This window comes from Lentzea sp. NPDC055074 (assembly GCF_053608005.1).
This window is the reverse complement of record NZ_JBSGUQ010000001.1, coordinates 760533-814896: the sequence shown is the minus strand read 5'-3', so window position 1 is coordinate 814896 and position 54364 is coordinate 760533. Positions and strand designations below refer to the sequence as shown.

Genomic DNA, 54364 nt, shown 5'->3' with positions numbered 1-54364 from the left:
CGGCCAGAACGTGATGCCGCTCGGGCGGCGGTCGTCGCGGAGATGGTGCGGCGCGGGCCCGTGCGGACGACACTGGCACCGGACGGGTCGTTGGTCCCGCGAACGAACTAGGGTCGGGGCCGTTCAGCCGAAGGAGGCCGTTTTGATCTTCATCACCGCCAAGTTCCGCGTCCTGCCCGAGCACGCCGATGCGTGGCCCGAGATCAGCAGGAGCTTCACCGAGGCCACCCGCGCCGAGCCCGGCTGCCTGTGGTTCGACTGGTCGCGCAGCCTCGACGACGCCACCGAGTACGTGCTGGTCGAGGCCTTCCGCGACGGTGACGCGGGCGGGGCGCACGTGCGGTCCGAGCACTTCCGCAAGGCCCAGGAGGAACTGCCGCCCTACCTCGCCGAGACGCCGCGGATCGTCAGCCAGTCCGTGGACCAGGACGACTGGTCGTCGCTCGGGGAGATGGAGGTTGCGCCACGCGGGTGAGCCTTGCCCGGGGTGTTTGGCGCAGCACGGTTCCTCCGTTGAGGATGGCCGGATGGACGCCTTCGTGGAGTTGTCCGCCGAGCTGACCGGGTTCTCGGCGGAGGAGCTGAGGTCGACCGGACTGGTCGAGCAGTACCGCGCGCTGGCCGACGGCGCGCCGGAGCACGAGATCATCCAGCTCTGGTACACCGGGGTCTGGCGCGGGGTGATCCCGGGCGAGCGCGCCTACGCCGAGGGCCTGGCGTGGAAGGCGGTCGGCGTCGCCGCGCCGGGCACCCGCGGTCCCGGATTCGGCAGCTGGGAGCAGAGACCCCGAAGCGGCGCCCGGTGAGGGCCGTGGTCGTCGGCGCGGGGTTCGCCGGCTCGCTCGTCGCGAAAGTGCTGGGGGACAACGGGTTCCACGTGCTCGTCCTGGAGGCGGGTGCGGAGGTGAACCCCGACGCGGTCGGCCGGTACCGCACGGCGCCGGTCAAGTCGCCGCTCAAGCCCTACCGCAGGACCGCCGCGGCGCCGTCGAGCGACTACCTGCTCAACACCGGGCCGTTCGCCTACTCCAGCCCGTACCTGCGGATGAACGGCGGCACCGGCACCGCCTGGACCGGCATCACGCCCCGGATGCACCCGGACGACTTCCACGCCACCGACTTCGGCCGCGGCCGTGACTGGCCCTGGGGCTACGCCGAGCTGGAACCCCACTACCGCGCGGCGGAGTGGGAGATCGGGATCGCGGCCGACGCCGACGAGCAACGCCAGCACCTGCCCATCGCGGACGGCTACCGCTATCCCATGCACGCCCTGCCCCGCACGTACCTCGACCACGCCGTCGCGTCCGTTGTGGACGGTGCCAGGATCGACGGCCGGGAGCTGCTCGTCGTCGGGACACCGCAGGCGCGCAACGGGGTTCCCGTGGACGGGTACCGGCTCGACGGGCACCGGTGCGCCGGGTTCGCGAGCTGCGTGCCGATCTGCCCGGAGAACGCGAAGTACACCCCGCACCGGACGCAGAAGCGGTGGGCCGCCACCGTCGAGCTGCGCACGCGCTGCGTCGTGAACCGGCTGCACGCCGACGAGTCCGGGCGGGTCACCGAGGTCGGCTACCAGCGCTACGAGGACGACACGTCCGGCAGGCACACGCGGCACTCGGTGGAGGCGGACGTGGTCGTCCTCGCCGCGCACGCCGTCGAGAACGCCAAGCTGCTGCTCATGTCCGGGCTCGCGAACAGCAGCGGCCAGGTCGGCCGCAACCTGATGGACCACCCCGTGCTGCTGACGTGGGCGCTGATGCCGCAGCCGATCGGGCCGTTCCGCGGACCTGGCTCGACGACGGGCATCGAGGCCTTCCGCAGCGGTCCGCAACGCCGGGAGCGGGCGCCGTTCCGCATCGAGATCGGCAACTGGGGCTGGGGCTGGTCGGCCGGCAGCCCCGACTCCGACACCGCCGAGCTAGTGGCGGCGGGACTGCGCGGCACGGCGTTGCGGGAGGCGGTGGCGGACCGGGTCAGCCGCCAGTTCACACTCCAGTTCGAGATCGAGCAGGAGGCCGACCCGGAGAACCGCGTGACGCTCGGCGCGGACCTGGACCCGCTCGGCAACCCGCGTCCGTCCATCCACTACGGACTCTCGGACTACGTGAAGGACGGCCTGCTGGCCGCGAAACGGGTCTCGGACCGCATCTTCGAGCTCCTCGGCGCCGAGGACCACACGTCGTACAAGCCCGACGAGGAAAGGTACTTCGAGCACGACGGCGAACCGCTGCGGTACTGGGGTGCCGGGCACGGCGGCGGCACGCACGTCATGGGCACCTCGCCGCACGACTCCGTGGTGGACCAGTGGCAGCGCTGCTGGGACCACCCGAACCTGTACGCGGTCGGGTGCGGCAGCATGCCGTCGCTCGGCACGTCGAACCCGTCGCTGACGATGGCCGCCCTGGCCCTGCGCACCGCGAAACACCTCGTGGCCAGGAGTCGAGCCGAGTCCGCCGCACCGCGGGCGAGCGGGTGAAGGCCGACGACACGGGCCCGCGTCATGACGGTGGGCACCACGCCCGCCAGCGAACCCGGACGGGGGTCCGCCGGCAGCTGCGGGTTCCACACGACCAGCCGCGAGAATCTCACCGCGCCATCATGGCGAAAATGTCGAAAGCTCCGTGACGTCGATCGACGCAGGGGTGGCGGCGATCAACGCCGCCAGCCGACACCGAGGAGAGAACATGCGGTTCATGCTCATGCACCGGGTCCTGGACGACGACCCGGCCTCGTGGGAGCCCAACCCCGAGCTCATCGAGCGGATGAACGCGTTCGTCGAGAAGCTCGTGGCGGACGGCGTGATGCTCGGCGCCGAGGGGGTGCAGCCGCAGGGCGCGGTGGTGCGCAGGCGCGGGACGGCGATCCGGTCGACCGACGGGCCGTTCGCCGAGGCCAAGGAGGTCGTCGGCGGGTTCCTGCTGATCAACGCGAAGGACCTCGCGGACGCCACGGCGGTCGCGCAGGAGTACATCACCTGCTTCGCGGGCGTCGAGGAGATGTCGATCGAGGTGCGTCAGGTCGTCGAGGCCGAGGACATCGAGCCCTACCTGGCCAAGTAGGCCAGTTCGACGACGAACCACTCGCCGTCGAGCCGACACGCGCCCCCGGGGTGGAGCCGCACGTCCTCGCCGTCCAGCGCGACGAGCACGTGCGGCCCCTCCAGGTCGAGGGCCGCGTCGGCGACCGTGCGCACGGTGACGTCGCCGGGGTGGACGTCGAGGGGTTCCGGCACGTTCTCGCCGAGGTCCTTCAGCTCCACCAGGCGGTTGCGGTAGAACGTCGTGCCGATGTTCGTGAGGCGGTGCACGGGCGACACGGGCCGATAGACGTGCCCGCCGCGGTGCTCGGAGATGAACCGCGGCTCGCTGCCGTCCAGCCAGTCCATGCGACCGTCGGAGCCGTCGATGCTCAGCACGACGTACGGGTTGTGGTGCAGGTGCCACGGGTGGGTCTCGCCCGGGTCGAGCGTCACCTCCCACACGCGGACCACCGGGTCGTCGTGCAGCACCCGCTGACCGACGTCGACGAGCACGATCTCCTCACCGGACGGCGAGAACACGACGTCACCCCGCAAGGTGCACCTCCTGCAGATAGCGGTCTTGGACGGACTTCCAGGCCGTGGCGGTCCACGGTTCGATGTGGGCGATGTGCGCGTCCGGCCGTACGAGCACCACGGTGTCGCCGAGGCGTTCGCGCACCGTGCCGCCGGGGTCGAAGTGGACGTGCGGGTCCAGCGCGTCCCACCGGCTCACGACCACGTGCCGCAGCCCGGCCGGTCCGCCGGCGGGGACGAACGGACGGCGGCGCGCGTCGGTGAGGTGGAGCGCCACGAACGAGTCGCGGCACAGCTCGTGCAGGTGGACGGGGCCGCGCCGGCCGAACACCCGCAGGTCCGGGATCCGGTCGCCGACGGACAACGGACCGGTGCGCGTCATCGACCAGTCCGCGCCCAGCCGCACGCCGAGCAACGTCCGCGTCATCGCGTCCCGCCATCCCGCGACGGAGTCCGAGCGCCGGTCCATCACGGCGCGGGCCGCCTCCGCCATCGCGCCGGACCCGTGCACGGCCACCGGTCTCTGCTCGGCCTCGTACCCGTCCAGGAGCTTCTCGCCGGCCCAGCCGCGGCGCACCCACGCGAGACGCCACGGCAGGTTGGACGCGTCGAGCACACCGGTGTTCAGGCCCAGCGCCCACATCGGCGTGATCAGGTGCGCGGCGTCGCCCATCAGGAACACCCGGCGGTCGCGCCACTCCGTCGCGACGCGGTGGTGCACGGTGTAGACGTTGCTGCCCAGGACTTCCAGGGAGTCGACCTCGCCGACGAAGTGCCGCGCCTTGTCGCGCAGCTCGTCCGGGGCGGGCGCGTCGCGGCCCGGTGCCAGCGGGAACACGAACCGCCAGCAGTGCGGTTGCCGCACGAGGACCATCCACTCCTCGCGGTCGCCGAAGTAGGCCAGGTACGGGTAGTCGCGCGGGTGGCGGACGTCGAGGTCGCACACCAGGTCGACCAGCATGTACCGCTGCTCCAGCGTGTGCCCGGTTACCTCGACGCCGAGCCGTTCCCGCACGGTCGACCTGCCGCCGTCGCACGCCAGCACGTGCGACGCCTCGACCTCGACGATTCCATCCGGAGTGGACAGTCGCAGCGTGACGCCGTCCTCGTGCTGCGTGAAGTCCTCCAGCCGGTGCCGCATCCGGATCGTTGCGGGGGCGCGGTCCTCCAGCACGCGGGCGAGCACCGGCTCCAGTTCGTGCTGCGGAACGTTGACGACGAACGGGAACCGCGTCTCGCCGGTCAGCGCGGAGGTCAGCACGCTCCCGGTCGACCTCCCGGTCGCCCGGTCCACCTCGCCGATCTCGTCGAGCCGCAGCGACACCTCCAGCACCGGTGCCAGCGCGTCGTACCGGTCGAGAACCTCCAGCGTGCGCGTCAGGACCGTGCCCGCCTTGGTGTCGCTCGACAGGTCGCCGCCGGCCTCGAAGACGACGACCGGGACACCGTGCGCCACCAGGCCCAGAGCGGTGATCAGCCCGATCGGACCCGCACCGATCACGGCCACCGGACCATCGGACGTGTTCATGCACCCTCCCCGCCCCCTATGTTCGAGCATGAGGGTGCCTTCGGGGGAGGGAACATGAGGAAAGCGTTTTCAGTCGTGCTCGCCGTCGTGCTGACCGTGCCGGCCTGCGCCTCGTCACCGCAGTCGGCGGAGCTGACCAAAGTCGACTACCTGACGTCGTTCGGCACGTTCGGCCGCGACGCCTACGCGTACGTGGCCCAGGAGAAGGGGTTCTTCGAACAGGCGGGCCTCGACGTGACGATCACGCCGGGCACCGGCAGCGTCGACGTCCTGAAGATGGTCGCCGCCGGTCGTGCGGACTTCGGCGTCGCCGACTTCACCGCCACCGCGATCACCATGGCCAAGGAGAAGCTGCCGGTCACCGTCGTGGCGGCGATCCAGCAGCGGTCGCTGGCCGCGATCGTCGCGCTGGAGGGCGGCGGGATCGGCAAGCCCGCGGACCTGGCCGGCAAGAGGATCGGCGACCAGCCCGGCTCGACGAACCAGGTGATGTTCCCGGTCTACGCCAAGGCCGCGGGCATCGATCCGGCGCAGGTCCGGTTCGTGCCGTCCGCGCCACCCGCGTTGCCGCAGCTCCTCGCGGCCGGGCAGGTCGACGGGATCGGCCAGTTCGTCGTCGGCAAGCCGCTGATCGAGGCCGCAGCGAAGGGCAGGAAGGCCGTCGTGCTGCCGTACGGCGACCTGGTGCCGGACCTCTACGGCAACGCTCTCGTGGCGTCCGCCGAGATCGTCGAGAACAAGTCGGTGACACAGGCCTTCCAGGGTGCGTTGCTCAAGGGCTTGGAGTACTCGATCGAGCACCCCGACGAGGTGGGGCCGATCCTGAAGAAGTTCCAGCCGGCGCAGGACGCGGGGGTGGCGAGCGCCGAGGTCGGACTGATGGCGCCGTACGTGAGGCCTTCCGGGTACGGCGGCCGCGTCGGCGGGATCACCGAGGAGCGGGTCGCGAAGATCGTCGGCACGCTCGTCGAGGCGGGTGCGGTTCCGGCGGGATCGCTGGCCCCCGACGACTTCGTGTCCTTCGGGATCTCGCCCAGGTGATCAGCATCAGCGGGGTCTCGCACTCGTTCGACGGCGTGCGCGCGCTCGACGGCATCGACCTGGAGGCAGGCGAGCACGAGTTCGTCGCGGTGATCGGGCGGTCGGGCTGCGGCAAGTCGACGTTGCTGCGGCTCGTCGCCGGGCTGCTCAGGCCGTCGCACGGCCGGGTCCTGGTGGACGGGTCACCCGTCACCAGGCCGCGCCGGGACGTCTCGGTCATGTTCCAGCGGCCCGCGTTGCTGCCGTGGCGGACGGTGCTCGCGAACGTCCTGCTGCCGGCCGAGATCCTCGGTCTGGGCGACCACCGGGAGCGCGCGCACGAACTGCTGGAGCTGGCCGGGCTCGGCGGGTTCGAGCGACGGCTGCCGCACGAGCTGTCCGGCGGCATGCAGCAGCGGGTGTCGCTGTGCCGGTCGTTGATCCAGAGCCCGCGTGTGATGCTGATGGACGAGCCGTTCTCCGCGCTGGACGCGATCACCCGCACCGAGCTCTCCGAGGAGCTGCAACGGATCCAGCTCGCCCGGCCGCGCGCCGTGGTGTTCGTGACGCACTCGATCGACGAGGCCGTGCTGCTCGCGGACCGGATCGTCGTGCTCAGCCCGCGGCCCGGCCGGGTCCACCGGGTCGTCGACGTCGGCCTGGCCCGTCCGCGCGCCTGGGGGCAGGCCGAGCTGGACGAGGTGAGCCGCGAGCTGCGCGGGCTCCTGGTGACGGCGTGAGGGCCGCGCTGCCGGTGCTCGGGCTGCTGGCGATCATCGGGCTCTGGTGGCTCGCGACGATCGTGTTCTCGATCGAGCCGCTGCTGGTCCCGTCGCCGGCCGACGTCGTCGCGTCGTTCCTGGAGCTGCCCGGCTACCTGCTCGAGCAGGCGCTGATCACGTTGTGGGAGGCCGTGTCCGGGTTCGGGCTGTCCGTCGTGATCGGTGTGCCGCTGGCGTTGCTGATCGTCGGGTCGAGCGTGCTGGAGCGGATGTTCTACCCGCTGCTGGTCGCGCTCAACGCCGTGCCGAAGGTCGCGATCGCGCCGATCGTGGTGGTGTGGTTCGGGTTCGGCATCTCGTCGAAGGTGCTCATGGTCGTGCTGGTGTGCATCTTCCCGATCGTCATCTCGACCGCGTCCGGGATGAGGTCGACGCCGAGCGAGCTCGTCGAGCTGTTCCGGTCGCTCGACGCCACGCGCACCCACGAGTTCTTCAAGCTGCGCCTGTGGCACGCGCTGCCGCAGATCTTCGTCGGACTGAAGGTGTCGATCACGCTGGCCGTCATCGGGGCGGTGATCGGGGAGTTCGTCGGCGCCGACGCCGGACTGGGGTACGTGATCACCGCGTCCGGCGGCAGCGCCGACACCTCGCTCGCGTTCGCGGCGATGGCGCTGCTCGCGATCATCAGCGTGGCGCTCTTCTACCTGCTGACCTGGGCCGAGCGGAAGCTCGTGCCCTGGTCGGAGGAGCACCGGGTCCTCTAGCGGGCCAGTCGGTCGAGCAGCTCGCCGAGCAGCGCCCGTTCGCCGGGCGTGAGGTCGCCGGGGTCGTCGGAGTCGTTGCGCCACGAGGTCGAGCCGTTCGGCGTGAAGGTGCTCGTGGTGGAGCCGGGAGCGTTCCGCACCAAGGCCTACGCCGGCTTCCGGGACGAGCCCGTCACCGAGACCGTCGACGCCTACGTGCCTCTGGTCGAGAGCGTCAAGGCGGCGTTCGTGGACCACGACGGCAAGCAGGAGGGCGACCCCGAGCGCGGAGTGCGGGCCGTGATCAGCGCGATGAACGCACCCGTCCCGCCGCACCGGATCGTGCTCGGCAACTCCGGCTACGACGTCGTCGTCGCGATGCACGAGAACGCGCTCACGGAACTGCGCGAGAACGAGAAGCTCTCGCGCAGTGCGGACTTCTAGTTCGCCGCGCCGCCCGCGGCGAGGCGCATCAGGTCGGAGTCGAGGTCGATCGTCAGCTCCGTGCCGCCCGCGCTGCCGTACTCGTGCTGGTAGCTGCCCCACGACTCGTCGCGCACGGTCTTCTCGAAGCCCGACGTCATGAGCGCCACCAGTTCGAGGGCCGCGCGGTCGATGCGCTTGGTGAGGCCGTTGTCCTGCCAGTCCTCGGTCGAGGCGAACAGCGACGTCGGCACCACGACGGTCCGCAGGTAGGCGAACAGTCCGCGCATCTGGTCGTCGACCACGAGCGCGTGCCGGGCGGTGCCGGCGGTCGCGGCGAGCACGACGGGCTTCGCGATCAGCAGGTCGTTGTCGAGGATCTGGAAGAACGACGTGAGCAGGCCGCTCGCGCCCGCCTTGTAGACGGGCGTGCTCGCGACGATGCCGTCGGCGTGCTGCAGGGCAGCGATCGCGGTCTGCAGCTTCGGCCCGATGTGGTTCGACACCAGGGCGTTCGCGATCTCGGTGGCGAGCTCGCGCAGTTCGATCACCGTCGTGCCGACGGTCTGCGCCCGCTTGCCGGCGAGGGTGGTGACCCGTCCGGCGACGCGGTCGGCGAGCAGGCGGGTGGACGACGGGTCGCTCGTGCCGGCGGACACCACCACCAGCTGGAAGTTCTGGCCCATTACTCCTCGCTCTGGCTGAGCTTGCCGGTGATCGCGGCGAGCTGTTCTAGTTCTCCGGGCGTCAGCACGCTCAGGGCGCGCGTGACGCTGCGTGCGTGCGGGCTGCCGATCTCCCGCTGGGTCGCCCGGCCCGCGGGGGTGAGCGACAGGCGCACACCCCTGCGGTCGCCGGGGTCGGGGCAGCGGTCGACGTAACCGCGTTCCACCAGGCGGTCGACCATGCGGGACAGGGCGGGCTGGCTCAGCAGCACGTGGCGGTTCAGCTCACTCATCCTGAGTGGACTGTCGCACTTGGACAGCTGGTAGAGCACGTCGTACTCCCGCATGGTCAGGTCGCCCCAGATGTCCTCCGCGTTGAACTGCTTCATCAACACGGAGTACGCCTTCATGAGGGACTCCCAGGCCTCGTTGGCTCGGGTCACTTCGCGTCCTGGTACGGCGAGCCACCCGTGACGTTGTCACCCCGGTTGGCGTTCGGCCTGGGCTGGCGGGCCGGTCCGTCGCCGTACTTGTCCTTCACTCGTCCCGCGTGCGTCGGCGGCTTGGCGGTCTCGGGGTCCTGGCGCGCCTCGATCTCCTTGCGCAGCACCGGGACCACCTCCTCGCCGAGCAGGTCGAGCTGGTTCAGCACGGTCTTGAGCGGCAGGCCGGCGTGGTCCATCAGGAACATCTGGCGCTGGTAGTCGCCGAAGTGCTCGCGGAAGGTCAGCGTCTTGTCGATGATCTCCTGCGGGCTGCCGACCGACAGCGGCGTCTGCTCCATGAAGTCCTCCATCCGCGGCCCGTGGCCGTAGACGGGGGCCTCGTTGAAGTACGGGCGGAACTCCTTGATCGCGTCCTGCGACCGCTTCGCGATGTACGCCTGGCCGCCGAGGCCGACGATGGCCTGCTTCTCCGTGCCGTGGCCGTGGGCCGCGTACCGCTGGCGGTAGAACTTGATCAGCCGGATGTAGTGCTCCTTCGGCCAGAAGATGTTGTTGGCGAAGAATCCGTCACCGTAGAACGCGGCCTGCTCGGCGATCTCCGGCGTGCGGATCGAGCCGTGCCACACGAACGGCGGCAGGTCGTCCAGCGGCCGCGGCGTGGAGGTGAAGCCCTGCAACGGGGTGCGGAACTTGCCCTCCCAGTCGACGACGTCCTCGCGCCACAACCGGTGCAGCAGGTTGTAGTTCTCGAGCGCCAGCGGCAGGCTCTGCCGGATGTCGGCGCCGAACCACGGGTAGACCGGCGCGGTGTTGCCGCGGCCCAGCATCAGGTCCATGCGGCCCTTCGCCAGGTGCTGCAGCATCGCGTACTCCTCGGCGATGCGCACCGGGTCGTTCGTGGTGATCAGCGTCGTGGCGGTGCTGACGATGAGCTTGCGCGTCTTCGCGGCGATGTGGCTGAGCAGCGTGGTCGGCGCGGAGGAGAAGAACGGCGGGTTGTGGTGCTCGCCGATCGCGAACACGTCGAGCCCGACCTCCTCGGCCTTCTCGGCGATCTGGACGATCGCGTCGATGCGCTCGGCCTCGCTCGGGGTCTCGCCGCTCACCGGGTCCCTGGTGATGTCGCTGACCGAGAAGATTCCGAACTGCACGGCACCCGCCTCCTTCAAACTTAGTGACTTATGCGTTTGCATCTACTCTAACGTCTGGGCGCCGGATCCATTCCCATTACCCTGATCACATGTCGCTGGGCGTGGGGGACGCCGGCTTCGGCTACGGCGGAGTCCCCGTTTTCGCAGGTCTGTCCTTTGCCGCCGGTCCCGGCGAGGCCGTCGCCGTCGTGGGCGCGAACGGCTCGGGCAAGTCGACGCTGCTCCGCTGCCTCGTGGGCGCCGAGGCGCTCGACACCGGTCACGTGCTCTTCGAGGGCGCTCCGCTGGACGAGTCGTCGCCCGCCTTCCGCGCCGCCGTCGCGTCGCTGCTGGACGACGCCGACTACTTCCCGGACGTGTCCGTCGTGGAGCACCTGCGCCTGCTGGCCTGGCTGCACTCCTCCGATGCCGACGTGTCCTCGGTGCTGGCGGAGGTGGGACTGGGTCCGGTCGCCGACCAGCTGCCCCCGACGTTGTCCTCGGGCCAGCGGCACCGCCTGGGCCTGGCGTCGTGCTTCGTGCGCCCGCGGTCGGTCCTCGTGCTCGACGAACCGGAGCAACGCCTCGACACGGCCGGCCGCGCCTGGCTGCGCTCGCGCCTGCTGGCGGAGAAGGAGGCGGGGGTGGCCGTCGTGTTCGCGTCGCACGACCAGGATCTGGTGGAGGCGGTGGCGTGCCGGACCGTCGCACTGTGACCGCGTTCGCCCTCAGCCGCCGGTTGCGCCCTCCGACGCCGTGGCGCTTCGTCGTCGCGCGGCTGTACTCGCAGGCGGTGGTCTTCTCGATCATCGCCGCGGTCGGGTACGGGTGGGCGTACGCCGGGCTGACCCGGTCTCCGCAGGGCAACGCCTGGACCGCGCTCTGGCTGTCGGTGGTGGGCGCTGTCGTGCTGATGAAGGTGGCGCTGGCCTTCGGGCCGGTCTTCGCCGGCCGGGACCGGATGTTCTGGGTGCTGAGCGCGCCTGTGGCTCGCGGGCCGTTGCTGCGGCCGCGGCTGGGTGGGGTGCTGGCGGTCGGGGCGGTGTTGGGGGCCGCTTGGCCTGCCGTGGTGTTCGGGCTGGTGGGGGCGGTGGTGGCGCCGCTCGTCGCCGTGGTGGGTGGGGCCGCGGCCGGGGTGGCGGTGGTGGCCGGGGCTGTGGTCGTGCAGTGGCGGCGGGGGCGGGTGCAGGGGTGGTTGAGCGGGCTGGTGGGGGTGGCTGTGGTGGCGCTGCTCCTGCCGCCCGGCTGGGTTGGGCTGCCTGCGGCGTGGTCGGGGACGGCGGGGGAGTCGGGTTCCTTCGGAACGGCGGGGGAGATGAGCCCGCTCGGGTCGGCTGGGGAGCCGAGCGACCTCGGGTCGGCCGGGGAGCCGAGCGCTCTCGGGTCGGCCGGGGAGCTGAGCCCGCTCGGGACGGTGGGGGAGATGAGCGCCTTCGGGACGGCGGGGGAGGTGGGCGTGGCCCTCGCTGCCTGGGTGGTGGCCATCGGGCTCGCGGCCGTGGCGGCTGCCTCGGTGCGGCACCTGCAGCGGTCCGACCTCGCGGCCGGCGGCGCCCTGGCCGGGGTGGTGCGGGTGTCCGTGAGCTGGTTCGACCTCGCCCTCCTCGGTGCGATCCTCGCCGAACGCCGTGCTCGCCTCCTCGGCCGCGTGAAGTCGTCCCGCCTCGGCGGCGCGAAGCCGTTCCGGCCGGGGCGAGCCGAGCCCGGCGCGGAGTCCCGAAGCCTTCGCTCCGCAGCCTCGTCCCGAAGCCTTCGCCCTGCCGCCTCGTCCCCCAGCACTGTCGCCACGGCCCGACGCCCTGCGACCGCGTCCCGGCTGAACGTCCTCGGTTCCCGCGTCCTCGCCCTCGCCTGGACCGACGCCCTTCGCCTCCGCCGCACCCCCAACGCCGCCCTCGCCTGGGCCGCCCTGCTCCCGGTCCCGGCCCTCGTGGCCGTGGGCGGCGAGACGACCGCCGTCCCCGTCGTCCACCTGATCGCCGCGTTCCTGGCGACCGACCGGCTGGCCGCTGGCCTCAGGTTCGTGTGCCGCTCGCCGGCCATGCGCCGGGCACTGGGCATGCGGGACCGTCACTTGAAGCTCGCGCACCTGGCATTCCCCGCGGCAGGCGCCGTCGTGTGGTGCACGGTCACCACGGCGTTCACCCCGCACGTGTCCGTGCTCAACGCGGCGATCTCGGCGGTGGGCGCGGTGGCGGTCGTGTACCGGATCGCCACGCGCCCGCCGATCGACTACGGGGCCGTGATCATCGACTTCGGGCTCTACGGCCCGACGCCGCTCGGGCTGATGGCCCAGTTCAGCCGCGGGCCAGCGTTGCTCGCGGTGCTGGGGTTGGTGCAGCTCGCGGTGTAGGGCGGCTAGGCGAGCAACGCGGCGACGCGCGAGGCGGTCGCCACGGTCGACTGCGGGTTCTGGCCCGTCACGAGACGACCGTCCACGACCACCGTGCTCGACCACGGCTGACCAGTCGACAGCTGCGCGCCCAGGTCGGTCAGCCGGGCGGCGACCGAGTAGGGGACGTTCAGGCCTCCCTGGCGCTCCTCCTCGTCGCTGAACACCGCCATCTCCTTGCCGGCGAACACGAACGTGCCATCGGCGCGAACAGCGCTGAGCAGACCGGCCGGGCCGTGGCACAGGGCGGCGACCAGCTTGCCGTCGTCGTGGAACTTCACCAGGAGCGCACCCAGAGTCGCGTCCACAGCCAGGTCCTCCATCGGGCCGTGGCCGCCCGGCAGGTAGATCGCGTCGTAGTCGGCGGCGTCCACATCGGACAGCACGGCCGGTGCGCGCAGGTCCTCCAGTGAGGCGACGGCCTCGTCGAACGTGCCGTCGAGGCTCGCCTCGTCCACGGTCGGCACCACGCCGCCGGGCGTTGCCAGCGTGACCTCGACACCGGCCTCCCGCAGCACGCGGACGGACTCGACGACCTCCTCGGCCCAGAACCCCGTGGGGTGGCTCGTGCCGTCGGCCAACGTCAGCGAGTCGGCACCGGACACGACCATCAGCAGCTTCTTCATGTCACCAAGGACATCACAGATCCTCGGAACGCGACGATTGAGCTATAAGCTGTCTTATGGCTTCGACGGACCTGGACCTGCTGGCGACGTTCCTGGAGATCTACCGGGGCGGCTCACTGACCAGCGCGGCCGCCCGCAGAGGGCTGACCCAGCCGGCCGTCAGCGGTCAGCTCGCCAAGCTGGAGAAGGAGATCGGCACGCCGTTGTTCGTGCGGGGCAGCCGCGGGGTCACACCCACGCCCCGTGCCGACGACCTGGCCCGCCGCGTCGGGCAGCACCTCGACCAGCTCCGGACCGCGCTCGACCCCGGGGACACCCTCGACGGCACGGTCCGCGTCGGGGGAGCGGCGGAGTTCATGACGGTCCGCGGTCTGCCCGCGCTGGCCCCGCTGACCAGGAGGGGCCTGCGGTTCGAGATCACGCTCGGCCTGGCCGAAGACCTTCTCGACGCCCTCAAACGAGCGCGGCTCGACGTCGTCCTGTCCTCGGTCAGGCCCAAGGCGGGGTTCACCGCGACCCCGTTCACCGACGAGGAGTTCGTGCTGGTCGGGCCACCGATCCTGGCCAGGACGGTGGACCCGGACGTGCTCGCGACGGACCCGGCGCGCGCCCTCGAACACCTGCCGCTCGTCGCCTACGACGCCGCCCTGCCGATCCTCCGCCGCTACTGGCGCAGCGAGTTCGGCAAGCGCCCCGGGAACACCGTCGCCGTCACCGTGCCGGACCTGCGCGCGGTGCTGGCCGCCGTGATCGCCGGGGCGGGGGTGTCCGCCCTGCCGCGCTACCTCGCCGAACCCGCGCTCGCCGCGGGCTCCGTCGAACAGCTGCACCACCCGGAGGTGCCGCCGCTGAACACCCTCTACGTCGTCACCCGCGGCACACCCACCTCGACCGTGAAGGCCGTCGTGGACCACCTCGGGTCACGCGACTGGGGAGTGCTGTGAGTCAGACGCTGCGCAGCACCGACACGACGACGCCGAGGATCACGGCCCTGTCGCCGTCGATCACGGGGTAGTCGGCGTTGCGCGGCTCCAGGTACACGTGGCCGCCCTTGCGCTGGTACACCTTGACCGTCGCCTCCTCCTCGATCATCGCGGCGACGATCTGCCCGTTGTAGGCCTCGTGCGTCTGCCGCACCACGACGGTGTCGCCGTCGCAGATCGCCGCGTCGACCATCGAGTCACCGCGCACGCGCAACGCGAACACGTTGCTGCCGCGACCGACCAGGCCGCGCGGCAGGTGCAGCACCTCGTCGACGTGCTCGACGGCGGAGATGGGCGCACCGGCGGCGATGTCACCGACGACGGGCACCGAGACCGAGCCGTCCGAGCCGCCGCCCGCCGCGATCGGCGCGCCGCTCAGGAACACCCGCACGTCCATCGGCCGCGTCACCGAGCCGCCGCGCTTGAGGAAACCCTTGTCCTCCAACGCCGCCAGGTGCTTCGAGACGCTGGACGACGACTTCAGGCCGACCGCCTCGCCGATCTCGCGGGTGCTGGGGGAGTAGCCGTGCTCGACGACCCAGTCACGAATGGCGACCAGGATCATCTGCTGGCGTTCCGGCAGCACCGTCGTGTCGAGCTCGAGATCGTCGTAGGCGGTCATCCGGCGATAGTAGTAATCCACTTGCCAGACACGATCGGGTGGTCGTTCGATCATGCGATGACCTCTGCCTGGGTAGGAGAACGCGTCCGGTTGCGCGGCTTGGAACCGGAGGACTGGGAGACCTTCCAGCGCTTCGACGAGAACACCGGCGACATGCGGCGCATGGACCGCGTCCACCCGCCCCGATCCGCTGCCGCGCAACAGGAATGGGCGCGGACGACCGCGTTGAAGAGGCCGGAGGGCGAGGCGCTGTTCCTCGTGGTCGAGTCGCTGGCCGACGGCGCGGTCGCCGGGATGGTGACCACCAGCGAGACCGACCAGCGCGCCGGCCGGTTCATGTACGGGGTCGCGATCGGCACCGAGCACAAAGGACGCGGCTACGCGACGGAGGCCGTGCGGTTGCTGCTGACCTACATGTTCGGCGAGCGCCGGTTCCACAAGTGCGAGGCGAGTGTCTGGGGGTTCAACGACGCCTCGATCGCGTTGCACCGCAAGCTCGGCTTCACCGAGGAGGGCAGGCTGCGCGAGCACGAGTTCTTCGCGGGCCGCCACCACGACGTGGTGCTGTTCGGCATGACCGCCGCGGAGTTCGCCGCCCGGCACCCGTACCCGCGCGAGATCTGACCGGCTGCACCACGATGTGGCGGTGAGCACACGGCGGGAACGCTCCTGGGGGCTGCGGCCAGGTAGGTCCGTGCGAACCCAAGCGGCGCCCGTGGCGCTGACACCGGAAGTGGCGCCGGCCGTGCTGGACGAGGCCGCGTTGCTGGAGCTGTACGAGTCGACGGCCGAGCGGCTGCACCGCTACGTGGCCAGGAGGGTCGGGCCCGACACCGCGCAGGACGTGGTGTCGGAGGCGTTCCTGGTGCTGTGGGACCAGCGCGCCGGGCAGGCCTACGACGCCGACGCCGTGCGTGCCTGGCTCTACGGGGTGGCGACGAACCTGCTGCGCGGTCACGTCCGCGCCGAGGAACGCAAGCTGCGGGCGTGGAGCAAGGAGCACGCGGCCCGCACCGACGAGGCCGACATCGGCGACCGGGTCAGCGCCGCGGCGGACGCTGACGTGCTCGCCGGGCCTCTCACCGCGTGGCTCGCCGAACTGCGCGTCGAGGAACGCGAAGTGCTGCTGCTGAACGCCTGGGCGGACTTCACGCCCGCGGAGATCGCTGTAGCGCTCGACGTTCCCGTGGCCACCGTGCGGACCCGTCTGCACCGAGGCCGCGCACGGCTGCGCACCCGCCTTGCCGCCACCGACCACGACTTCACCGAGGACAGCCATGTCTGAGCCCACCACGCCCGAGACCCTCGACCGCACGCTCGACGCCGCCCTCTCCCGTGCCGGTGACGAGACCGTCCAGTTCGACGTCGCCGCCGGCAGGGCCGCGCTGGCCACCGCCCTGAAGGAGCGTGCCGGACAGCCGGTGGCCGAACAGCGGCCGCGCCGCAACGGCCGTCGCTGGCTCGCCGCCGCGGCCGCCGTGGCCGTGCTGACCGGCACTGGCCTGGCCGCGTCGACCGTCGACCTCACCGGCACCGGCACCGGCGGCAACTCCGCGACCGCCGCCGAGGAACTGGTCAAGGCGGCGGACCTCGCCGGCCGCGTGGTCGAACGCCCCGTCGGTCCCGGCCAGTTCCGCTACGTGCGGACCCGCTACAACGGCATCACCATCGAGGACCCCGTCGACACGGCGACGAACACGGACATGACCAACGAGGAGTGGATCCCGGCCGACCGCCGCGACGAGTGGATGCTCAGGACCGGGATCAACTCGGTCCGGTGGCTGCCGGGGCACGAGGGTGACGGCGAGCCGCGCGCGGGCACGAGTTTCAAGGACGGTCAGGAGTTCCGCGGCAAGTGCGGCAAGTACTCCTACTACGCCGAGGGGCAGCCCGACCGGTGCACGGCGGGTGACTTCCACAACCCGACGCCGGAGTTCGTCGCGTCGCTGCCCAAGGACCCGCGGGCACTGCTGGACAGGTTGCGGGAGGACGGCGGCGGGGGCTCGGACGGCGGCGCGATGCGGCAGGCCCGCGCGGCGCTGCAGTCGGGCCAGTACCCGGCCGAGGTGCGCGCGAACATCTTCCGCGCGCTCGCCCTGCTGCCCGGCCTGGTCGTCACCGAGAAGAAGGCGAACCTCGACGGCAAGGAGGGCGTCGCGCTCGGCATCAGGTTCGTCGACGAGTTCACCGAGATCATCATCGACCCGGACAACGGTGACTTCATCGGTGGCCGCGAGACCGTCGCCGAGGACCTGCCCGCCGACAGGGGCGGCCTCGCCAAGGGCACCGTCCGCCAGTCGTACTCGGTGACCGCGAAGGTCGTGGACTCGCTGGGCGCCCGGTAGAACCTTCTCCCGCCGGTTCGGGGCGCGGGAGAGACATGCAACCCTGGGGTTGCGCATCCTCGGGGGGATGTGCAACTCTGGGGTTGCACTTATTCGCTGACCTGGGAGTTGTCGTGAGCGTGGACCGGATCGAACGCGAGACCCTGATCGAGGCGCCGCTGGCGCGGGTCTGGCAGCTGGTGACCGAGCCGGGGTTCTGGGTGGCCTCCCAGCCGTCCGGCACCGCGGTCGAGGGGGAGACGACGCTGTGCAGGCACGAGCAGTACGGCGAGTTCCCGGTGCGCGTCGAGACCGTGACGCCGCAGACCTACGTGTCCTACCGGTGGGCCAGCGCCTTCGGCGGGCAGGACCTGACCGCGGACAACACGACGCTGGTCGAGTTCACGCTCACGCCCGAGGGTGCGGCGACCAGGCTGAAGGTCGTCGAGAGCGGGTTCTCGCGGCTCGCGGGTCCGGAGGAGCTGCGGGAGAAGGCCCTGCGGGACAACACGGGCGGCTGGCCCGAGGTGCTCGCGGCGTTCACGAAGAAGGCCGAGAGCTAGTGGTGTGACTCAGCACGCTGGCACCGCGACAGGCCCGTCTGACCACGTGCACACCGGCAACGTGCTGAGCCGCACCACTAAGTTGAGCACGTGCCCAAATCAGCCGACCGCGGTCGCCGCACCCGAGAACAACTGATCGACGCGGCCGCCGCGCTCGTGGGCGAGGTCGGCTGGGGTGCGGTGACCACGCGGCTGGTGGCCGAACGGGCGGGCGTCAACGCCGCGCTCGTGCACTACCACTTCTCGTCGGTGTCCGAACTGCTGTCGACGGCCGCGCTGCAGTTCGCCACGCGGGCGCTGGGGGAGTCCGCGGACGCGCTGCGGGCGCTCCCGCCGGCCGAGGGGGTCGAGCGGATCTTCGAGGACCTGTCCCGCTTCACGGGCACGGACCCCGAGTCGCTGCTGCTGGCCGAGGCGTTCCTGGCCGCGCATCGGTTGCCCGGCCTGCGGGCAGGACTGTCGGCGCTGGTCGGCGACTTCCGGTCACGGATCGCCCTGTGGCTGGGCGAGGCCGGGGTCGAGGACGCCGATGGGGTCGCGTTGTTGTTGAGCGCGGCCATCGACGGGTTGGTGCTGCATCGCGCGTTGGATCCGTCAGTCGACTTTCGCGCGGTCACGGAGTCGTTCCGGCGTCTCGTCGCTGGCTGACCAGCGCGGTTCGCCTCCGGCCTCGGCGAACGCGGTCAGCGCCTCGACCAGGCCGTGCCGCAGGTGCTCGGGCATGCGGGCGACGATGGTGCTGATCTCGACGCGCCTGCGGGCCATCACCTCGCCCACGACCCGGCTGCCTTCCGCACTCGCCACGACCACGACCTCGCGTTTCGTCGCGGGGTTCGGCTCGCGGTCGACCATGCCGGACGTGATCAGCCGGTCGATCATGCGCTTGGCCGTGGACGGGTTGACCTCCAGCAGGTCCGCGAGCGCGGTGAGGCTCATCGGGCCGCGGCTGTCGAGCAGGACGACCATGCGGAGCTGCGGCAGCGTGAGCGTCTCCTCGACGGCCGCGAGCGACCGCGCCGAGACGGCCACCAGCAGGCGGGACGCGGTGAGGACCGCGTCGGTCAGATCATCGACATCGCTCACTCCCTTAGTTCTACAGGGCCCGCGTCAGGTAACGAAACGATAAACATTGCACTGTGCAACTGTCGGTGCCGTGTCGTCTGTCCGTACCTCTCGGCATGCGGATACTCCTCGTCGCTTTGCTGGTGTCGTTGCTCGGCGCGCCGCCCGCGTTCGCGCAGCAGGATCTGGGGCCCGGCTACGTGCAGACGCAGTTCGGGCCGATGGGGCCGCCCGGCCGGGACCTGCTGCAGAAGGTGGCCCTCGCGGGGTTGTGGGAGGGGCCCGCCGGCCGGATGGGGCTCGAGAAGTCGTCCAACCCGAAGGTTCAGGAAGCCGGTCGGCACCTGATCGACGGGCACGCCGACCTCGACCGGCGCACCGTCGAGCTGGCGCGGACGTTCGGCGTGCAGCTGCCGACGCGGCCCAGCGAGGCGCAGCAGGGCTGGCTGGACGAGATGCAGGCCGCGCCCGCCCGCAGTCCCGAGTTCGACCGAGTCTTCGCGAACCGGCTTCGCGCGGCGCACGGCGTGGTCTACAGGTTCCTCGCCACGGTGCGCACGGGCACGCGCAACACCGCGATCCGCGACTACGCCAAGGTCTGCATGGACACCGTGCTCGACCACATGACGGTGCTCGAGGCGACCGGGATGGTCGACTTCACCGACACCGAGGCGATCCCGCTGGCGCTCGTCGCCCAGCCGTCGTCGATCGCGCCCACCACCCCGGCGGCGCTCCCGCCGCCGAACCCACAGCTCGCCCAGCAGCGGCAACCGCAGGACGAGGGCGCCTCCGACGGAGCGATCGGATTGGGGGTGTTGGCGCTGGTGGTGGCCGGTCTCTGGTTCTGGACGAGCGGCCGGAGCAGCAGGAAGATGCACCCGTAGTGCTAGATTGGGCATATGCCTAAATCAGATGCCCAACAACGAGCGTTGATCGTCGGGGCCGGGATCGCCGGACTCACGTCCGCGTGGTGGCTGGAGCGCGCCGGGTGGGACGTCCTGGTGGTGGAGAGGGCGCCGTCGTTCCGCGCCGGCGGCTACATGATCGATTTCTTCGGGCCGGGTCACGAGGTGGCGCGGCGGATGGGGCTGCTGCCGGCGCTGGAGGAGCGGCGCGCGCCGATCTCGTCGGTGACGAGCGTCGACTCGTCGGGACGGCGGCGCGGCGAGATCTCCACCGCCGCCTACGAAGCGGTCGCGGACGGCGTGATCAGTCTGCTGCGCGGTGACCTGGCGTCCGTGGTCCGCGATGACCTGCGGGCTCCCATCCGTTATGGCACAACGGTTGTCTCTGTCGATGACGGACGCGTTGTGTTCTCCGACGGGTCTTCAGGCGAGTTCGACCTGGTCGTGGGTGCCGACGGGGTGCACTCGCGCGTGCGGGAACTCGTGTTCGGGCCGTCGTCGTCATTCGTGCGGTACCTGGGGCATCACACGGCGGCGTTCTCGTTCCGGGACAGGGCGTTGAGCGAACGGATCGGCCACCGCTACCAGATGCTGACCGTGCCGCACCGGATGATCGGCTGCTACGCCGTGCGGGACGGCTCGATGGCCGCGTTGATGCTCTACCGCTCCGACTCTCCAGAACTGCCCGCCGACCCCGCCGCGGCGCTGCGCGAACGCTTCGGCGACCTCGGCTGGGTCACGCCCTCGCTGCTCTCCGTTGTGCCGGAGGACGTGTACTACGACGAAGTGTCGCAAGTGGACATGCCGGTGTGGCGCCGCGGCAAGGTGGTGCTCGTCGGGGACGCGTGCGGGGCCGTGTCGTTGTTCGCCGGTCATGGGGCGTCGCTCGCGATGACCGGCGCGTGCGTGCTGGCGGAGGAGCTGTCCGCCGGGTTCGAGGGCGCGTTCGGGCGTTACGAGGCGCGGATGAAGCCCGCCGTGGAGCGCACCCAGGAGTTCGGGCGGCGGTTCATCGGCTGGATGGCGCCCTCGTCCGCGTTCCGGATCTCGGTGCGGGACTGGGCTTTCCGGCTCTCCGGGCTGCCCGTCGTGCGCAACCTGATCCGCGGCTCCGTCGTGCCGGACGTCGACGGCGTGTTGACACCCGCGGGCACGGCCGCCTGAGCTAACGAGCGTCGTACGTCTCTCGGTTGAGGAGCACCTCGGCGATGTGCTCCTCGGCCCACCGGCACAACGCGAGCAACGGCTCGTGCAGCGTGAGGCCGAGCTCCGTCAGCTCGTACTCGACCCGCGGCGGCACCTCGGCGTACACGTGCCGGGTGATGAGCCCGTCGCGTTCGAGGTCCCGGAGGGTCTCCGTCAGCACCTTGCCGCTGATGCCGTCGAGCCGCGTCTTCAGGTCACCGAACCGCGCCCGTCCGTTGCCCAGCACGGAGACCGCCATCGCCGTCCACTTGTTGGCGATGCGCGCCAGGCTCGTGCGCGACGGGCAGGTGGCCGCGAGCACGCTCCAGTCCGGCATGGTCTGTGACATGGCGCACATCCGTCCAATGGTTACGTTGAGGTAATTGGTTACTTTTGGTGAGCATAGGTCAACCGCAACAAAAAGGAGAAACCCATGACCACCCCGCTCGCCGTCGTCACCACCTACTTCGAGGCACTGGAGTCCGGTGACCTCGCCACCGTCTCCGCCCAGTTCGCGGACGACGTCGTGTGGCACCAGCCCGGTGACAACCGCTTCTCCGGCCTGCACCGCGGCAGCGAGGCCGTCGGAGCGATGATCGGCGGGATGATGTCCGTGTCCGAGGGCAGCTTCTCGTTGAAGCGCAACGCGCCTCTGATGGTGAACGGCGACGTCGTGGCGGCCCCGGTGCGCTGGACGGCCCAGCGGTCCGGGGCCGAGATGGACGGCGTCGGCGTCGACCTGATGCGGGTCGTGGACGGGAAGGTCGTCGAGGTGCGGCTGTTCACGGCCGACCCCGCCGAGGAGGACGCGTTCTGGGGTCGCGGCTAACGAAACGGCATGTCTGCCACCCGTCCGGGGCGGGTACCGACACACTGTGGGCGTGGAACGGGATCGCAGGTGGGCGGACAAGGGTGAGGCCATCGGGCACGGCGTGAGCTGGCTCGCGCGGTGGAGTCTGCGGACGGCGCTGGCCGCGCTCGGCTTCTGGATGGTGTTCTGGCTGATCGGGACGCTGTGGGTGGTCGTGATGCCCGTGCTGCTCGGGCTGCTGATCACCACGGTGCTGTGGCCGCCGGCGCGCTGGATGATGTCGAAGGGCCTCAACTCGGCGCTGGCGGCGACGATCGTGCTGATCGTCGGGCTCGGTGTGCTGGGCGGGGTCATCGCGGCCATCTCGTCGTCGATCGCCTCCGGTGTGCCGGAGATCGCGCAGAGCGCGCAGAAGGCCGTCACGCAGCTGCAGGACTGGGCCTCCGGGCCGCCGTTCAACCTCAAGGGCAGCGACCTCGACCGGCTCATCTCGCAGGGCGTCGACCAGATCAAGTCGAGCATCGGGTCGATCGCGGGCGGGCTGCTGACCGGCGCGGGCGCGGTGACGTCCGGCGTGGTCACGGGCCTGGTGGCGTTGCTGCTGGCGTTCTTCTTCGTCAAGGACGGCATGCGCTTCACGCCGTGGGTGCGCGGGCTGATCGGCGAGCGCGCGGGCGGTCACGTCACCACCGTGCTGGAGCGGATCTGGGTCACGCTCGGCAGCTTCATCCGCAGCCAGGCCGTGGTGTCGCTGATCGACGCGATCTTCATCGGCGCCGGCCTGCTCATCCTCGGCGTGCCGCTGGCGGTGCCGCTGGCCGCGCTGACGTTCCTCGGCGGCTTCATCCCGATCATCGGCGCGTTCATCGCCGGAGCGCTGGCCGTGCTCGTCGCGCTGGTGAGCAACGGCCTGACCACGGCCATCATCATGCTGATCATCGTGATCGTGGTGCAGCAGGTCGAGGGCAACGTGCTGCAGCCCATCCTGCAGTCGCGCAGCCTGCGCCTGCACGCGGCGGTCGTCCTGCTCGTCGTCACGGCCGGCACCTCGCTCTACGGCATCGCGGGCGCGTTCTTCTCCGTCCCGGTCGCCGCCGCGGTGGCCGTCGTGATGCGCTACCTGGGCGAAGTCATCGACGCGAGGTCCGTAATGGTTACGTCACAACCTGACGGGGATGAACCAGGCGAGACCGAACGTTCTCCTGAGTGAACCCGAGAAGAGGAGTGACACTGTGACGGAGAAGGCTGTTCTCGCGGGCGGCTGTTTCTGGGGCATGCAGGACCTGTTCCGCCGCCACCCCGGCGTCGTCTCCACGCGCGTCGGGTACACCGGCGACCCGAGCACGCCGAACGCCACGTACCGCCGCCACGGCAACCACGCCGAGGCCATCGAGATCGTGTTCGACCCCGAGCAGCTCAGCTACCGGCAGGTCCTGGAGTTCTTCTTCCAGATCCACGACCCGTCGACCCGCAACCGTCAGGGCAACGACATCGGAGCGGGCTACCGCTCGGCGATCTTCTACACCGACGACACCCAGAAGAAGGTCGCGGAGGAGACGATCGCGGCCGTCGACGCCTCCGGCAAGTGGCCGGGCAAGGTCGTCACCGAGGTCACGCAGGAGTCGGACTTCTGGCTGGCCGAGCCGGAGCACCAGGACTACCTCGAGCGCTACCCGAACGGCTACACGTGCCACTACGTGCGGCCGGAGTGGCAGCTCGGCGAGCGTTGATCGAGGTCGTGGCGCTGCACGTCTCACCCGTGCACGCCTTCGAGGGCCGTCCGCCGGACGGCCCTCGTCCCGATCCGGGGCCCGTGTCGCGCGACCACGTCGTCGTCCGCGCGGGCCTGGGCGTCGTGGGGGACCGCTACTTCAACCACCCCGCGCACCGCAACGCCGCGGTCACCTTCATCGCGGCCGAGTCGCTGGCCGCGTGGCCGGTCGATCCGCTCGTGGCACGCCGCAACGTCGTCGTGCGGGGGTTCGACGTGGACTCGCTGCCGCGCGGGACCGTGTTCGGCCTGGACAGCGGGGACGGGCCGGTGCGGTTCGAGGTCCACCGCCCGGCGAACCCCTGCGCCTGGATGGATCAGGTGATCGCTCCGGGGGCCTTCAGGGCGTTGCGGGGCAAGGGCGGGATCCGCTGCGTGCCGCTGGACGACGGGGTGCTGCGGACCGGGCATAGTGGGCGCATGAAGTGGTTGCGCCGCAAGCCGACGATCGTCACGGCGGTGAGTCTCACCTTGGTGCTGATCACCGCGGCAACCCTGTGGAACATCGCCGGCGCCCGAACGTTCCAGTTCTTCGGTGACCTGGTCGACCGCGTGGAGACCAACGAGAAGGTCGTGGCCCTGACCTTCGACGACGGCCCGGATCCCGCCGGCGCCCAGATGGTCCTGGACCTGCTGAAAGCCGAGAACGTCCCGGCCACCTTCTTCCTGATGGGCCGAGACCTGGAGAAGCACCCCGAACTGGGCCGGCGGATCGCGGAAGCCGAGCACGAGATCGGCAACCACACCTACAACCACCCGAGGATGATCGGCGTCCTGCCCGGCACCGTGGCGAAGGAGGTCGAGGACACCGACGCCCAGATCCGCAGGACCGGCTACCAAGGCGACATCCACTTCCGCCCGCCCAACGGCAAGAAGCTCTTCGCCCTGCCGCACTACCTGGAGGAACACGGCCGCACGACGGTCATGTGGGACGTGGAACCTGACTCCGCGGGCACTCCCACCGCACAGGAGATCACCCAGCGGACGCTGAAAGAGACCAAGCCGGGCTCGATCATCCTGCTCCACCCCATGTACGCGGCACGGGAACAGACCCGGCAGGCGCTCGAGCCCGTCATCACCGGGCTGAAGGAGCGCGGTTACCGGTTCCTGACGGTGTCCGCGCTCCTCAACAGCCGTTAGATCAGGTCGGCCAGCTCCACCCGGCGCAGGAACTCGCCGCGCACCCGGTCCGCCACCGCGTTCACGACCTCGGCACCGTCGGCGGAGGGGTCGACGTGCACGCGGAACGGCGGTTTCGCCGCGCCCACCACGTCCACGATCGCGTCCGCCACGGCACCGACGTCCGCCCACGACGGCTCCAGCTCCGCGAGACGGCTGCCGACCTGGTCCATCAGGCCGGGGTAGAACTCCTCGTACTCGGCGGCGCGTGAGGTGTCCGCAGGCGTGCCGGAGTGCGCGAAGTGGTTGGTGCCGTGGGTGAACGCGCCCGGCACGACGATCGTGGTCTCGATGCCGAACCGCAGCAGCTCGGCGCGGTACGAGACGGCGACCGCGTCCATGGCCGCCTTGGCCGCGAAGTACGGCGCGAGGTACGGGGGAGTGCCGCCGCGCGTCGAGCTCGAGCCGACCCACACGACGTGGCCGGAACGCCGTCCGCGCAGGTGCGGGAGGGCCGCCCGGTTCACGCGCTGCGTGCCCAGGACGTTGACGTCGTAGAGCGCCGCGTACTGCTCGGGTGTGAAGGCCTCGGCCGGGCCGGTGACCATGTGGCCCGCGTTGTGCACGACCACGTCCAGGTGCCCCTGCTCGGAGATGATCGTGCCGATCGCGGCGTCCGCCGACTCCTGCGACTGCACGTCCAGCTCGACGGCGTGCACGTCGGCCTTGTTGCCGGACCCGAAGGCCCGCAGATCGGCGACCGCGGGCGCGTTGCGGCCGGAGGTCTCCCTCATGCCCGCGTAGACGGTGTGACCGGCGAGCGCGAGCCTGCGCACCGCCAGGGCGCCGAAGCCGCTGGACGCTCCCGTGACGACGATGACCTCGCCCATCAGATGATGCCTCCGTTCGCACGAATGGTCTGGCCGTTGATCCAGCGCGCGGGACCGGCCAGGAAGGAGATGACCTCGGCGATGTCGCCGGTGGAGCCGAGACGCTCCAGCGGGGGCTGCTTCGCGAGGGTGTCGATGGTGGCCTGGTCCTTGCCGTCGAGGAACAGGTCGGTGGCCGTGGGGCCGGGGGCGACGGTGTTCACGGTGATGTCGCGGCCGCGCAGCTCCCGGGCGAGGATCAGGGTCAGCGCCTCGACGCCGCCCTTCGACATGGCGTAGGCGCCGTACTGCGGGAAGCGCAGGCCCACCACGGACGACGAGACGTTGATGACGGCGCCACCGTCACGCAGCCTGCGCGCCGCCTGCTGGGACACGACGAACGTGCCGCGGGCGTTGGTGCGCATGATCTTGTCGAACGTGTCGAGGTCCATGTCCGCGACGGTGCCGAGCGGCATGATGCCCGCGGAGTTCACGACGACGTCGACGCCGCCGAACGTCTCCTGCGCGAGGTCGAACGCGGCGGTGACGCCAACCTCGTCGCCGACGTCGGCCTGCGCGGCGACGGCTTGGCCGCCGTTCGCCCTGATCTTCTCCACGGTCTCGTCGGCGGCGGCCTTGTTGCCGGCGTACACGATGACAACGGCTGTTCCGTCGGCGGCGAGGCGCTCGGCGGCTGCCCGCCCGATGCCCCTCGATCCGCCGGTGACGATCGCTACGCGAGTCATGTCGATGCTCCTAGCTGGTGTTTCCGCTGATACCTCAATCAACGTAGCATCGATATCGAATCAGCGCTACTGCTGATGTGTTATCGTCGTTACATGGACACGAGGGAGCGTCTGGTGAGGGCCGCGGCCGACCTGCTCGTCGAGGGCGGCAAGGAAGCGGTCTCGACGCGCGCGGTCGCCGCGGCCGCGGGTGTGCAGGCACCGACGCTGTACCGCCTGTTCGGGGACAAGGACGGGCTGCTCGACGCCGTGGCGGCGTTCGGCTTCTCCGGCTACCTCGAGGACAAGCACGCGATGGGCGCGGGCGACGACCCCGTGGACGACCTGCGCCGGGGCTGGGACCTGCACATCGGCTTCGGCCTGGCGCGTCCCGCGTTCTACCTGCTGATGTACGGCGAGCCGCGCAAGCGCGCGGCGCGGCTGGAGGCGGACTCGATGCTCCGCGAGATCATCGGCCGCATCGCGGCGGCGGGCCGCCTGACGGTCCCGGTGGAGCAGGCGGCGCAGTTCGTGCACGCGACGGGGCTGGGTGTGGTGCTGGCGCTCATCGCGACGCCGGAGGCGGACCGCGACCTGGGGCTCATCACGTTCACGCGCGAGAACGTGATCAGGGCGATCACGGCGGACGCCTCACCGGGCGGCCCGACGGACATCCCGAGCCGCGCGATCGCGCTCAGGGCCGCACTGCAGGAGGACCCGCCCCGGATGCTCTCGCACGCGGAACGGGTCCTCCTGGCCGAGTGGCTCGACCGAGTGGCGAAGTGACCTAAGCGTTCGGGTCGAACGCGATCCCGGCCGGCTTGGCCTGGCCGAGGTTGTGGTTGAACGCGCCGTCCTTGATCGCCAGGGACGCGCTGCCGAAGTTCGCGTTCACGAGCTTGTCGCGCACCCCGGCGGGGAAGCGGTCCCAGCTGACCAGGTCGGGGTACTGGTAGACCCCGTAGTGGTTCTCCGCCTGCTCACCCGCGCCCGCGAGCCGGAAGCAGTGCGTGCTGGCACCGTCCTTGTGGTAGATGATCTTCGGGTGGGTGCCTTCCCACTGCACGTTCGCGCGCGGGTGGGTCTTGTACTTGCCGTGCTCCGACGTCGAGACGTACTGGGCCACGTCGTTCTGCACCCAGACCACCACGTGCTCGATGTCGTGGCGGTGACCGCAGCAGTCCCAGATCGGGACGGCCTGGTCCTTCTCGAAGTACAGGTCGTACAGGTAGGCGCACCAGCCGTTGTTGCACTTGGACCGGCTGTAGGAGTTGGTGTTGTCCAGGTCGGACTGGTCGTGGCAGTTGCCGTTCAGCGCGCCCGAGTTCTTCAGGCCGGGCGCGATGTCACCGTTCGGCGAGATCGCCGGCGTGGGGTAGCAGCCGTCGCCGTCGTAGTCGAACGCCGGCTGCCACCTGCCGTCGGCCTCCTCGAAGTTCGCGGGGATGGCCCGGGGCGGGTCGGCGAGCGCGATGCCGGGGAACAGTGCCGTGATCAGCAGGGCGCCGGCGAGCGCGGTCAGGAGCTTCTTCCTCAACTTCAGGCCTCCGGATGTGCAGGGGAGCGGAGAGGCGTGCGAGGCAGAAGGTGGTACATGAACCACGTTCACGTCTAGGTGGTTCGCCAAATCTTTGCCATACCGGGAAATTCACAACCTCGGGACGGAATCGATCCCGTCCCGAGGTCGCGCTCTCATCAGCCCAGCTCTGACCGCATGCGACGCGCCGCGGCGACCAGGTTCCGCAACGCGGGCTCCACCTCGGCGTAACCGCGCGTCTTCAGTCCGCAGTCGGGGTTGATCCACAAACGTTCACCCGGCACCGCGCGCACCGCCTCGGTGATCAGCGAGACGATCTCGTCCTCGCCCGGCACCAGCGGCGAGTGGATGTCGTAGACGCCGGGACCGATGCCGCGCGGGAACTCCAGGTCCTCCAGGATCTCCATCTTGGACCGCGCGGCCTCGATCGTCGTGACGTCGGCGTCGAGGTCGGAGATCGCGCCGATCACCTCGCCGAACTCCGAGTAGCACAGGTGGGTGTGCACCTGGGTGCCCGTCGTGGCGCCCGAGGTGGCGAGCCGGAACGCGCCGACCGACCACTCCAGGTACGCGGGCTGGTCCTTCCGGCGCAACGGGAGCAGCTCGCGCAACGCCGGTTCGTCGACCTGGACCACGCGGATCCCGGCGGCCTCCAGGTCGCGGATCTCGTCCCGCAGCGCCAGCGCCACCTGGGCCGCCGTGTCGGCCAGCGGCTGGTCGTCGCGCACGAACGACCACGCGAGGATCGTCACCGGGCCGGTCAGCATGCCCTTGACCGGCTTGGAGGTCAGCGACTGCGCGTACGTGCTCCACGGCACCGTCATCGGCTTCGGGCGCGAGACGTCGCCGTGGATGATCGGCGGCCGCACGCACCTCGACCCGTACGACTGCACCCACGCGAACTCCGTGCTGGCGAAGCCCTCCAGGTGCTCGGCGAAGTACTGGACCATGTCGTTGCGCTCGGGCTCGCCGTGCACCAGCACGTCGAGGCCGATGTCCTCCTGCAGGCCGATCACGCGACCGATCTCGTCGCGCATCCGCTGCCCGTACTCGTCCTCGGTGATCTCGCCGCCGCGGACCGCCGCGCGCGCCCTGCGGAGGTCACCGGTCTGCGGGAACGAGCCGATCGTCGTGGTCGCGAGCGGCGGCAGTCCCAGCCGGGCCTGTTGCGCGGCGGCACGTTCCTCGTAGGGCGCGCGGACGCGGTGTTCCGGCCGCAGCGACTCGACGCGCGCCCGGACGTGGTCGTCACGGTGCGGGCTCGGCACCGGGCGCTTCGCCTCGTCCGTCCACGCGCCGCCGGCCTCGCCGCGCAGGGCGTTGCCCAGCACCACGATCTCGCGGACCTTCTGCCGCGCGAACGCCAACCGCGCCTGCACGTCCGGTTCTAGGTTCTCGGCCTCCAGGTCGTACGGCACGTGCAGCAGCGTCGAGGACGACGAGACGACGACCTCGCGCGCGAACCCCAGCAACGACACGGCTTTCGCCAACGCCGCGTGCAGGTCGGTGCGCCACACGTTGCGGCCGTCGACCAGCCCGGCGACGAGGATCTTGTCGCGCAGCGCGGGGATCGCGACCGGCGTGTCCGGCGCGCTGACGAGGTCGAGGCCGATCGCCTCGACCGGCGACTGGGCGAGGATCGGCAACGCCTCGCCCAGGTCGCCGTAGTAGCCGGTGACGAGCAGCTTCGGCCGGCCGGGCAGGCCACCCAGCGTGCGGTAGGCCCGCTTCAGGGCGTCGAGCTCGGCGGGGCTGCGGTCGGCGGCGAACGCCGGTTCGTCGAGCTGCACCCACCCGACGCCCTCGACCCTCAGCCGGCCGAGCAGCTCGACGTAGACCTCCAGCAGGCCGTCGAGCAGCGTCACCGGGTCGAAGCCCGGCGTGGTGCCCTTGGCCAGCAACAGGAACGTCACCGGGCCGAGCAGCACCGGCCTGGTCGTGACGCCGAGGGCGCGGGCCTCGCGGTACTCGGCGACCGGCCTGTCACCGGAGAGGCGGAACTCGGTGTCCGGGCCCAGCTCCGGCACCAGGTAGTGGTAGTTCGTGTCGAACCACTTCGTCAGCTCCAGGGCCGCGGCGCCGTTCCGGCCGCGTGCCGCCGCGAAGTAGGTGTCCAGTTCGGACAGACCCAGGTCGCGGAACCGTTGCGGGATCACGCCGAACAGCTGGGCGGTGTCGAGCACCTGGTCGTAGAACGAGAACGTGCCGGACGGGATCGAGTCCAGTTCGGACAGTTCGGCCCAGGTCTGAGCCCTGAGCCGTCGCGCGGTCTCCCGCAGGGCGGCTTCGTCGATCGTCTCGGCCCAGTACCGCTCGACCGCGCGCTTCAGTTCGCGCTTCGGTCCGATCCGGGGGTAGCCGAGAACGGTGCTGCCGATGGTCACAGGCTCTCTCCTCGCGAGCGTGCGGAAGCACCGGAGTCCCACGAGCAGCGCAGCACGGAAGCCGCACCCGTCAGCCCGCCCGAGAGGCTCCGGAGCACCGCGCACCGGGTTCGGTGCACGGACCTGCGGCAGGTCTTCGGACTCGTGGGCGCCGTGCACACTCCTACCGGCCGTCGCTTCCCAGGTCTCCCGACCCAGTGCTGTTGACGGCTTTCGTTCCCACTCACCGCTGCGGGGCAGTCCCGGACTCGCACCGGGTTCCCTTTTGCTCCACCCCGGAGGACCGGGGTGAACCGCTGGCGTGATCGAGACTAGCGGGCCGCGCCGAGCATGCCCAGCGCCATGTCGGCGTACTGGATGGTGAGATCGCTCAACCCGGACGAGGAACGGATCCGCCACCGCCGCATCGCGTTCTACCGCCGCCTCGGCGCCGTGCTGCTACCCGTCAACGGCTACCCGCCGCCGCAGGGCAGCGCCGGCTACCCGACGCTGCTGACGGCCGCGGACCACGAGCCCCGGTCCCCGGCCGCCGCCGACGACCTCGAACGGATCGTGGTCGCCGTCCACGGGCACCGGCACGGGATCGCGCCGACCGACCCGTGGTGACCGGGACGTCGCGGCTCAGCGCCGTCTCACCCGCGGGCTGAGCCGACCTTCCAGTAACCGCTGAACATGATCGCCTTTCGGTCCACCCCGCGGTCCTTGACGAGGTGCCGCCGCACCCCGGTCGCGAGCGCCGACTCCCCGCACGCCCAGGCGTACTCCACAGTGGACAGCGCCTTGTCCTGGATCGCCTCGACCACAGCGGATCCGGGCTCGCCGTCCCCGCGGAACACCCACTCCGCGTCGAGGTCGACCCGGTACGACTCGTCCGGCACCTCGGCGAACACGTGCACCGGCCGGGTCTCGGCCTCGAGGATCGCCGCGAGCGCGGGCAACGCCGTCTCATCGGCCGCGAGCAGCACGGCCCCCTCGGCGGGCGGCCGGTAGGCCGAGCCACCGGCGCGGAACCCCGCCTCGTCCCCGGCGCTCGCCCGCCGCGCCCACCGCGTGCCGGGCCCGGCGTCACCGTGCACGACGAAGTCGACGTCGATCTCGGCGACCTCGGGCCGGTGCGCGCGCACCGTGTACCAGCGCAGGTCGGGCCGCGTCTCCTCCGGCATCGCGCGCAACGACGTGCGGACGTTGATGCGGTCGTCGGCCGGCATGACGAGCTCGCGGCCCGTCGCCATCAGCAGCCCGAAGTACTCGTCCGGCCCCGTGACCGCGAACGACTCGAACTCCGGCGCGTGGAAGGTGATCCGGCGCATGTGGTCGCCGAGCTCGCTCACCGCCGTCACGGACATGACGAACTGGTCGAAGACCTCGCGACGGTTCGCGGGCGCCATCATCATCTCGGCGGCCTTGGTGGCGGCCTTGACGGTGAACCGTTCGAAGGCGGAGTAGCGCGACATGCCCGCACCGTACACGTTTGGTTAGGCTTACCTAAATAGTCGGGCGAAATCGAGACCGAGGGCGCACACTGCGGACATGTTCCCCAGGACCGCGCAACAACAATGGTGGTTCGAAGAGCCCGAGAGCAGGAACCGCAGCCAGGCCATCGGACTGCGGCTCGCCATCGCCTACCACCAGCGCGACGCCGAGCGCGTCGAGAGGCTGATGCCGCGCGACCGGGACGAGACCTGGCTGGTGATGGGCGCGCTGGAGAACGGCCTGCTGGCGCTCAACCAGATCTACCCGCCCGGCCCGCCGGACGAGGTGTGGGAGCGGGTCACCCCGATCATCGACGCCGGCGCGCCCAAGGGGGTGGCGGCGCGCACCCGCGCCCTGCTCGCGGCCATGTCCCACGCGATGTACAACGCGACCTTGGGGGAGGTGTACGAGCGCAAGGAGGAGGATCCGTACACGGGGGCGCACCTGTACGCGGCGATCACGGCCATGCGGGCGGCCGAGCACGAGGACGGGGTGCGTCGGATGCAGGAGCGGGCGGACGAGCTGGACCCGCCGCGGTGACGTTCTTCCCGGTTTGACCTGGGGAAACGGGCGTGAGGCGCAGCTAACAACCACCCCGACGTGCATTGTCATACATCGTCGTGCATAATTCTCAACGTGTCCAAGGTGCTCACTTCACTTCCCGCCGGCGAACGCGTCGGCATCGCCTTCTCCGGTGGTCTCGACACCTCCGTCGCGGTCGCGTGGATGCGTGAGAAGGGCGCTGTGCCCTGCACGTACACCGCGGACATCGGCCAGTACGACGAGCCCGAGATCGACACGGTCCCGAGCCGCGCCGGTACCTACGGTGCCGAGATCGCGCGTCTGGTCGACTGCCGCTCCGCGCTCGTCGAGGAAGGTCTCGCGGCGCTCGCCTGCGGCGCGTTCCACATCCGGTCCGGTGGCCGCGCGTACTTCAACACGACTCCGCTCGGGCGGGCCGTCACGGGCACCATGCTCGTGCGCGCCATGCTCGACGACGACGTGCAGATCTGGGGCGACGGCTCCACCTACAAGGGCAACGACATCGAGCGGTTCTACCGCTACGGCCTGCTCGCGAACCCGTCGCTGCGGATCTACAAGCCGTGGCTCGACGCCGCGTTCGTGACGGAGCTCGGCGGCCGCAAGGAGATGTCCGAGTGGCTGCTCGAGCGTGACCTGCCGTACCGGTCGAGCGTCGAGAAGGCGTACTCGACCGACGCGAACATCTGGGGCGCGACGCACGAGGCCAAGTCGCTCGAGCTGCTCAACGAGGGCATCGAGATCGTCGAGCCGATCATGGGCGTCAAGTTCTGGGACCCGTCGGTCGAGATCGCGACCGAGGACGTCACCATCGGCTTCGACCAGGGCCGGCCGGTCACCATCAACGGCAAGGAGTTCGGCGACGCCGTCGACCTCGTGCTGGAGGCGAACGCCATCGGTGGCCGCCACGGGCTCGGCATGTCCGACCAGATCGAGAACCGCATCATCGAGGCCAAGAGCCGCGGCATCTACGAGGCGCCCGGCATGGCGCTGCTCTACATCGCCTACGACCGTCTCGTGAACGCGATCCACAACGAGGACACCGTCGCGGCGTACCACAACGAGGGCCGCAAGCTCGGCAGGCTGCTGTACGAGGGCCGCTGGCTCGACCCGCAGTCGCTGATGCTGCGCGAGTCGCTGCAGCGCTGGGTCGGCGCCGCGATCACCGGCGAGGTCACGCTGCGGCTGCGCCGGGGCGACGACTACTCGATCCTCGACACGTCCGGCCCGGCGTTCAGCTACCACCCGGACAAGCTGTCGATGGAGCGCACCGAGGACTCGGCCTTCGGCCCCGTCGACCGCATCGGCCAGCTGACCATGCGCAACCTCGACATCGCGGACTCGCGCGCCAAGCTGGAGCTCTTCGCGGGCCTCGGCATGGTCGGCACCCGCCAGTCGGCGCTCATCTCCGCCCAGCCCGAGCCGACGCAGCTGATCGGCGACGTGCCGGACGGCGGCGCGGAGGCCATCGCCTCGCGCGGTGAGGTGTCGGAGGCCGACGAGCTGCTCGACGCGGCGGCCATGGAGTTCGGCACGGACTGATCACGAAGCGGCGGGGCGGGGCGACCACGGGTCGCCCCGCCCCGTTCGCGTCAGGTCCGCGTCCTCAGGTTTGGGGCCACATCGAGTAGATGACGTTCTCCGCGTCGGCGCACACGACCTGCGGCATGATCCCCTCGGCGACCTGGTTGCAGGACATCGGCCCGATCTCGACCGGCGGCAACCCGGTCTTCGGCTCCGACCGCTGCGCGTAGTAGTCGAACAGCACCGCCCCGGCCTGGTCGCAGGTGAGCCTGCCCGCCGGGGTCTCCACCACTACGGCCAGCATCGGTTTGCCGAGCGCGCCGGTGAACGGCCGCTCGCAGAACTGCGAGGGCAGGCTCTCGTACTCGTCCGGCGACACGCCGTTCAGAGCGGTCGCCGCCGCAGTGGTCGTCGGCGCCGCGGTCTCCTGCTGACCGGTCGTCTCCTGAGGACTGGTCGTCTCCTGGGGAGTGGTGGCCGAACCGGACCCGGTGACCTCCGGGGTGCAGCCCGCCACGAGCACGGCGGCGAGCAGAGCTGTGATCGAGAACCTCATGCCCCCGAGGTCGGCCGCACCCCCGGCATCGTTACCCCGCTAGGGTTGCGGCTTGTGTCGATCGAGGCTGAGCGGGCGAGGCCCGCGGTCCTGCTGAACCCGCTCGAAGGCGACCCGACGGACGCCGACAGCCACATCGGCGGCCCGATGCTGTGGCCGATCGACGACCCCTGGCCGCGGTGCGAGGACGCGTCCCACACCCCGGAACCGTTCGTCGGCGCCGTGCAGCTCTACCAGCGCGAGTTCCCGGAGCTGCCGTTCCCCGGCGGCACGGACCTGCTCCAGGTCTTCCTCTGCACGCTCCACCACGACCTCCCACACGCCTGCGGCCCGGCCGTCCGTCTCGTGTGGCGCGACTCCACGACGGTGGTCGAGCTGATCGAGGAGGAGCCGGAACCGTCGGCGCAGGAGGAGATCTACGTCCCGACGGTGAACGTGCTCGAACCGATCCGGTACACCGAGCACGAGTCGAAGGTCTCCGGCGGCACGAAGATCGGCGGCTTCACGCCGTGGTGGCAGAGCGGCCCGATCGAGTTCGAGTGCCCGGAGTGCGGCGCCGGGCAACGCCAGACCCTCTCGCTCGCCACCCACGAACCGTCCGGTGACGACGTCGAGTGGGAGTTCGGCCGCGAGGGCAACCTGAACGTCCTCACGTGCACGAAGGACGTCCGGCACCCGATCACGACGCACGTCGACTGAGCGCCGCCACCCCTCCCAGCATCACGAGCACGATCGCGGCGAACCACGCCATCACCGTCGTCGGCGCGAGGAACCGCGTCGCCAGCCCGATCGACAGCGACGGCACGCTCAGCCCCAGGTAGGCGACGAAGAACAGGCCCGCCAGCGCCTCGCCGCGCTTCTCCGGCGCGGCCATCGCCGACACCGCCGCGACCGACGCCTTGAACTGCACGCCCGCCCCGACCCCGGCCACCGCGCCGCCGAGCAGGAACAACGGGAAGCTCGTCGCGTACATCCCGGCGACGACCAGCAGCAGGCCGATCGCCTGCCCGCCCAGGCCGAGCCGGCGCCTCGAAAGGACCGGCAGGCCTCCCGTCACCGTCTGCGCGAAGGCCGCGCCACCGAACACGACGAACACCACGAGCCCGGCCAGCAGCCGTGACGGGTGGTGCAGCTCGCCCGCCACGAAGCCCGGCGCGACGGACGTGAACACGCCGAACACCGCGAACGCCGTGAAAGCGCCCAGGGCCGCGGGGAGGTGGTTGGCGCTGATCCGCTGTGGACGGTACGAGAACCGGGAGCGCACAACGGTTTCCGGCGTGAGGGCCACGGCGACGACGCTCACCGCGAGCAGCGCGGCCAGCACGACGTAGGGAGTGCTCAGCGGCGAGGTCGCGTACTGCGCGAGCACCCCGGCGACCAGGGCTCCGACGCCGAGACCGCCGATGTTCGCGGCCGTCGACACGATCTCGAACCGGCGTGGTGAGGCTCCGGGGCGGTGCCGTGCGTGCAGGTCGTGGAGGTAGGCGGTGGCGGTCGCGGCGATCATGCCGACGCCCAGGCCGTTGACCACGCGCGCGACGACCAGGACCGGCAGCGAGGTGCCGGACAGGAACAGCAGCGCGGAGACGATCTCCAAGCCCAGCGCGGGGACGAGCACGGTCTTGCGACCCAGCCGGTCCGACACGTGGCCCGCCAGCACGAGGCTGATGACCACGCCGACCGCGAACGCGGCGAACACGACGGTGATCGCGAACGTCGAGAAGCCCTCGCGGGCCACGTAGAGAGGGAACAGCGGGGCCGGGACGGTCGAGTAGGCCATCGCGACGAGGAACGAGAAGGCGACGGCCCAGAACCCGCGCCCGTGGTGCTTGCTGACGACAGGCGGTGTGACCGGTGAATCAAGAACGACGGACATGCTCCGACTGTGCGGACCAGCAAGCATCACGTCCAACGAAAGTTGGAGCTCACCACCATCACCATCTGAGATACTCGCAGGTGTGGACCTACGCCAGCTCGAATACTTCGTCGCGGTCGCGGAGGAGAGCAGCTTCACGCGTGCCGCCGCCCGCGTGCACGTCGTGCAGTCCGCCGTCTCGGCCGCGATCAAGACCCTCGAACGCGAGCTGGGCACCACGCTGCTCGACCGCAACTCCCAGCGAGTCCTGCTGACCGACGCGGGGGAGGCGCTGCTGCCGAAGGCGCGGGCGGTGCTCGACGCCGTCACCGAGGCCAGGGACGCGGTGGCCCAGGTCGAGGGCGGGCTGACCGGCACGGTCCGGGTCGGCACGCTGACCGCGATGACCCTGATCGACCTGCCCGGCCTCCTCGGCGAGTTCCACCGCCGCCATCCCGGGGTGCTGGTGCGCACGCGTGCGGCGACCGGTGGTTCGGTGGGACTGGTCGAGCAGCTGCTGGACCGCCGGCTCGACCTCTCCTTCGTGTCGTTGCCGGGAGAGGTGCCGGCCGGGATCGTTCTCGACGAGCTGGCCCACTCCGTGATGGACCTGGTCGTGCCCCACGACCACCCGCTCGCGACCAGGACCGAGGTGCCGATCACCGCCCTCGCCGGGATGGACTTCATCGACTCGCCGCTGGGCTACGGCAACCGGGCGGTGGCGGACCGGGCGTTCGCCGCCTGCTCCGTGCCGCGGCGGGTGACGCTGGAGATGTCCGACATCGTCACCGGCGTCGACTACGTGCGCAACGGACTGGGCATCTCGCTGCTGCCCGCCTACATCCTCGGCGACGCGCCCGGTGTCACCACGCTCCGGGTGACGGGCGCCGACCTGCGCTGGCCGATCGGGCTGGCGAGGCCGGCGGACCGCGCCCCGACCGCGGCGGCCAGGGCGTTGATCGCTGTCGTGCACGAGTTCCTGAAGCGTTAACGCGCGCAGGTGAAGCTCGACGCGCTGTCCGGATCGCCCGCGCGGTACCGGGGCCAGGCCGGGTACTCGCACAGCGGCCGGGTGCGGTCGTGCGTCACGTCGGCCACGACGGGGTTCTTCGGTGACCGTCCACTCGCGACCCAGCTTTCCAGCGCCGACAGCGAGTCCCATCCGGCGGCGAACGACGGCGTGCCGAAGTTCGCGTGGTTGGCGCCCGGAACCAGGTAGTACCTCAGGAAACCGTCGGTCGTCCGGGGGCCGAGCAGGTCGCGCACGCGTTCGTAGTAGTCGTTCGTCGAACGGTGCGAGACGAGCTCGTCGGCGGCGCCGTGCAGCAGGAGCAGCTTGCCGCCGGAGCGCGCGAACGGGCCCAGGTCGACGTTGTTGCGGTCCTGGATCGTCGACAGGTGGCTGATCCGGTCGAGCCACTTACCGGGACGGCCGGGATCGAGGTCGAGGGAGTTGAAGCCGGGGTCGCGCGTCAGGAAGTACCGGACCCACTGGTCCCAGTACTGCATCCCGTACCCGCTCGTCACCGGCATCGGGTGCGCGGGCGCCGTCGTGCCGAACCCGAGGAACGGCGTCCGCATGTCCGCGCCGGACAGGAACGGGAAGCCCGGGTAGTGGGTCTCCCCGCTGGCGACCCGGTACGGCCAGCGGTACGGCGTGGACATCGCCGTCACGGCGCCGATCTGGGCGTCCGAGAGGCAGGTGGGACCCGTGTCCGCGCCATCGGGGCAGCGCAGGACACGGGGGTCGAAGTGGCAGCCGCGCAGGTTCGAGACGACGCCGTCCCGCACCCCGTCGAGACCGTCGCAGGCGTTGATCACGGTGTCGTACAGCAGTTTCTGCTTCTCCGGTCCGGGGAACGCGCCGGGCCGGGACAGGGCCTGCGTGAGGTGGCCCAGGTACAGGGCTTCGGCGAGGTTGTTCCACGCGGGGAAGCCGGAGATCACGCCGTCGAACGCGCGCGGCCAGCGTTGCGCGACGATGAGAGCCTCACGGCCGCCCGTCGAGCCGCCCGCGAAGTACGTCCGCGCGGGACCGAGCCCGTAGGCGCGCCGGATCAGGAACAGGCTCGCGTCGTGGGTCTTCTTAAGCGCGTCCCCGGCGGCGAAGTTCCGCACCGCCTCGTCGTTGACGCCGAACGAGCCGTCGAGCGACGGGACGGCCCCGGGACCCTGCTGGTGGCCGGAGTCGCTGGCGAACACCGCGTACCGCCGCGCCAGCGGCGCCAGTGCGTCCGCGGCGGCGAACGGCACGTTCCCCGTCAGGGCGGGAATCGTGCCGTTGTACCCACCGCCACCGAACATCAACGCCCCGCGGTTCCAGCCGTGCGGCAGGGAGACCCGCATCTTGATGGCGGGCGCCGACCGGTCGACCGGGTACAGGTCCGCGTCGACCTGGCAGTGCTCGATCGCCTGTCCACTCACGACACTGGTGACCACGGCAGCCGCCTGGACCCGGCCACCGGTCGTGGGCAGGCCGATCACGGAGGCCGGGATCACCAGCTGGGCCAGCGAGGCGCACGACGGCACGCTCCGGGGCGGGGTCGTCGCGGAGGCGGGGTCCACGCCGAGCAGCAGCACGGAGGTCGCGAGCACTGCGAGAGTCTTCACACCGGTCTCCTTCTCAGCGGTAGAGGTGCGTGCCGGGAACGGCCTGCGGGTCCGCGCGGACCTCGGCCGGGTTCGTCTCGGGCAGGAACCACGCGCTGACGAAGGTGATCAGCCCCATGGCCGTGATGTAGGCGGCGACCGGCCAGGTGCTGCCGGTCTCGGCGATCAGCGCCGTCATCAGGAACGGCGTGCCACCGCTGATGATGATCGCGGAGAGCTGGTAGGACAGCGACGCGCCGGAGTAGCGGACGTTGGGCGCGAACAGCTCGCCGAGGAAGCTCGCGATCGGGCCGTACGTGAGGCTCTGGAAGATGAACCCGACGACCACGGCGACGAAGATCAGCGGCAGCGACCCGGTGTTGACGAGCCCGAAGTACGGGAACCCCCACAGCGCGACACCCAGGCCCCCGACGAGGATCAACGGCCGTCGCCCGATCCGGTCGGAGACGTACCCGGACCACGGCAGGACCGCGAGCATCGCCACGGAGCTGAGCAGCACGACCGTGAGCAGCCCGTTGCGGTCGAGCTTCAGGGAGGTGGTGCCGTAGTTCAGCAGCCCGGCGATGCTGACGTAGAAGAGGCTGTTGGTGGCCGAGAGGATGCCGCACGCCAGCAGGATCGTGCCCCACCGGCTGCGGATGACGCTCGCGAGCGGAGCCCTGACCACGGCGCGTTCGGGCCGTGCGACCTCCTTCTGCAGCTCGCGGAACTCCGGCGTGTCCTCCACTTTGGACTGGATGTAGAGCACGACCCCGAACATGACGACGCTGAGGAGGAACGGGATCCGCCAGCCCCAGCTGAGGAACGCGTCGTTCGGCATCAGGCCGCTGGCCGCCACGAAGATCAGGTTCGAGATGATCACCGCGACGGGAACGCTGGTCTGCCCGAAGGTCCCGGCGAACCCGCGCCGCTTGGGACTCGCGGACTCCGTCAGCAGCAACATGATCCCGCCCCACTGACCACCGGCGGCGAGGCCCTGCAGGAACCGCAGCGTCACCAGCAGGATCGGTGCCAGCGCCCCGACGGACGACGCGCTGGGCAGGCAGCCGATCAGGAACGTCGCGGCGCCCATGAGCGCGAGGCACGCGACGACGACCGGCTTGCGCCCGTACTTGTCGCCGAAGTGCCCGGCGAGCACCCCGCCGACCGGGCGTGCCACGAAACCCGCCCAGAACGTGCTGAACGCGAGCAGCGTGCCGGTCAGCGCCGAGGACTGCGGGAAGAACACCTTGGGGAACACGAGCGCGGCCGCCGTGCCGTAGAGGAAGAAGTCGTACCACTCGATCGAGCTCCCGACCAGCCCCACGGTCAGCAGCTTGCGGAAGCCGCGGCGCCGGGTCGCGTCCGGCTGCGCGGACTGTTCTTCGGGCTGGGCCAGAGGGGTTGCCATACATGCCGCCTTCGTCGATGAACCGGCAGGTGATGGCGGCCAATGCTAGGGCGGCGACACCGTCTGGTTGAGGTCCGGATCACACACCACTTGCCCTGGTTCGGTGGCCCTTTCCTCCACCGGCGACTGCGCCACAATGACGGGGTGACCATCGATCCGAGCGAGTCGCACGAGCTGGTGCGCCGCCAGCGCGAACTGGCGTCGTTGTACGCCACGGCCAAGTCGCTCACCGCCCTCGGCGAGCTCGACGCCGTGCTGCAGTCGATCGTCCGGCACGCCCACGACCTGATGGGCACGGACTTCACGTACCTCTCGCTGGTCGCGGACGGGCGGCTGTCGGCCAAGGCGGCGGAGGGGACGATCTCGGCGGCGTTCCTCAGCGCGACCATCCCGGCCGGGGTCGGGCTCGGTGGCAAGGTGCTCGCGACCCGGCGGCCGCAGTGGGTGCGCAACTACGCCGCCTCGACCCACATCGACCACGACGCGGGCTTCGACCGGCTCGTCGGCACCGAGGACCTGGTCGCTCTCCTCGGTGTGCCACTGGTGATCCGGGACGAGGTGGTGGGCGCGCTGTTCGCCGCGTACCGCTCCGAGCGCTCGTTCGACGCGGGCGAGATCGCGTTGCTCAGCGCGTTCGCCGACCACGCCGCCGTGGCCCTGGACAACGCCCGCCTCTACGAGAAGAGCCGGACCGCGTTGCAGGACCTGACAGTGGCGTACCGCAAGATCGAGGAGCACGTGGCCGTCGTCGAACGGGCGCAGGCGATCCACGAGGCCCTGACGGGGGTGGTGCTGGAGGGTGGCACACCCGACGACGTCACCGGGTTGCTCGCCGAGCAGCTGGGCGGGTCCGTCGCGCTGCTCGACGCCGCCGGTGACCGCTCCGGCCGCGTCACGACCTCCGTCGACGCCGGGATCGCCCGCAGCGTGGCCCCGATCCGGGCGGGCGACAGCCACCTCGGCGCGCTGGAGTGGAGCAGGGACGCGGCCACCGGCGCCTCGGACGCCATGGACCTGCGCACGCTCGAACGGGCCACGCACATCCTGGGGTTGCTGATCCTCAAGGAACGGGCCGTCGCCGAGGCGAGCGAGCGGTGGAGCGGTGAGCTGCTGACGGAGCTGATGGTCGGCGGTCCGGGGATCGGCCCGGCCCAGCGCGCCCGCACCCGAGCACGGGGCATCGACGCCGACCGGCTGAACCTGGTGCTCGTCGCGGACTCGCAGGCGGTGTCCTCGACCGATCTCGCACGGCACCTGCACGAGATCGCCCGGGACCGCGCCGGGCTCGCGGGCGAGCACCTGGGCAAGGCGACGATGATCGTGCCCAGCACCGACGACGACCGGACCGCCGAGGAGGTCCACCGGCGGCTCCGGCGCGCGCTGGGCAGTGCCGTCGTCGTCGTGGGGGAGCGGGCGATCGGCCACGACTGGGCACGCGCCCACTCCCTGGCGAGCCGCTGCGGCGCGGTCATGCGGGCTCTCGCGCACACGGACAGGGGCGTCACGACGGGTCGGTACGCGTTGTACGCCATGGTCTTCGACCCCGACCGGGTCCGCGAGCTCGACCGCTTCCTCGACACCTCCGTGGGGCCGTTGGCCGAGCACGACCAACGGCGTGGCACCGATCTCGTCGGCACGCTCACCGCCTACTACGACCACCGCGCGAACGTCGCCGCGACCGCACGGGCGTTGCACGTGCACGTCAACACGTTGCTCAAGCGGCTGGACCGGGTCAGCGAGGTCCTCGGTGCCGACTGGCGCACCGAGAACGACCTGGAGCTGCGGCTCGGGCTCGAGCTGTTCCGGTTGCGCGGCTCAGGCTGAGTCGCGCAGGGCGCTCTTCGACAGCTTGCCCGTGCCCGTCTTGGGCAGGGCGGTCCGGAAGACGACCTCGTCGGGCAGCCACCACTTGGCGACCGCCGGGGTGATGTGCCGCAGCAGCTCGTCGCCGGTGGTGGCGCTGCCGTCGCGCAGGACGACGTAGGCGACCGGGCGTTCACCCCACCTCTCGTCCGGCCGGGCGACGACGGCCACCTCGACCACGTCGGGGTGCGAGGTGAGGGCGCTCTCCAGCTCGACGGACGAGATCCACTCGCCGCCGGACTTGATCAGGTCCTTCATCCGGTCGACGAGCCGGACGTACCCGTCGGCGTCGATCGTGGCGAGGTCGCCGGTGCGCAGCCAGCCGTCCGGGGTGAAGTTCTCGGCGGACTCGACCTCGAAGTACCCGCCCGCGACCCAGGGGCCGGCCACCTGGAGCTCGCCGATCGCCTTGCCGTCGCGGGGCAGCGCCTGACCCGTCTCGACGTCGGCGATCCGCAGGTTCACGAGCGGCAGGGGCTGGCCCTGCGACGCCCGCACGGCCACCCGTTCCGCCTCGGACGCGTCCCGGTGCCGGGTGCGGGTGCCGCCGATCGTCCCGACCGGACTGATCTCCGTCATGCCCCAGGAGTGCGTGATGGGCACGCCGAGCGCGGCCCGGTAGGTCTCCGACAGCGCCGGGGCGATCACCGAACCGCCACCGAGCAGGAACCGGGTGGCGCCCAGGTCGTGGAACGCGAGCTGGGGGACCAGGCTCGTCCACACCGTCGGCACGGCGCCGGCGACGGTGACGCGTTCGGTCTCCATCAGCTTCAGCAGGTGCGTCGGCTCGGCGGACGGACCGGGCAGCACCAGCGACGCGCCCGTCATCATCGCGCCGTAGGGCAGACCCCAGGCGTTGGCGTGGAACATGGGCACGATCGGCATCACGACGTCGCTCTCGCTGAGACCGATGAAGCCGGCCGCGAGCGTGCCCAGGCAGTGCAGGATCGTCGACCGGTGGCTGTACAGCACGCCCTTGGGCGGCCCGGTCGTGCCGGAGGTGTAGCAGAGCCCCGAGGCCAGGTTCTCGTCCGCGAGCGTGAAGGTGTCCTCGAACGAGCCCTCGAACGGGTCGGCGGCCGCGACCAGGTCGTCGTAGTGCAGGACGCGGGGATCGGCCGGGACCTCCTCGCCGCTGTCGTCGGGCAGCACCACCCAGTACCGGACCTTCGGCATCCGCTCGGCGCTCGGCCAGATCCGCGGCAACAGCGCGCGGTCGACGAACACGACGTCGTCCTCGGCGTGGTTGACGATGTACTCGAGGTGGTCCGCCGCGAGCCGGATGTTGATCGAGTGCAGCACCCGCTTGGTGACCGGCACCGCCAGGTAGAGCTCCAGGTGCCGGCGGGTGTTGCTGGCGAACGTCGCGACCCTGGCGCCCTCCGGCACCCCGAGGGAGCCGAGTGCCGTGGCGAGGCGCCGGGTCTGGTCCGCCACCTCGGCGTACGTCACCCGCTCTACGCCGGCCGTCACGACCTGCTTGTGCGCGTGGAGTCGCTCGGCCCGCTCGAGGATGTGCGCGATGGTGAGCGGTCGAGGCTGCATCAGCCCGTCCATGCCAAGTCACACTAAGTGAGCGCCCGGACGGGCAAGAGGGGAGAAACGTCCACTCCTGCACCGGTTCCGGCGGTGAGTCCTCACACCCGATAGGCGTCGCACGCCAGCGTGATCAGGTCGGTGAGGTGCTGCGGCGGCTGGTCCTTCCACCACGCCAGCCACACCGCGATCGGTGGTGCGTCGACCACGGCCCGATAGGCGACGCCAGGCCGTGGGTTCAGGCTCGCGGTCGCCTCCGACGTCATGCCGACGGCCTGCCCCGCCGCGATCAGCGTCAGCCACTCGTCGACGCTGTGCGTGTTGCGCACGACGGCGGGGGCCTTGCCGGGCTGCCACAGGTCCAAAGTGGTCGTCCCGGTCCGGTCGTCGACGGCCAGCGAGTACCGGGCGAGGTCCGCGAGCTTGAGCGAACGCTTGCGCGCCAACGGGTTGTCCGTCGCGACGACGCCGTAGCGTCGTTCGGTGCCGAGCAACGCCGTCTCGAACCGCGCGTCGTCGACGGCCCTGCGCACGACCGCGACCTCGGCCGTGCCCTCGGCGAGCCCGGCGGTCGGTGAGTTCGACTGGACGAACACCAGCGGCAGTCCGGGACGCTGTGCGGCCCAGGACTTCTGCACGCGCCGGGTGTGCTTGCCCAGGGCCGCCCAGGCGTAGCCGATGCGCAGCTCGGTCGACGACTGCGAGGCGATCCGGTGCAGGTGGGCGACCTCGTCGAGAACCCGCCGCGCCCCTTCGAGCACCTGGGCGCCGACGGCGGTGAGCGCGACGTGCCGGGTCGAGCGTTGCAGCAGTCGCACGCCCAGCGCGGTCTCCAGCGCGGCGACCGAGCGCGACACCGAGGCCTGCGTGAGGCCGAGGGCGGTCGCTGCGTCCGTGAACGTCCCGGCGTCGACCACGGCCACGAAGGACTTCAGCTGCCGCAGATCCATGTGCGGAGCGTACCTATTCATACGTCAGACGTATTGCTGGCGCGGCTCGTGCATTTCCCGTTCTGTTGGCGGAACCGCAGGCTGGGGGACATGAAGAGTCTCGGTGGGTTCGCCACGATCACGGCCAGCGCCGCGAGCAGCCAGCTCGGTGCCGCGATGGGCGCGCACGCGTTCGCCTCGATCGGCCCGGCCGGTGTCGTGGCCGTGCGGCAGTTCGTGGCGGCCGCCGTGCTGCTGCCCGTCGCCCGCCCGAACCCGCGGACGTTCACCCGGGCGCAGTGGTGGCCGACGATCGCGCTCGGCCTGGTGTTCGCGACGATGAACCTGAGCCTCTACACCGCGGTCGACCGGATCGGGCTGGGTCTCGCCGTCACGCTGGAGGTCCTCGGCCCCCTCGCGGTCGCGCTGGGCGGCTCGCGCACGCGGCTCGACTTCCTGTTCGTGCTGATCGCGGCCGCCGGCGTCTACGTGCTGGTGCTCCCGGGGCCGTCGAGCGACTGGCTCGGCATCGGCGCCGGACTGCTCGCGGCGGCGAGCTGGGCCGCGTACATCCTGCTCAACCGCCTGGTCGGGCAACGGCTGCCCGGCCTGCAGGCACCGGCCGCCGCGACGAGCGTGTCCGCGCTGCTCTACGTGCCGGTCGCGGTGTTCCTGGTCGTGCAGGGGCAGTTCAACGGCATGGCGATCCTGTACGCGGTCGCGGCGGGCGTGTTCTGCAGCGTCGTGCCCTACGCGGCCGACGTGATCGCGTTGCGCAAGGTGCCCGCGCGGCTCTTCGGGCTGGTGTGCAGCGTGCACCCGGTGCTCGCCGCGCTGGCGGGCCTCGTCCTGTTGGGGGAGGAGCTCGCACTCCACCATTGGGCTGGAATCTTGCTCGTGGTCACGGCCAACGCACTGGCCGTGACTTGCTCCCAGTGGTCTGGATCACCTACCGTCGACCCTGAAATGTGAATCCAATTCACTTAGCGGGGTGTCCATGCGAACGAAAGTCTTGACGGTGGTCGCCGCACTCGTCGGTGCGGCCCTGGTCAGCGGTCCGTTCGCGTGGGCGGAACCCGAGCCGTACCTGGTGGGCCGGGGCATCTCCGACGTCACCGGCCCGGCCGCCGAGAACGGCATGATGGGCTACTCGAAGTTCGACCAGAAGACGACGGGCATCCACCAGCGGCTGCGGTCGCGGGCCTACGTCGTGGTCGACCGGGCGACGAACAAGCGCGTCGCGTACGTCAACGCCGACCTCGCGATGATCTTCCGCGCGGTCCAGGAGGGCGTGCTCGCCAAGCTGCAGGCCAAGTACGGCAGCACCTACACCCGCGAGAACCTGCTGCTGTCGGCCACGCACACGCACAGCGGCCCCGGCGGCCAGTCGCACAACCTCGCCTACAACCTGTCGATCCTCGGCACGCAGCCGCAGGCGCTCGCGGCCGTGGTCGACGGCATCACCGAGTCGGTCGTCGAGGCGCACGAGGACGTGAAGCCCGGCTCGATCAGCCTCGGCGTCGGCGAACTGACGAACGCGTCGGTCAACCGGTCGCGCGTCGCGTTCGACCGCAACCCGGACAAGGGCGCGTTCCCCGCGGGCATCGACCCGCAGATGACCGTGCTGAAGTTCAGCCAGGGCGGCCAGAAGGTCGGCGCCATCAGCTGGTTCGCCACGCACAACACGTCGATCACCAACGCCAACACGCTGATCAGCCCGGACAACAAGGGTTACGCGGCGTACCAGTGGGAGCACGACGACGAGGGCGTGCGGTACCTCGACAACACCGCGGGCTTCGTGGCGGCGTTCCCGAACACCAACGCGGGCGACATGTCGCCGAACCTCAACCTGAAGCCCGGCTCCGGCCCCACCGAGAACGAGTTCGAGAACGCCCGCGTCATCGGCGAGCGCCAGAACCGCAAGGCGCAGGAGATCTACAACGGTCCGCAGGCGGCGATGTCCGGCGGCGTCGACTCGCGCATGCGGTTCGTCGACATGTCGGCCGTGAAGGTCGAGGGCCGCTACACCGACACCGGCCAGCCCGGCACCACGTGCTCCGGTGTCGTCGGCGCGTCGACGATCGCGGGCAGCGTCGAGGACGGCCCGGCCATCCCCGGCTTCTCCGAGGGCATGCAGTCGCCGTGGAAGAAGCTCTTCGAGCCGTTGCAGATGGAGGTCCCGCAATGGCTGCGGGACTGCCAGTTCCCCAAGGCCTCCCTGGTGCCGACGGGCCTGATCGGGGCCACGCCGAACGTCGTGCCGCTGCAGATCGTCCGCATCGGCCAGCTGCACCTCGTCGCGGTGCCCGGTGAGGTCACGATCACCGCGGGCCTGCGCATCCGCAAGGCCGTCGCAGCCGAGGCCGGTGTGCCGCTGCGGAACGTGCTGATCCAGGGCTACGCCAACGACTACAGCCAGTACGTCACCACGCCGGAGGAGTACGACTCGCAGCAGTACGAGGGCGGCTCCACCCTGTTCGGCCGCAACACGACCCCGGCCTACCAGCAGGAGTTCGCGAAGCTCGCCGCGTCGATGAAGGCGGGGTCGTCCCTGCCCGCCGGCCCGAACCCCGGCAAGCCGCCGTTCACCGAGATCAACCTGCAGACCGGCGTCGTGCTCGACGACAAGCCCCTGGACAAGAAGTACGGCGACGTCCTGATCGCACCGAAGGCCTCGTACGGGCGCGGCGAGACCGTGACGTCCGTCTTCGTCACCGGCCACCCGAAGAACAACCTGCACCGCAACCACACCTTCCTGGAGGTGCAGCGGCAGGTGAACGGCCAGTGGACGCGCGTCGCCGACGACGGTGACTGGTCGACGCGCTACAAGTGGGAACGGGTCGGCATCGCCTTCTCCAACGCCACGATCACCTGGCAGATCCCGGCGGACACCCCCGCCGGCACCTACCGGATCGTGCACCACGGCGACGAGAAGAGCGGCTGGACCGGCAAGATCACCGGCTTCACGGGAGCGACCGCCGGGTTCACGGTGGCCTGACACTCCTGCCGGCGGCCCCCTGGTTCTCCAGGGGGCCGCTGTTATTCCCGGCTCCGGTGAGGCCGTGATTACGTTGTGCACGATTTAATCGCGCACTAGCTTTATGGCATCCGACCTGAAGGAGCAGCCATGAAGCGCCCCGTTCTCGAACCCGCCGCCGCCGAGTTCGCCGCCGCGACCGCGAAGCAGCCGTTCCTGTTCGAGATCGCCCCCGAGGAGGGCCGCAAGGCCGTCGACGAGGTGCAGTCGGGCGCCGTGGACAAGCCCGAGGTCGACGAGCAGTGGGTGACGCTGGACGGCTTCAACGTCCGCGTGGTCAAGCCTCTGGGCGTCGAGGGCCCGCTCCCCGTCGTCCTCTACATCCACGGCGCCGGTTGGGTGTTCGGCAACGCCCACACCCACGACCGCCTGGTCCGCGAACTCGCCGTCGGTGCTCAGGCCGCCGTCGTCTTCCCCGACTACTCGCGCTCGCCCGAGGCCCGCTACCCGGTCGCGATCGACCAGAACTACGCCACCGCCCAGTGGATCCAGCGCGAGGGCGCCTCCTACGGCCTCGACGTCACCCGCGTCGCGGTCGCGGGCGACTCGGTCGGCGGCAACATGGCGGCCGCTTTGACGTTGCAGGCCAAGGAACGCGGCGACGTCGCGCTGAAGGCCCAGGTGCTCTTCTACCCGGTCACCGACGCGTCCTTCGACACCGACTCGTACCTGCAGTTCGCCGAGGGCTACTTCCTGCGCCGCGACGGCATGCAGTGGTTCTGGGACCAGTACACGACGAACCCGGCGGAGCGCGCCGAGATCACCGCGTCTCCCCTGCGCGCCACGTTGGAGCAGCTCGCCGGTCTGCCGCAGGCGCTCGTGATCACCGCCGAGGCCGACGTGCTGCGCGACGAGGGCGAGGCCTACGCCGACAAGCTGCGCGAGGCCGGCGTGCCCGTCACCGCCGTCCGGTACGCGGGCGCGATCCACGACTTCGTGATGCTGAACGCGTTGCGCGGCACGCACGCGGCGGAGGCTGCGATCAACCAGGCGACCGCGTTCCTCCGCGAAGCCCTGAAGAAGTAGGGCGTCTGTTGCACGGCCCCGTTCCTTTGTGGAGCGGGGCCGAACGGCGTGCTAGGCCACGATCATGTAGGCCAGCACCGCCATCACCGCGACGAACACCACGAGCCCGAGCAACACCCATGGCCAGCGCACGGTGGCGTCCTTTTCCCCGCCGTGGGGCGCACTGCCCACGGGAGCGGGGAACCGGCCCGTGGACTCCGGGTTGTAGTTGATCATGCTTCGGCCCACCACCGGCCACGGTGCCGGGCCGGTCTCGGCGGAACCTCCGGCCTCGTCGGGTTTCTCGGCCATCACGGTCACCCCTTCAGCTGAGCGAGCTGCACGCACCACGCCGCCACCTCGACGAGCAGGAGCACGAGACCCGCCACGAAGCACCACTGCAGCTTGCGGAGCTTCTTCTCGTTGGCGTCCAGCCACCGCTCGAAGTCGGCCGCCAGGTGCCGGCGCATCGAGTCGAGGTCGTGGCCCAGGTCGACGGCGCCCAGCAGCCTCGACGCGCTGGACAGGAACGTCCACCGCCACACCGGCGCGCAGATCAACAGGGCCAGCCCCAGGACACCCGTCATCGCCGCGATCGCGACGACCGTCGCCGCACCCCAGCGCGGGCTCTGCAGCGCGGTGCCGACGAACGACGAGCTGACGAGTGCCGCGCCCGCGGTCAGCAGCGTGACCCGCGAGCGCAGGTTGTCGAGGGCGCCCTGCTGGTAGCTCAGAGCCCGCAACGACTCCGAGTACACCAGCTCGAGCCGTCTGTCCGGCTCTCCGCTCTCCACCCGCCCATCATCCGCCGGTCGGCGCAGCCCAGCGTGGCCCGAACGGGTGGAGTCAGCCGCGCCGGGTGCTGGCGACGTGGAACGGCGTGCCCTGCTGACAGGTCGTCATCGCACCCGGATCAGGTCGTCCCGTCACCTCCACCACGGCCCCGGCCACCGCGATCGCGGGGTCGGCGCCGAGCAGCAGGTACTGCGCGACCTCGTTGGACAAGATCATGCACCCCGACTCGGCACCCGCCGACACCGTGCCACGCACCGTCGTCACACCCGGTTCCAGTTCACGCGACGGTGTCGGCAGCGTGGGCGGGACGGGCGTGGGCAACGGCGTGGAGGACGGGGGCAGGGGCGCCGGAACGCTCCGGATGGTCGTCTCGCTGGAGGGTGCGCTGGACGAAGGCACCTGCGCCGGCGGCACCTGACCGCACGAAGCCAGCACAAGACACAGCAGCACGGCCGTCAACCCGCGCATGACGTCACCTCCGATGGACCACGGCGACCGGGCACGGCGCGTGGTGCAGCACAGCGTGGCTCACCGAACCCAGGATTGCACGCGTGACCGCGCCGCGGCCGTGACTTCCGACCGCGATCAAGGCCGCGCCGTCGGCCGCCTGGAGCAACGCGCGGGCGGGGGCGTCGAACGCGACCTCCTGCGCCACGTGCACCTCGGGGTGACGGGCCTGGAACGGGGCGAGCTGCTCGTCGAGCAGCTTCGAGAGGTCCAGGCGGACGTGGTCGAAGTCCTGCTCGGGCAGCTCGGCCCAGCCGACGTCGTTCCACGCGTGGATGGCGAGCAGGTCCCGGCCGTGGCGGGCGGCGTACTCGAAGGCGAACGCGATGGCGTCCGTGGAGGTCTCGGAGCCGTCGACGCCGACGACCACGCGGCCGTCGACCGGCCCGGACCGGGTCACGATCACCGGCCGCCCGGCGACCGAGACCAGCTCGACGGCGGTGGAGCCGAGGAACATCTCGGCGATGCCGGTGCGCCCGGAGGAACCGAGCACCAGCAGATCCCCGGGCTCCGCCGCGAGAACGTCGACGGGCCGCCCGATGCGCACGTGCGTGGCGACTTCGAGATCAGGCCACCGGGACTTGATCTCGGTGGCCAGTTCGGCGAGATGGTCCTCGGCGGCCTTGGACATCGTCTCCTCGGTGACGAACTCCGGCACCGGGACGGACATCGGTGTGAACACGGGCTCGGGCAGGGGAGCGCGTACGGCGTGCACGACCTGCAGTGCCGCGCCGCAGCGGGAAGCCTCCTCGGCACCGAAGAGCACCGCGCGCCTGGCGAGGCCGGAACCGTCGAACCCGACAACGACCGTGGACATGTGAAACCACCTCCGACCGGGTGGTACCCGATCGGAGGTGGCTTTAAAGGTGATCTAGTTGATGACGAACTGCGAACCGGGCTCGATGGTGATGTCGCCGTCCCTCGAGTTGGTGATCGTCACGTTCGTCAGGCGGGCCGAGCCGCGGGCCTGGGCCATCGCGAGGATGCCCGAGCCGTTGTTCGACCTGTCGATCCGGACGTTGGTGATCTGCACGTCCGGCATGCCGCTGCCGCCGCCCTTGAACTGGATCCCGTCGTAGGTCGAGTCCAGGATCTCGGTGTCGCGGATGACGACGCCGGGGATCGGCAGGTTCTGCGAGAACAGCGTGATGGCGCCGAACTCCTGCGCCTCACCCCAGAACGCGCCGCCGGTGCGGTACAGGGCGTTGTTGGCGAGCGTGGTCGTCCCGCCGAACGGCAGCGGGTCGTGGTCGGTCGCCAGCATGATGCCCGGGTAGTTGGCGGTGTCGGAGATGATGTTGTTCTCCGCGCGGTTGTTCGAGCCGCCGTAGATCGCGATCCCGTTGGCGCGCCACGGGAGTGCGATCGTGTTGTTGAGGAATGCGTTGCCGCTGCCGACATCCACGTTCTGGTCCTTCACGTACTTCGACGCCCACACGGCCAGCGCGTCGTCGCCCGTGGTGCGGAACGACGAGTTGAACACCGTGGAGTTGCGCGTGCCGTTGGCGAAGTTGATGCCGTCGGCATAGGTGTTGCGGATGCGCATGCCGGTGAACTGCAGGCCGTCACCGGGGTTCCAGCGGTCGGGCAGGTTGGTGTAGTCGCGGCCGACCCAGGCACCGACGTTGGCGTGCTCGATCCACACGTTGGTGATCTTGGTGTTCTTGCCGAACCGGCCGGTCAGGCCGACGCCGCCCTCCGCGTTGCCGTCACCGCCGCGGATCCGGCCGGAGCCGAAGATCGCGAAGTCGGAGAGCTGCGTGTTGTCGTCGATGTCGAACCCGAAGTTGCCCTCGTGCGGGTGGTTGATCGTGCCGGCGTCCTGCGGCTGCGTGAGCGAGAACAGCTGCGAGTGCCACATGCCGGCGCCGCGGACGGTGACGTTGCGGATGCCGACCTGGTTGTACTGACCGGAGTTGAACAGGGTCAGGATCTTCTTCTCCTGGCGGAACCTGCCCTCCGGGATCCAGACGCAGGGGATCTCCCCGTTCTGGTCGGCCGTCACAGCACGCTGCAGCGCGTCCGCGTCGTCCGTCTGGTCGTTCGGCGTGGCGCCGTACTGGGTGATCGAGACGCAGTCCGCCGGCTTCGAAGCGGCCGGGGCGACCTGCTCCAGGTCGATCAGGTCGATGACGTAGAACTGGGCGTTGTCACCGGAGTCGCGCTGGAGCTTGAACTTCGTGCCCGCCGGGTAGGAGCTCGCGAGCAGCTGCGAGGTCTCGTCGAACAGCCTGCGGGCGTCGCCACCAGGACGGTTCGTGAGGCCTTCGGGGTCGTCGGTCGTGCCGTAGAGCCAGCTGTGGCGCGACGAGAGCGTCAGCTTCTGCACGAACTGGTCGTTCGCGTAGAGGCTGATCGTCGCCTCCTGGCCACCGCCCGCGGCGGCGTCCGGGATCGAGTTGCGCACGACGATCGAGTTGGTGCTGACCGTCGAGGTGATCTCCACGAACTGGCCCTGCGATTCGAGCCGCACCGACTTGCGGCCCGAGGACTCGGACCCGAAGTTGGTGTGCCCGAACGTGCGCTCCGCGTCGGCCTGAACCAGCGTGCCCTGGTAGCGGCCCGCTTCCGCCTCGTACGAGGTGAACGGCGTCGAGGCGCCGCGTCCGACCACAACGGACCGGGTGGCGGTGTTGTTGGTCTCGTTGGTCTCCGCGACCACGTTGGTCGCGTCCGCCGTCGCGGTGGCCGTGGCGCCGCCGTTCGTGGCGGTCCAGGTGCCGACGTTGACCGTCACGGTCTGACCGGCGTTGATGGCACCCGTGTTGGCGTTCAACGTGCTGCCGCCGACGGACACGCGGGTCACCGAAGCGCCCGCCGCCGACGTGCCGCGGTTGTTGACCGACACGGCGAACGTCACCTGCTGGCCCGCCGCCGGAGATGACGGGTTCGGCGTGACACCGGTGATCTGCAGGTCCGGACCCGGCGCCTGGCCGACGACCAGTGCGGAGCCGGAGGTGAAGGTGTTGTTGCCCTCGTTGGCCTCCGCGACCTGGTTGGCCGGGTCCACCGCGGCCGCGGCCGCGTAGGACCCGGCGCCACGACGGCCCGCGTCGACGGTGACGGTGGCCGTGGCTCCCGGGGCGAGCGCGCCGACCGCGGCGGAACCCGCGACGGTGCCGCCGAGCGTGGCGTTCAGCGTCGTCGCGCCGGACGCCACGGTGCCGCCGTTGCGCACGGTGGCGGTGAGCCTGATCGTGTCGGCCTCACTCGGGTTCGCCGGCGTCCACGTCAGGTTCGTGACGGTCAGGTCGGGCGCCGGTGCGGACGCGCCGAACACCTGGAACTCGGCGACCTGGCCGCCGGGCGCTCCGGTGTTCGAGTAGAAGTGCAGCCGCACGTCGGAGGCCCGTCCGGACACCGGGATCGTGACGCTGTTGCCGGTGGCCGGGTCGAACCGGTAGTCGGCGCGCGCCTTCAGGGTGCCGAACGCGGACGCGCTCGCCTCACGGCCGAGCACCTCGAAGTTCTGCGTGCGGGCACCCCAGTCGCCGCCGGGGTTGAGCTTGACGACGACGGACGTGACGTCGGCGTTCGAGCCCAGTTTCGCCGTCAGGTGACCGGGAAGGCCGTTGGACTCCCAGTACGTGCCGGTGTTGCCGTCGACGGCGTTGGCCGCGACGAAGTCGTGCACGTGCCCGGACTCCTCGACGGGCTTGCCCTGCGCGAGGTTGTCACCGGGAGGCGGGTCGACGGGACCGCCGGACTCGCCGTGCACCTCGAGCTCGCTGAGCTGGCCCGCGGACCAGCCGGTGTTCGCGGTGATCGTGACGCGCACGTACCGCGTGCTGACCGCCGCGAAGTCCAGCGTCACCGTGTTGTTCGAGCCGGGCGAGAACACGCGCCCCGCGGAACCGGAGATGTCGCTGAACTGCGACCCGTTGGAACTTCCCTGCACGGCAAGCGTTTGCGTGCGCTGCTCCCAGTTCGAGGGCAGGCGCAGCACGACCTTGCTGACGCTCTTCGCAGCGCCGAGGTCGGCCTGGAGCCACTGGGGGAACGCGCCGTTCGCGCTCTCCCAGTAGCTGCCCTGGTTGCCGTCCCCGGCGTTGCCGGCGCCGTACGGGCCGTTGCTGCTGGACGCGGTCAGGTTCGCGGACAGCCGGACAACCGCTGCTCCTGCCGTGGGGGTCAATCCGAACAGTGCGAGGGCGCTGACGACGGCAGCACTCACCGCACGCTTCAGTAGCGTGTTTCTCATTGAACTGTCCTTCGTGGCAGGGGAATCAGTTGACGTTGATCGTGAAGGTGGACGTCGTGTTCTTGATGTCCTGGAAGTTGTTGCTGAACCGCAGGCCGTTGATCGTCACGGAACCCACGGGCGGGCCCTGGCCCGGTTCGGGCATCTCGTTGGCCCACAACCCGAATCCGGACTTGGCGTCGAACGCGTCACCGGACTTGCGCGCACCCGAGATGCTCACGTTGGACAGCACCGTGTCCTGGAAGGGGTTCTCGGCGGCACCGTTGTACTTGGTCTGGAACATGATCCCGCTGTACGTCGGATCGATGATCTCGACGTCGCTCACCCTGATCCCCGTGTACTTCTTGGACGCGGAGAACATCCAGATCGCGCCGAACGTCTGTGCGCCCCAGAAGTGGCCGCCGGAGCGCACCAGGGTGAGGCCGCTGAACGTCG

At 70.6% G+C, this 54364-nt stretch carries 60 protein-coding genes and 1 riboswitch (2 of these 61 only partly in view); of the genes, 33 read left to right on the top strand and 27 right to left on the bottom strand.

All coding sequences use genetic code 11. From position 1 onward, the window contains the following. From ACWF7A_RS03845 to ACWF7A_RS03825, 5 genes are all read left to right on the top strand, one after another. A protein-coding gene (locus tag ACWF7A_RS03845; RefSeq protein ID WP_452248874.1) for a DUF6928 family protein crosses the window boundary here: on the top strand, positions 1 to 111 show its 3' portion. 486 nt of this gene lie to the left of the window's left edge; only the last 111 of its 597 coding nucleotides appear in the window; the start codon falls outside the window, past its left edge; it ends in the stop codon at positions 109 to 111. Positions 112 to 142: 31 nt separating this feature from the next. Then, positions 143 to 475 (top strand): putative quinol monooxygenase, encoded by a 333-nt coding sequence (locus tag ACWF7A_RS03840; protein WP_452248873.1) that lies wholly within the window; start codon positions 143 to 145, stop codon positions 473 to 475. A gap of 52 nt (positions 476 to 527) precedes the next feature. Next, a complete protein-coding gene (locus tag ACWF7A_RS03835; protein ID WP_452248872.1) occupies positions 528 to 806 on the top strand; it encodes a hypothetical protein in 279 nt (92 codons plus the stop codon). After that, complete coding sequence (locus ACWF7A_RS03830) at positions 803 to 2476, top strand: GMC family oxidoreductase (RefSeq protein WP_452248871.1); 1674 nt, start codon at positions 803 to 805, stop codon at positions 2474 to 2476. Before ACWF7A_RS03835 ends, ACWF7A_RS03830 begins: the two co-directional genes overlap by 4 nt. A 208-nt stretch (positions 2477 to 2684) precedes the next feature. Then, a complete protein-coding gene (locus ACWF7A_RS03825) occupies positions 2685 to 3059 on the top strand; it encodes a YciI family protein (protein WP_452248870.1) in 375 nt (124 codons plus the stop codon). Here ACWF7A_RS03825 and ACWF7A_RS03820 read toward each other — a convergent pair. Beyond that, positions 3044 to 3574 carry a hypothetical protein gene (locus tag ACWF7A_RS03820; protein WP_452248869.1) on the bottom strand — a complete coding sequence of 177 codons (531 nt, stop codon included), beginning with the start codon at positions 3572 to 3574 and terminating at the stop codon, positions 3044 to 3046. The genes ACWF7A_RS03825 and ACWF7A_RS03820 overlap by 16 nt on opposite strands. Continuing rightward, complete coding sequence (locus ACWF7A_RS03815) at positions 3564 to 5081, bottom strand: FAD-dependent monooxygenase (protein ID WP_452248868.1); 1518 nt, start codon at positions 5079 to 5081, stop codon at positions 3564 to 3566. The genes ACWF7A_RS03820 and ACWF7A_RS03815 overlap by 11 nt, the downstream gene beginning before the upstream one ends. 54 nt (positions 5082 to 5135) lie before the next feature. On the opposite strand from ACWF7A_RS03815, the gene ACWF7A_RS03810 reads away from it, so the two are divergent. Genes ACWF7A_RS03810 through ACWF7A_RS03800 form a run of 3 tightly spaced genes read left to right on the top strand, consistent with a single transcriptional unit; the run spans position 5136 to position 7587 of the window. Then, positions 5136 to 6122: an ABC transporter substrate-binding protein gene (locus ACWF7A_RS03810; protein WP_452248867.1), complete on the top strand. Its 987-nt coding sequence runs from the start codon at positions 5136 to 5138 to the stop codon at positions 6120 to 6122. After that, the gene (locus ACWF7A_RS03805; RefSeq protein ID WP_452248866.1) at positions 6119 to 6841 is read left to right on the top strand and encodes an ABC transporter ATP-binding protein; all 723 of its coding nucleotides are present in this window, start codon (positions 6119 to 6121) and stop codon (positions 6839 to 6841) included. The genes ACWF7A_RS03810 and ACWF7A_RS03805 overlap by 4 nt, the downstream gene beginning before the upstream one ends. After that, positions 6838 to 7587, top strand: a complete 750-nt coding sequence (locus tag ACWF7A_RS03800; protein ID WP_452248865.1) for an ABC transporter permease — start codon at positions 6838 to 6840, stop codon at positions 7585 to 7587. Before ACWF7A_RS03805 ends, ACWF7A_RS03800 begins: the two co-directional genes overlap by 4 nt. On the opposite strand, the gene ACWF7A_RS03795 is transcribed toward ACWF7A_RS03800, so the two are convergent. After that, positions 7584 to 7727, bottom strand: coding sequence for a hypothetical protein (locus ACWF7A_RS03795; RefSeq protein ID WP_452248864.1), 144 nt, complete (start codon positions 7725 to 7727; stop codon positions 7584 to 7586). The genes ACWF7A_RS03800 and ACWF7A_RS03795 overlap by 4 nt on opposite strands. Between ACWF7A_RS03795 and ACWF7A_RS03790 the strand changes: the two genes are divergently transcribed. Then, positions 7705 to 8010, top strand: coding sequence for a hypothetical protein (locus ACWF7A_RS03790; RefSeq protein ID WP_452248863.1), 306 nt, complete (start codon positions 7705 to 7707; stop codon positions 8008 to 8010). The two genes, ACWF7A_RS03795 and ACWF7A_RS03790, sit on opposite strands and share 23 nt — an antisense overlap. Here the strand turns inward: ACWF7A_RS03790 and ACWF7A_RS03785 are convergent. The 3 genes from ACWF7A_RS03785 to ACWF7A_RS03775 are packed head-to-tail and all read right to left on the bottom strand — an operon-like array spanning position 8007 to position 10251. After that, positions 8007 to 8675, bottom strand: coding sequence for a CE1759 family FMN reductase (locus ACWF7A_RS03785; protein WP_452248862.1), 669 nt, complete (start codon positions 8673 to 8675; stop codon positions 8007 to 8009). The two genes, ACWF7A_RS03790 and ACWF7A_RS03785, sit on opposite strands and share 4 nt — an antisense overlap. Then, positions 8675 to 9097 carry a MarR family winged helix-turn-helix transcriptional regulator gene (locus tag ACWF7A_RS03780; protein ID WP_452248861.1) on the bottom strand — a complete coding sequence of 141 codons (423 nt, stop codon included), beginning with the start codon at positions 9095 to 9097 and terminating at the stop codon, positions 8675 to 8677. The genes ACWF7A_RS03785 and ACWF7A_RS03780 overlap by 1 nt, the downstream gene beginning before the upstream one ends. After that, positions 9094 to 10251, bottom strand: a complete 1158-nt coding sequence (locus tag ACWF7A_RS03775; RefSeq protein ID WP_452248860.1) for an LLM class flavin-dependent oxidoreductase — start codon at positions 10249 to 10251, stop codon at positions 9094 to 9096. Before ACWF7A_RS03775 ends, ACWF7A_RS03780 begins: the two co-directional genes overlap by 4 nt. A gap of 89 nt (positions 10252 to 10340) precedes the next feature. Here ACWF7A_RS03775 and ACWF7A_RS03770 point away from each other — a divergent pair, with 89 nt between their 5' ends. Both ACWF7A_RS03770 and ACWF7A_RS03765 read left to right on the top strand, forming a co-directional pair. Continuing rightward, a complete protein-coding gene (locus ACWF7A_RS03770; RefSeq protein WP_452248859.1) occupies positions 10341 to 10946 on the top strand; it encodes an ABC transporter ATP-binding protein in 606 nt (201 codons plus the stop codon). After that, complete coding sequence (locus ACWF7A_RS03765; protein WP_452248858.1) at positions 10943 to 12583, top strand: DUF6297 family protein; 1641 nt, start codon at positions 10943 to 10945, stop codon at positions 12581 to 12583. The genes ACWF7A_RS03770 and ACWF7A_RS03765 overlap by 4 nt, the downstream gene beginning before the upstream one ends. A 5-nt stretch (positions 12584 to 12588) precedes the next feature. Here ACWF7A_RS03765 and ACWF7A_RS03760 read toward each other — a convergent pair whose 3' ends face one another. Next, positions 12589 to 13248, bottom strand: coding sequence for a type 1 glutamine amidotransferase domain-containing protein (locus tag ACWF7A_RS03760; protein ID WP_452248857.1), 660 nt, complete (start codon positions 13246 to 13248; stop codon positions 12589 to 12591). A gap of 56 nt (positions 13249 to 13304) precedes the next feature. Between ACWF7A_RS03760 and ACWF7A_RS03755 the strand changes: the two genes are divergently transcribed. Next, positions 13305 to 14192 (top strand): LysR family transcriptional regulator, encoded by an 888-nt coding sequence (locus ACWF7A_RS03755; protein WP_452248856.1) that lies wholly within the window; start codon positions 13305 to 13307, stop codon positions 14190 to 14192. A gap of 1 nt (position 14193) precedes the next feature. On the opposite strand, the gene lexA is transcribed toward ACWF7A_RS03755, so the two are convergent. Beyond that, positions 14194 to 14853, bottom strand: coding sequence for a transcriptional repressor LexA (lexA, locus tag ACWF7A_RS03750; RefSeq protein ID WP_452248855.1), 660 nt, complete (start codon positions 14851 to 14853; stop codon positions 14194 to 14196). Positions 14854 to 14910: 57 nt separating this feature from the next. On the opposite strand from lexA, the gene ACWF7A_RS03745 reads away from it, so the two are divergent. From ACWF7A_RS03745 to ACWF7A_RS03725, 5 genes are all read left to right on the top strand, one after another. Then, on the top strand, positions 14911 to 15477 hold the full coding sequence (locus ACWF7A_RS03745) for a GNAT family N-acetyltransferase (RefSeq protein WP_452248854.1): 567 nt from the start codon (positions 14911 to 14913) through the stop codon (positions 15475 to 15477). 70 nt (positions 15478 to 15547) lie between these two features. Further along, entirely contained in the window at positions 15548 to 16138 is a 591-nt protein-coding gene (locus ACWF7A_RS03740) for an RNA polymerase sigma factor (protein ID WP_452248853.1), read from the top strand. Next, the gene (locus ACWF7A_RS03735; RefSeq protein WP_452248852.1) at positions 16131 to 17198 is read left to right on the top strand and encodes a CU044_5270 family protein; all 1068 of its coding nucleotides are present in this window, start codon (positions 16131 to 16133) and stop codon (positions 17196 to 17198) included. Before ACWF7A_RS03740 ends, ACWF7A_RS03735 begins: the two co-directional genes overlap by 8 nt. A gap of 113 nt (positions 17199 to 17311) precedes the next feature. After that, the gene (locus tag ACWF7A_RS03730) at positions 17312 to 17740 is read left to right on the top strand and encodes an SRPBCC domain-containing protein (RefSeq protein WP_452248851.1); all 429 of its coding nucleotides are present in this window, start codon (positions 17312 to 17314) and stop codon (positions 17738 to 17740) included. Positions 17741 to 17830: 90 nt separating this feature from the next. Then, a complete protein-coding gene (locus ACWF7A_RS03725; protein WP_452248850.1) occupies positions 17831 to 18388 on the top strand; it encodes a TetR/AcrR family transcriptional regulator in 558 nt (185 codons plus the stop codon). Here ACWF7A_RS03725 and ACWF7A_RS03720 read toward each other — a convergent pair. Then, on the bottom strand, positions 18335 to 18823 hold the full coding sequence (locus ACWF7A_RS03720; protein WP_452248849.1) for a MarR family winged helix-turn-helix transcriptional regulator: 489 nt from the start codon (positions 18821 to 18823) through the stop codon (positions 18335 to 18337). The two genes, ACWF7A_RS03725 and ACWF7A_RS03720, sit on opposite strands and share 54 nt — an antisense overlap. A gap of 95 nt (positions 18824 to 18918) precedes the next feature. On the opposite strand from ACWF7A_RS03720, the gene ACWF7A_RS03715 reads away from it, so the two are divergent. Then, on the top strand, positions 18919 to 19686 hold the full coding sequence (locus tag ACWF7A_RS03715; protein ID WP_452248848.1) for a DUF4142 domain-containing protein: 768 nt from the start codon (positions 18919 to 18921) through the stop codon (positions 19684 to 19686). 15 nt (positions 19687 to 19701) lie between these two features. Continuing rightward, positions 19702 to 20871 carry an FAD-dependent oxidoreductase gene (locus tag ACWF7A_RS03710; RefSeq protein WP_452248847.1) on the top strand — a complete coding sequence of 390 codons (1170 nt, stop codon included), beginning with the start codon at positions 19702 to 19704 and terminating at the stop codon, positions 20869 to 20871. A 1-nt stretch (position 20872) separates the two neighbouring features. Here ACWF7A_RS03710 and ACWF7A_RS03705 read toward each other — a convergent pair whose 3' ends face one another. Next, complete coding sequence (locus tag ACWF7A_RS03705) at positions 20873 to 21241, bottom strand: winged helix-turn-helix transcriptional regulator (RefSeq protein WP_452248846.1); 369 nt, start codon at positions 21239 to 21241, stop codon at positions 20873 to 20875. Between the two features lie 84 nt (positions 21242 to 21325). Here ACWF7A_RS03705 and ACWF7A_RS03700 point away from each other — a divergent pair, with 84 nt between their 5' ends. Genes ACWF7A_RS03700 through ACWF7A_RS03685 form a run of 4 tightly spaced genes read left to right on the top strand, consistent with a single transcriptional unit; the run spans position 21326 to position 24614 of the window. Next, positions 21326 to 21721, top strand: coding sequence for a nuclear transport factor 2 family protein (locus tag ACWF7A_RS03700; RefSeq protein WP_452248845.1), 396 nt, complete (start codon positions 21326 to 21328; stop codon positions 21719 to 21721). Between the two features lie 52 nt (positions 21722 to 21773). Next, positions 21774 to 22913: an AI-2E family transporter gene (locus ACWF7A_RS03695; RefSeq protein ID WP_452248844.1), complete on the top strand. Its 1140-nt coding sequence runs from the start codon at positions 21774 to 21776 to the stop codon at positions 22911 to 22913. 22 nt (positions 22914 to 22935) lie between these two features. Then, positions 22936 to 23433, top strand: a complete 498-nt coding sequence (gene msrA, locus ACWF7A_RS03690) for a peptide-methionine (S)-S-oxide reductase MsrA (protein WP_452248843.1) — start codon at positions 22936 to 22938, stop codon at positions 23431 to 23433. Beyond that, on the top strand, positions 23412 to 24614 hold the full coding sequence (locus ACWF7A_RS03685; protein ID WP_452248842.1) for a polysaccharide deacetylase family protein: 1203 nt from the start codon (positions 23412 to 23414) through the stop codon (positions 24612 to 24614). Before msrA ends, ACWF7A_RS03685 begins: the two co-directional genes overlap by 22 nt. Here ACWF7A_RS03685 and ACWF7A_RS03680 read toward each other — a convergent pair. After that, a complete protein-coding gene (locus tag ACWF7A_RS03680; protein ID WP_452248841.1) occupies positions 24611 to 25483 on the bottom strand; it encodes an SDR family NAD(P)-dependent oxidoreductase in 873 nt (290 codons plus the stop codon). The two genes, ACWF7A_RS03685 and ACWF7A_RS03680, sit on opposite strands and share 4 nt — an antisense overlap. Continuing rightward, positions 25483 to 26208 (bottom strand): SDR family oxidoreductase, encoded by a 726-nt coding sequence (locus ACWF7A_RS03675; RefSeq protein WP_452248840.1) that lies wholly within the window; start codon positions 26206 to 26208, stop codon positions 25483 to 25485. The genes ACWF7A_RS03680 and ACWF7A_RS03675 overlap by 1 nt, the downstream gene beginning before the upstream one ends. Positions 26209 to 26301: 93 nt before the next feature. Here ACWF7A_RS03675 and ACWF7A_RS03670 point away from each other — a divergent pair, with 93 nt between their 5' ends. Next, positions 26302 to 26973 (top strand): TetR/AcrR family transcriptional regulator, encoded by a 672-nt coding sequence (locus tag ACWF7A_RS03670; RefSeq protein WP_452248839.1) that lies wholly within the window; start codon positions 26302 to 26304, stop codon positions 26971 to 26973. Between the two features lies 1 nt (position 26974). On the opposite strand, the gene ACWF7A_RS03665 is transcribed toward ACWF7A_RS03670, so the two are convergent. Continuing rightward, positions 26975 to 27724, bottom strand: coding sequence for an NPP1 family protein (locus ACWF7A_RS03665; protein WP_452248838.1), 750 nt, complete (start codon positions 27722 to 27724; stop codon positions 26975 to 26977). Positions 27725 to 27882: 158 nt separating this feature from the next. Continuing rightward, entirely contained in the window at positions 27883 to 30108 is a 2226-nt protein-coding gene (gene metE / locus ACWF7A_RS03660) for a 5-methyltetrahydropteroyltriglutamate--homocysteine S-methyltransferase (RefSeq protein WP_452248837.1), read from the bottom strand. A 110-nt stretch (positions 30109 to 30218) separates the two neighbouring features. After that, a riboswitch (cobalamin riboswitch) is annotated at positions 30219 to 30421 on the bottom strand. Between the two features lie 29 nt (positions 30422 to 30450). On the opposite strand from metE, the gene ACWF7A_RS03655 reads away from it, so the two are divergent. Beyond that, positions 30451 to 30714, top strand: coding sequence for a hypothetical protein (locus ACWF7A_RS03655; protein WP_452248836.1), 264 nt, complete (start codon positions 30451 to 30453; stop codon positions 30712 to 30714). Between the two features lie 26 nt (positions 30715 to 30740). Here the strand turns inward: ACWF7A_RS03655 and ACWF7A_RS03650 are convergent, their stop codons facing one another. After that, on the bottom strand, positions 30741 to 31562 hold the full coding sequence (locus ACWF7A_RS03650) for a siderophore-interacting protein (RefSeq protein ID WP_452248835.1): 822 nt from the start codon (positions 31560 to 31562) through the stop codon (positions 30741 to 30743). Between the two features lie 76 nt (positions 31563 to 31638). On the opposite strand from ACWF7A_RS03650, the gene ACWF7A_RS03645 reads away from it, so the two are divergent. Then, entirely contained in the window at positions 31639 to 32121 is a 483-nt protein-coding gene (locus tag ACWF7A_RS03645) for a hypothetical protein (RefSeq protein WP_452248834.1), read from the top strand. 96 nt (positions 32122 to 32217) lie between these two features. Then, a complete protein-coding gene (gene argG / locus ACWF7A_RS03640) occupies positions 32218 to 33663 on the top strand; it encodes an argininosuccinate synthase (RefSeq protein WP_452248833.1) in 1446 nt (481 codons plus the stop codon). Between the two features lie 64 nt (positions 33664 to 33727). Here the strand turns inward: argG and ACWF7A_RS03635 are convergent, their stop codons facing one another. After that, positions 33728 to 34201 (bottom strand): hypothetical protein, encoded by a 474-nt coding sequence (locus ACWF7A_RS03635; RefSeq protein ID WP_452248832.1) that lies wholly within the window; start codon positions 34199 to 34201, stop codon positions 33728 to 33730. A 54-nt stretch (positions 34202 to 34255) separates the two neighbouring features. On the opposite strand from ACWF7A_RS03635, the gene ACWF7A_RS03630 reads away from it, so the two are divergent. Next, positions 34256 to 34900: a hypothetical protein gene (locus tag ACWF7A_RS03630; RefSeq protein WP_452248831.1), complete on the top strand. Its 645-nt coding sequence runs from the start codon at positions 34256 to 34258 to the stop codon at positions 34898 to 34900. On the opposite strand, the gene ACWF7A_RS03625 is transcribed toward ACWF7A_RS03630, so the two are convergent. Further along, positions 34881 to 36077 (bottom strand): MFS transporter, encoded by a 1197-nt coding sequence (locus ACWF7A_RS03625; protein WP_452248830.1) that lies wholly within the window; start codon positions 36075 to 36077, stop codon positions 34881 to 34883. The genes ACWF7A_RS03630 and ACWF7A_RS03625 overlap by 20 nt on opposite strands. Before the next feature lie 82 nt (positions 36078 to 36159). On the opposite strand from ACWF7A_RS03625, the gene ACWF7A_RS03620 reads away from it, so the two are divergent. Beyond that, on the top strand, positions 36160 to 37047 hold the full coding sequence (locus ACWF7A_RS03620) for a LysR family transcriptional regulator (protein WP_452248829.1): 888 nt from the start codon (positions 36160 to 36162) through the stop codon (positions 37045 to 37047). Here ACWF7A_RS03620 and ACWF7A_RS03615 read toward each other — a convergent pair. Together ACWF7A_RS03615 and ACWF7A_RS03610 are read right to left on the bottom strand one after the other, a co-directional pair. Beyond that, on the bottom strand, positions 37044 to 38666 hold the full coding sequence (locus tag ACWF7A_RS03615) for a tannase/feruloyl esterase family alpha/beta hydrolase (RefSeq protein ID WP_452248828.1): 1623 nt from the start codon (positions 38664 to 38666) through the stop codon (positions 37044 to 37046). The two genes, ACWF7A_RS03620 and ACWF7A_RS03615, sit on opposite strands and share 4 nt — an antisense overlap. A gap of 13 nt (positions 38667 to 38679) precedes the next feature. Continuing rightward, positions 38680 to 40056 carry an MFS transporter gene (locus tag ACWF7A_RS03610; RefSeq protein ID WP_452248827.1) on the bottom strand — a complete coding sequence of 459 codons (1377 nt, stop codon included), beginning with the start codon at positions 40054 to 40056 and terminating at the stop codon, positions 38680 to 38682. Positions 40057 to 40200: 144 nt separating this feature from the next. Between ACWF7A_RS03610 and ACWF7A_RS03605 the strand changes: the two genes are divergently transcribed. After that, positions 40201 to 41880 (top strand): helix-turn-helix domain-containing protein, encoded by a 1680-nt coding sequence (locus ACWF7A_RS03605; protein WP_452248826.1) that lies wholly within the window; start codon positions 40201 to 40203, stop codon positions 41878 to 41880. On the opposite strand, the gene ACWF7A_RS03600 is transcribed toward ACWF7A_RS03605, so the two are convergent. Next, positions 41872 to 43464: a long-chain fatty acid--CoA ligase gene (locus tag ACWF7A_RS03600; RefSeq protein ID WP_452248825.1), complete on the bottom strand. Its 1593-nt coding sequence runs from the start codon at positions 43462 to 43464 to the stop codon at positions 41872 to 41874. The genes ACWF7A_RS03605 and ACWF7A_RS03600 overlap by 9 nt on opposite strands. Positions 43465 to 43556: 92 nt before the next feature. Continuing rightward, positions 43557 to 44405: a LysR family transcriptional regulator gene (locus tag ACWF7A_RS03595; protein ID WP_452248824.1), complete on the bottom strand. Its 849-nt coding sequence runs from the start codon at positions 44403 to 44405 to the stop codon at positions 43557 to 43559. A 90-nt stretch (positions 44406 to 44495) separates the two neighbouring features. Here ACWF7A_RS03595 and ACWF7A_RS03590 point away from each other — a divergent pair, with 90 nt between their 5' ends. The 3 genes from ACWF7A_RS03590 (at position 44496) to ACWF7A_RS03580 (ending at position 48447) form a co-directional block, all read left to right on the top strand. Then, a complete protein-coding gene (locus tag ACWF7A_RS03590; protein ID WP_452248823.1) occupies positions 44496 to 45356 on the top strand; it encodes an EamA family transporter in 861 nt (286 codons plus the stop codon). A 25-nt stretch (positions 45357 to 45381) separates the two neighbouring features. Beyond that, on the top strand, positions 45382 to 47382 hold the full coding sequence (locus ACWF7A_RS03585; RefSeq protein WP_452248822.1) for a neutral/alkaline ceramidase: 2001 nt from the start codon (positions 45382 to 45384) through the stop codon (positions 47380 to 47382). 129 nt (positions 47383 to 47511) lie between these two features. Then, positions 47512 to 48447: an alpha/beta hydrolase gene (locus ACWF7A_RS03580; RefSeq protein ID WP_452248821.1), complete on the top strand. Its 936-nt coding sequence runs from the start codon at positions 47512 to 47514 to the stop codon at positions 48445 to 48447. Between the two features lie 51 nt (positions 48448 to 48498). Here ACWF7A_RS03580 and ACWF7A_RS03575 read toward each other — a convergent pair whose 3' ends face one another. The 6 genes in view from ACWF7A_RS03575 to ACWF7A_RS03550 are tightly spaced (at most 54 nt apart) and all read right to left on the bottom strand, a layout consistent with a single transcriptional unit that may run on beyond the window. Then, entirely contained in the window at positions 48499 to 48738 is a 240-nt protein-coding gene (locus ACWF7A_RS03575; RefSeq protein ID WP_452248820.1) for a hypothetical protein, read from the bottom strand. 5 nt (positions 48739 to 48743) lie between these two features. Next, positions 48744 to 49220 carry a hypothetical protein gene (locus tag ACWF7A_RS03570; protein WP_452248819.1) on the bottom strand — a complete coding sequence of 159 codons (477 nt, stop codon included), beginning with the start codon at positions 49218 to 49220 and terminating at the stop codon, positions 48744 to 48746. A 52-nt stretch (positions 49221 to 49272) separates the two neighbouring features. After that, on the bottom strand, positions 49273 to 49689 hold the full coding sequence (locus ACWF7A_RS03565) for a hypothetical protein (RefSeq protein WP_452248818.1): 417 nt from the start codon (positions 49687 to 49689) through the stop codon (positions 49273 to 49275). Positions 49690 to 49693: 4 nt separating this feature from the next. Next, positions 49694 to 50545: a universal stress protein gene (locus tag ACWF7A_RS03560; protein ID WP_452248817.1), complete on the bottom strand. Its 852-nt coding sequence runs from the start codon at positions 50543 to 50545 to the stop codon at positions 49694 to 49696. Between the two features lie 54 nt (positions 50546 to 50599). Further along, positions 50600 to 53929 (bottom strand): CARDB domain-containing protein, encoded by a 3330-nt coding sequence (locus ACWF7A_RS03555; protein WP_452248816.1) that lies wholly within the window; start codon positions 53927 to 53929, stop codon positions 50600 to 50602. Between the two features lie 25 nt (positions 53930 to 53954). Beyond that, positions 53955 to 54364: the end of a discoidin domain-containing protein gene (locus tag ACWF7A_RS03550; protein ID WP_452248815.1), read on the bottom strand. The gene runs 3349 nt beyond the window's last position; only the last 410 of its 3759 coding nucleotides appear in the window; the start codon falls outside the window, past its right edge; the stop codon is at positions 53955 to 53957.

What these genes read in the sequence shown, in the direction of transcription:
- ACWF7A_RS03585 (WP_452248822.1), top strand. Translation starts at nt 45,382, where the DNA reads ATGCGAACGAAAGTCTTGACGGTGGTCGCCGCACTCGTCGGTGCGGCC.
- ACWF7A_RS03700 (WP_452248845.1), top strand. Translation starts at nt 21,326, where the DNA reads ATGACCACCCCGCTCGCCGTCGTCACCACCTACTTCGAGGCACTGGAG.
- ACWF7A_RS03590 (WP_452248823.1), top strand. Translation starts at nt 44,496, where the DNA reads ATGAAGAGTCTCGGTGGGTTCGCCACGATCACGGCCAGCGCCGCGAGC.
- ACWF7A_RS03705 (WP_452248846.1), bottom strand. Translation starts at nt 21,241, where the DNA reads ATGTCACAGACCATGCCGGACTGGAGCGTGCTCGCGGCCACCTGCCCG.
- ACWF7A_RS03810 (WP_452248867.1), top strand. Translation starts at nt 5,136, where the DNA reads ATGAGGAAAGCGTTTTCAGTCGTGCTCGCCGTCGTGCTGACCGTGCCG.
- ACWF7A_RS03635 (WP_452248832.1), bottom strand. Translation starts at nt 34,201, where the DNA reads ATGAGGTTCTCGATCACAGCTCTGCTCGCCGCCGTGCTCGTGGCGGGC.
- ACWF7A_RS03670 (WP_452248839.1), top strand. Translation starts at nt 26,302, where the DNA reads ATGGACACGAGGGAGCGTCTGGTGAGGGCCGCGGCCGACCTGCTCGTC.
- ACWF7A_RS03680 (WP_452248841.1), bottom strand. Translation starts at nt 25,483, where the DNA reads ATGGGCGAGGTCATCGTCGTCACGGGAGCGTCCAGCGGCTTCGGCGCC.
- ACWF7A_RS03555 (WP_452248816.1), bottom strand. Translation starts at nt 53,929, where the DNA reads ATGAGAAACACGCTACTGAAGCGTGCGGTGAGTGCTGCCGTCGTCAGC.
- ACWF7A_RS03575 (WP_452248820.1), bottom strand. Translation starts at nt 48,738, where the DNA reads ATGGCCGAGAAACCCGACGAGGCCGGAGGTTCCGCCGAGACCGGCCCG.
- ACWF7A_RS03650 (WP_452248835.1), bottom strand. Translation starts at nt 31,562, where the DNA reads ATGTCGCGCTACTCCGCCTTCGAACGGTTCACCGTCAAGGCCGCCACC.
- ACWF7A_RS03835 (WP_452248872.1), top strand. Translation starts at nt 528, where the DNA reads ATGGACGCCTTCGTGGAGTTGTCCGCCGAGCTGACCGGGTTCTCGGCG.
- lexA (WP_452248855.1), bottom strand. Translation starts at nt 14,853, where the DNA reads ATGACCGCCTACGACGATCTCGAGCTCGACACGACGGTGCTGCCGGAA.
- ACWF7A_RS03595 (WP_452248824.1), bottom strand. Translation starts at nt 44,405, where the DNA reads ATGGATCTGCGGCAGCTGAAGTCCTTCGTGGCCGTGGTCGACGCCGGG.
- ACWF7A_RS03565 (WP_452248818.1), bottom strand. Translation starts at nt 49,689, where the DNA reads ATGCGCGGGTTGACGGCCGTGCTGCTGTGTCTTGTGCTGGCTTCGTGC.
- ACWF7A_RS03815 (WP_452248868.1), bottom strand. Translation starts at nt 5,081, where the DNA reads ATGAACACGTCCGATGGTCCGGTGGCCGTGATCGGTGCGGGTCCGATC.
- ACWF7A_RS03770 (WP_452248859.1), top strand. Translation starts at nt 10,341, where the DNA reads ATGTCGCTGGGCGTGGGGGACGCCGGCTTCGGCTACGGCGGAGTCCCC.
- ACWF7A_RS03755 (WP_452248856.1), top strand. Translation starts at nt 13,305, where the DNA reads ATGGCTTCGACGGACCTGGACCTGCTGGCGACGTTCCTGGAGATCTAC.
- ACWF7A_RS03760 (WP_452248857.1), bottom strand. Translation starts at nt 13,248, where the DNA reads ATGAAGAAGCTGCTGATGGTCGTGTCCGGTGCCGACTCGCTGACGTTG.
- ACWF7A_RS03610 (WP_452248827.1), bottom strand. Translation starts at nt 40,056, where the DNA reads ATGGCAACCCCTCTGGCCCAGCCCGAAGAACAGTCCGCGCAGCCGGAC.
- ACWF7A_RS03655 (WP_452248836.1), top strand. Translation starts at nt 30,451, where the DNA reads ATGTCGGCGTACTGGATGGTGAGATCGCTCAACCCGGACGAGGAACGG.
- ACWF7A_RS03675 (WP_452248840.1), bottom strand. Translation starts at nt 26,208, where the DNA reads ATGACTCGCGTAGCGATCGTCACCGGCGGATCGAGGGGCATCGGGCGG.
- ACWF7A_RS03785 (WP_452248862.1), bottom strand. Translation starts at nt 8,675, where the DNA reads ATGGGCCAGAACTTCCAGCTGGTGGTGGTGTCCGCCGGCACGAGCGAC.
- ACWF7A_RS03645 (WP_452248834.1), top strand. Translation starts at nt 31,639, where the DNA reads ATGTTCCCCAGGACCGCGCAACAACAATGGTGGTTCGAAGAGCCCGAG.
- ACWF7A_RS03625 (WP_452248830.1), bottom strand. Translation starts at nt 36,077, where the DNA reads ATGTCCGTCGTTCTTGATTCACCGGTCACACCGCCTGTCGTCAGCAAG.
- ACWF7A_RS03560 (WP_452248817.1), bottom strand. Translation starts at nt 50,545, where the DNA reads ATGTCCACGGTCGTTGTCGGGTTCGACGGTTCCGGCCTCGCCAGGCGC.
- ACWF7A_RS03580 (WP_452248821.1), top strand. Translation starts at nt 47,512, where the DNA reads ATGAAGCGCCCCGTTCTCGAACCCGCCGCCGCCGAGTTCGCCGCCGCG.
- ACWF7A_RS03745 (WP_452248854.1), top strand. Translation starts at nt 14,911, where the DNA reads ATGACCTCTGCCTGGGTAGGAGAACGCGTCCGGTTGCGCGGCTTGGAA.
- ACWF7A_RS03600 (WP_452248825.1), bottom strand. Translation starts at nt 43,464, where the DNA reads ATGCAGCCTCGACCGCTCACCATCGCGCACATCCTCGAGCGGGCCGAG.
- ACWF7A_RS03715 (WP_452248848.1), top strand. Translation starts at nt 18,919, where the DNA reads ATGCGGATACTCCTCGTCGCTTTGCTGGTGTCGTTGCTCGGCGCGCCG.
- ACWF7A_RS03710 (WP_452248847.1), top strand. Translation starts at nt 19,702, where the DNA reads ATGCCTAAATCAGATGCCCAACAACGAGCGTTGATCGTCGGGGCCGGG.
- ACWF7A_RS03825 (WP_452248870.1), top strand. Translation starts at nt 2,685, where the DNA reads ATGCGGTTCATGCTCATGCACCGGGTCCTGGACGACGACCCGGCCTCG.
- ACWF7A_RS03735 (WP_452248852.1), top strand. Translation starts at nt 16,131, where the DNA reads ATGTCTGAGCCCACCACGCCCGAGACCCTCGACCGCACGCTCGACGCC.